This window comes from Candidatus Methanoperedens sp. BLZ2, assembly GCF_002487355.1.
Taxonomy (GTDB): Archaea; Halobacteriota; Methanosarcinia; order Methanosarcinales; family Methanoperedenaceae; genus Methanoperedens.
On record NZ_NTMG01000040.1, the window covers coordinates 57,672 to 104,984 of the forward strand.

Genomic DNA, 47,313 nt, shown 5'->3' on the forward strand with positions numbered 1-47,313 from the left:
GCAAGCCTGCCGTCTGGCGTCACAACAACGGCAGAGATAATACCAGAATGACCTTCAAGTGTGTGTATTACATTCCCAGTTACAATATCCCATATTTTCAGGGTTCTGTCCAATGATCCAGTGATTGCAAGCATACCATCTGGTGTCAAAACAATCGCTTTGAATATATCAGAATGGCATTTAAACGTGTTCAGCACCTTTCCTGTATCCAGATTCCATACTTTCAACGTTTCATCAAAAGATGCAGAGATTGCAAGCCGCCCGTCTGCCGTTACACTAACCGCAAAAACTATTCCAAAATGACCTTCAAGAGTGTTCAATAACTTCCCCGTTTTTATATCCCATACTTTCAATGTTTTATCATCAGATGCAGAGATTACACGTCGTCCATCTGCCGTTACGACAACAGCTTCGACCAATTTAGAATGACATTCTAAGGCGTTCGGCATTTTCCCTGTTTCAAAGTTCCACACTTTCAACGTATTATCCGATGATCCAGAGATTGCCAGCCGCCCATCTGCTGTAACTGCAACTGCATTGACTGGACTAGAATGACCTTCAAGAGTGTTCAATAACTTCCCGGTTTCTATATCCCACACTTTCAACGTATTATCCAATGATCCAGAGATTGCCAGCCGCCCGTCTGCAGTCACTGTAACCGCATAGACATAACTAGAATGACCTTCAAGAGTGTTCAATATCTCCCCGGTTTCCAGATTCCACACTTTCAACGTATTATCCGATGATCCAGAGATTGCCCTATGCCCATCTGCTGTAACTGCAACTGCATTGACTGGACTAGAATGGCCTTCAAGAGTTTTCAATAACTTCCCGGTTTCTATATCCCACATTTTCAGCGTTTTATCATCAGATCCAGAGATTGCTCTATGCCCATCTGCTGTCACTGCAATTGCATTGACTGGACTAGAATGGCCCTCCAGAGTGTTCAATATCTCCCCGGTTTCTATATCCCACACTTTCAGCATTTTATCATCAGATCCAGAGATTGCTCTATGCCCATCTGCTGTCAATGCAACTGCCTTGATCGAACTAGAATGACCTTCAAGAGTGTTCAATATCTCCCCAGTTTCAATATCCCACACTTTCAGCGTTTTATCATCAGATCCAGAGATTGCTAGTCGCCCGTCTGCTGTCACTGCAACAGCTTTGACTTTACTGGAATGCACCATGATTTTCAGGATTTCCCCTGTTTCCACATCCCATACCTTCAAAATATTGTCATGTGATACAGATCTATTGCGCGCCTCCTTCATAGTTTCATTATATGGTCCAGAGACTGCAATTGCCCGTCGTCCGTCAGCCGTTACCGCAACCGCATTTATCCTAGGAGAACAACCTTCAATAGTACGCAAAAGCGGCCCGCCAGGCGGCGTCAGATTCGGCATCATTGGCCGCAGCCACGGCGCACCTTTCCACTGCTTCATCTGCACAAGCAGAGCTTTAATCTCTGGATATTCGAAAGTCAGCAATCTACCCGTCATCTGCGATGGAAGCTGCGACTTATCCTCCGCCAGAACATGCGCCGACAGCCGCAGCGCCCCCTGCACTAACCGCAGCGCCCTATCCTTTCCATCAACATAAGCGCTTAAAATCTTCTGCGCAGTATCATAATCCGCCATAAGCTCAAACACATCTGTCGCTTTCAATTTTGTCAGCATCCAGTAAAAATCAAACAACAGAGCGCTCACTTCATCCTTCTTTCCAGCCTGAACCATATGATACACCAGACGCTGGAAGAAATAGCCGTCGTTCGGACCAGTATGCCAGCCTTCCGGTGATTTCTGGCGATAAATCTCTAAAAGCTCACCGTGCAGACCAGTGAGATCGCCCAGCACAGCACGCAGATAATCGTGCTGCAGATCGTGCATCGACACCCTCCGCCCGGGTGATTTACCCTCTAACTTGATCAGAGACTTGCGCTCAAGTGTGATCAGCAGTTGTCGGGCACTGCGCTCATTCACTCCGTTCGTGGAAATCCAGAACATTATCACAGTTTCTTCAGGCACAGCCTCAGAGTGTGGGAAAACCGCCAGTTCCTTGTAATGTTTTTCCCATGCCGGATCAGTGCGTGCCAGCGCATCCACGCTCACCTTTAGCGACTTTAATACATCCGGATATGGATAATTGGGGAACTGCTTCATAAGAAAAGAAAGATCAGCCTGGCGCAATGATTCAAGCAGGTCATTCCAGGGAGTTCCTTCACTCACCATCGCCCCGCAAAGCGCCAGGGCAAAAGGCAGATATCCACACTCCTTCACCACATCGTTTGCTTCAGCCGACATTTCATTCATGCACTGACCTGAATAACTGGTAAGAAGCCGCATCGCATCCTCAATACTTAGCACATCCAGCCTGTGCTCCTGAGCGCCCAGAGATGTCGCCAGTCCCCCATCCCTTGTGGTGATCAGCAGCCTGCATCGAGTTCCAAGCGCATTCAAAAACGCCTCAGCGTGTCTCACATCCCAGATGTCATCCAGCACCAGCAGGCAGTTCTTATCCGCAAGCACCTTTGCTATGCGAGCTTTTCCGCTTTCAATATCAATGTACTCTTTCAGGTCATCATTGAACGCCTGCCCCACAGCCATCATATTTCGGGCAATATCAGGCTGCTGCCCCAGGGTCAGCCAGACCACGCCATCCCTGAAAGCGTGGCGTGTCTCGCAGGCACGGGCAAACGCTGCAACCAGCACCGATTTCCCGATTCCACCCATACCCTGAAGCGCAGTGGTTTTTTTTGCCGAGGTAATAACGATCGGGTGGTTAACATCAGCCAGCACGGTATTTTTCAGGTGTTCCATGAATTCAGGGCGGGGAAGAAAGTGAGCCGGCAGCGAAGGCACTCCCCGAAGTTCACCCAGTGGAACGACAGGATATCCCAGCACGCGCAATAGATCAGCCAGTGCATCAGCATAAGGGCGTGACTCGCGCATGTCTGGAGAATTGAGCTTCCTGAGTTCGATGGGGAGCAGGTCGCGTTTGCCAGAGCGGATGATAGGGATGACGATCTTGCATGCACTTAGCGCATGCTGCCACTCTGCTCTGACGTAATCCGACTGTATCGCTTTTGGACCAATGACTACGATAAGCCTGCCACTGCTGTCGATCGCATCGCGGATTTCCTTATGGAATGTCAGCGCTCTGCTTGGCATATCGGTGCGGTCATACCACACTGCGAATCCATTCGCTGTGAGATCTTTATACAGGTGCCTTACGAAAGGTTCGTCATCGCCGCGCGCGTAGGAAAGGAAGATGCTGTTCATTCTTCTATATCCTGTGCTCTTTCGGAGATTATGTTGAGTTTATCATTGTATCTTTTGATTCGTTCGATTTCCATAATGGGCTCCATTTATAATTGATGGCAGAGATACTATAACTTTTTGCTATGTCGGATGCTTCCGCTTTCTGCGTGTCCAGTCTGCGCATTGCTCTTCACCAATGCCATGTTCTATCCGCTTCATATCCCGCTGCTGCTTCCTGTCAGGGTGAGAGAAAATCATCGGGCGCTGAAGCCATATGGTTTGAGGACAGCTTTGAGTCTCTGTCTCACCTGTTCCCCGTTCATGCCCATCTTTTGAAGGCAGGTGGCATAGTTGTAAAAAATAATCTTCAGGTGCGGATGTTGGCCACCCATTTTGCGTGATACCTTGCATATGTCCTCCAGTGAGCGGCGGAAAAGCGGTTCAGCGCCCTTGTAGTCTCCCTTGCTATAGAGCAGTCCTGCGAGATTGTTCACGTTTCCCAGGGTGTTGGGATGCTCATTGCCAAGAACACGCTCAGAAGCCTCCAGAGCATGGCGGAAAAGCGATTCAGCGCCTTCGTAGTCTCCCTTGCTATAGAGCAGTCCTGCAAGGTTGTTCACGATTGTCAGTGTGTTGGGATGCTCTTTGCCAAGAACACGCTCAGAAGCTTCCAGCGCACGGTGGCTTAGCAGTTCGGCGCCCTCGTAGTCGCCCTTGTTTTCAAGCAGCGCTGCAAGGTTGTTCACGTAGGTCAGTGTGTTGGGATGCTCATTGCCAAGCACATGCTCAGAAGCTTCCAGCGAGCGGCGGAAAAGCGGTTCAGCGCCCTCGTAGTCGCCCTTACTCTTGAGCATCCATGCGAGGTTATTCACGCTTTCAATGGTGTTTGGATGCTCTTTGCCAAGCACACACTCCCGACCAGCTAGCGTGCGGCGGAAAAGTGGTTCTGCGCCCTCATAGTCGCCCTTGCTTCCAAGCAGCAATGCGAGGTTGTTCACGTAGGTTAGTGTGTCAGGATGCTCGTTACCAAGCACACTCTCACTAACTTCCATCACGCGGTAGTGTAGCTGTTCAGCGCCCTCGTAGTCGCCCTTACTTCTAAGCAGCTCTGCGAGGTTGTTCATGTAGGTTAGTGTGTCAGGATGCTCGTTACCAAGCACACTCTCACTAATCTCCAGTGCGTGGCGGTATAGCTGTTCGGCGCCCTCGTAGTCGCCCTTGCTTTTTTGCAGCATCGCGAGGTTGTTCACGTAGGTCAGTGTGTCAGGATGCTCGTTACCAAGCACACTCTCGCTAACCTCCAGTGCGCGGCAGTGTAGCTGTTCAGAGCCCTCGTAGCGTCCGGCATCAAGGTGGAAGATCGCTACCTTGTTAAAATAATAGGGCAGACGTTCTGCGGAGAGATTCGGCTCAGTTTCATCCAAAGCATGGCGGTAAACTTCGATCGGGTCATAGCGCCCGCCAATAGCCAACCAAAACCCGTGCAACTCCCATTTCCAGCGCGGGTGCTCACGCATGCGATCGAAGGTGGGCAGGTCAGCAAGCAAGTCCTTGAGAGCTTCCCACTGCTCGACGTCCCGCAGAAGCAAGGGCAACTCATCGAGCTTCCTGTCTGTGGGTTGGGGGATACTTCCGAAGTAACCCGCCAGTTGATGCCTGAAATGGCAAGCAGCAGCCTCATCGTCAAGGTAGCGCCGCTGTACGGCAGCACGCAGGTAATCATGCCCGAAAGTGAGCAAGCCGGCGCGCTGTGCGAGATCGTTTTCAGCCGCAAGGTAGAACGGTGTCCAGGGTCGTCTGGGGAGAGGTTCGTATTTTCCGTCAGCATTCTTCTTTCCGAGCAGGTCGAGCAGTTCCGACTCTGAAAGCCCAAACCTTGAGCAGGCGATAAGACAGAGGCTGCGGCGCACGAGGTCAGGATACTCATCGTCCTGTCCAAAATCCCTATCCCATCTGTTGAGTATAAGGTTAAAAAGTGCTAGCGGATCAGGTGCTTTAAGATAATTGAAAGCTTCTTCTTCCAGTTTCTTACGAAAGTCTTTGTTTTCCAGTTCTTTACTCAGTCCGAACTGGCGCAATTCGTCAAGGACAGCACGCAGGAAAAGCGGATTTGCGGCAGCTGCGGTGTCCTCGATCTTCGCGAGGATTTCCCTGTGTAACCTCTTGCTGAATATGTCAAAGTAAGCCTTTGCTGCTGGTGCTATGTCATCCCGCGCAAAAAGAGGAACATGAAGCTCTTTCCAGTTGCGCTTTCGAAGAGCGTCAAGGCTTTCACCAGGAAGCGAAGAAACGATAAGCCTGACATTTGTCGGCAGAGCAAAGGGCAGCCATCCAAGCTGCTTTGCTGATGCATCCTCACTGGAAATCTGGTTAAGCGCATCAAGCACGATCACCACACGGCGCGATCCTGCCGTTTTGACCAGCCAATCCTGCATGGCGGTGCGTAATGCATCGGACTGCATCGGCAGTTCATCTGAGATATTAAAGGCGCGTTTGAGTTCACTCAAGATGCGCCGCACCAGCCCCTGCCAGTCAGCGCTTTCCGGCGTGCTGCCCGTGTAGTGCTGGATGATAAGGTCTTTGGGATTTTTATCGTGCCAGCGCGCCGCCCACTCTGCAAGCAAAGCGGATTTGCCGCAGCCTGATTCGCCGGTTAGAACGAGTGGTTTTGCACCTGTGCTTCCCGCATGTTCATCCATCTGTCTGAGTAGATCACTTCTTCCCACAAAAGCAAGCCTGCGACTCTTTGCGTATGCTTCATGGCGCATAGCTTCCTGGTCGAGTGGATATGGTATCTTATCTTTTGGATAAAGTCGGTCAATGAGTGCTGTGAAATCTTCAAGAATCCACTCGCCTAGCTGTTCTGGATTCACATAACCTTCGCGCAACACACATATTTCTTTATCATGCGCATCCCGGATCTTTTTTTTGAGCTTTACAAGTTTCCCTGACGCTTCATCACTCATGAAATATTGCTGTTTGCCCTCCGGCATTGATTCTAAATACTTCGGGTCGCGAAAGTAAAAATAGGCATGCTTGTGCATCTGTCCCTCGTTGAAAACACCGTGAATGATTTCCAGTTCAGTGACAGAATGTTCAAGATGTTCTTTCAGCCATGGCTGCGATTCAAGCAGATCAGCAGAAATCGATTTTGGCACCCTGCCGTAGCGCTCACCCAGAAGCCCGATGAAATACGGACGGCAGCGGTGGATTTCCTCAAGACATAAAGGCAGAATTTTTCCCTCATCAGACTCTTCCTTGGTGATGCCCCAGCGTAGATCAACTTCTGTCCAGATGACAGCACGCTCCTCGCACAGCTTGCGAAGCTGCGGGAAGATTTTCTTTATGAGGAGATCGCGCTCATCATGCATATCGGAAAACGTAGAAGAGATAAAGACGCGAATCTGACGGTCTTTATTATGTGAAAGGTGTTGGAGTTTAGTCATGATTCGGAGCCGTTACATTTTTATTGATTTTTCCAATCTCTTTTATTTTTCTCTGAAGTACTATTTTTATCCCTAATTTCGAAAACAATCCGCTCATGACGCCTCCATCTTCCGCCACCTTAACGCCATTTCCCTATTTTAATAAGGAAGGACTGCAAGAAGCTATGTATTCTCATATTTATAATTCTGTATATTTTTTATTCGATCCTTTTATTTTTTCGATAGGATATTTTTCTACGTTTTTTCCAATCTTTTTTATTAGTTCGTCCGATAATTCGATATTATATCTCTGCGACAATCTTAAGAGAAGAAATAACACATCGGCCATTTCTTCGGATATTTGTTCCTTTTTTTCGGTGTTATTAAAACATTCTTCAACTTCTTTATCTGATTTAAATATAAAATGTTCGAGAAGCTCTGATGCCTCTATAGCAATCCCAATAGCTAAGTCCTTGGCATTGTGATACTTATCCCAATCGCGCTCTTCACAAAATGTTCTTATTATTTCCTTTAATTCATGTAGGTCAGTTTTTGAATCCATTTTTTTCTTTTAACTCCCCTCACTTTAAAGCATTCACCAAAAAATCCTTTAACAACTGTCTCTCTTGTTGGAATACTCTACCGCGTTCTCCGTGGTCATTCCTTAAAAACCCCTTCAGAAATGGAATATATTCATTATTTACGTGAAGTATATCTAAACCCCGTCTTTTGTCCTGTAGTAAAGTGCGCAATGTGAACAAATCGAGAGCCCATCCAGCTTTATATTTTTCGCTCCCAAGGTGGCGAAAAATTTCCCGAACCATCCCTTCGCCCTTGCTTTTACCTTTATCATGATACTCCCCTTCCAAAGCCTCATCTAAAGACTGATCACCGCAATATGCAAGATTGTAACCTATATTTACCGAGGCGGCATCAATATCTATATAGAGCATGCCTATATATTTTTCAATTATATCCTCCCTTTTACAAAATATGCCTAGCCCTACCATCATACCACGCTGAACCCATTTGTTAGTCTCTTTCATATAAGAATGTTCTAGAAATTGTATAGCTTTTTGCGTTCCTATGCATGCTAGATAGTAACATGAATGTTCACGAATTATTAGAGAGGAATAACCATTGCCAATATTTTGCTGATATGCTTTGATAAGGTTATCTGTAATTAAATCGCTTTTATGTTTAGAACTGAGATTTTCCTTGAGCATATCTTCCAAGAAGGCGGCAACTTCTGCTGGCGTAGATACTTTTAGAGTTAGCGCTAAATATTCTGCGCTTTGTTGCATACTTTTTAAGATGTATTTTGCGACATAGTATTCTTGGAAGGACTTGTGGATAAAGTAGTAGTAACCACCGTATCCACCTATCAGAAAGGATCGAAGACATATATCATCAATTAATTGAGAAGATGGAATAGGTTGAAAGCGAAGAGCATGACCTTCTATTAGCTTAGATATTTCTATTCTTGTAAACTTCACGGTTTTGTAAAGCTCATCGCCATATGCATATGAAGATGGGACACTCTTTTGGTATGTTAACCAAGCAATTTCCTCCAAAAGTTCCGCCTTATCATCCCATTTTAATTTCGAATCAGGCTTAACTGCCTCATTCTTCAACCACTTTTCTGTATAGGCTTCATATAATTTTGCTTTACTCCATTCAATTTCGAGCATTTTCTGCGAATCGATAAAAATATCAAGTATCATAGTCAACATCAAAGGGCGCTGCGCCAAATTCAGAAGTTCTTTGCTATGCTGGATTTTTATGATAATATTTTCAGATATCTTATCTTCCCTAACTCTCTTGCTATCGCAGAAAGCAATAATATACTCTTTCACTGAGTCGGCAAATTTTAACGGCAACAACTCAATTTTTTTCAGATAATTTTGTTGTATTACTGATTCGGATAAATTGAGTTCATAGAAATTTTTTCTACAAGACAAAACTGATTGGAGCTTAAACATGTCACTATACAAGCTTTTATTTATTGAATGTTGGCTAAGCTCCATAACCATCTCATCTAAGCCGTCAAATAGAAAAATAATATATTTTTTATATATAAATGAAGTAAACTGATCATAAGTAAGTGGAAGTGGATTCATAGGTTGTGTGTGTAAATGTTGCCACAACTGCGATAATGTTCTGCCACTTTTATCTCCTGAATATGCGATATCTCGGAGAGGAATGTAGATAGGTATTATATCATTGGATTTTTCTACAAAACTATCCACCATAATTGTGAAAACTCGCTTCAAAATAGTGGTCTTTCCTTGTCCTGCATCACCTAATAATAGAATACTGTTGCCTGAAGATAAATCGGAGATCAAATATTCTATGAGTTCTTCAGACCGGACAGCTCCCATATAATTTGCCCAAGGGGGTGATATGAATAATTTTTCTCCTCCTATAATTTCTCCAATTAATAGGCTAGTGGAACCAGGTGCAATGGTCCCAAAAATAGAATCTCTTTCTTTCTGGAGGTAAATAGAGATATTCTTGTTCGTTTCTTTTTCAAACACTTCAAATGGAGACAAAAGTTTTGGAACTATAGTTTCCTTCTTATCTTTAATTTTAGCAGCTGGGGACTGTCCCAAAATTTCTGTAATTGCGTCCAATAACAGAGCAAACTCTTCATTGTCTGATATTCCATCCCAATCCATAAGTTTAGCTGCTTCCATCCTCCTAAATAGAAGAGGAGGTTTCACTTCTTCAATAAAAACTGGAACGAGAATTCCTCGACTATAACCTTCTTCTGCTTCGGTTTTTACATAATTTGATTTTACAGACTCTTTTGACCATAGAACCACCAGACATTTTGAAGCCCCAAGTTCTTCTTCAATAACATCGTGAGAGTTTTGCCCGATAGGGATGATTCGATCCCACCAAACCGAATAACCACGTTGCTCAAGCGCTTCTGAGATTATTCTTGCCTTGGGTCGATCTTCGCTTTTGTAACTAAGGAAGATGTCACTCATATCAGATTCTCCATTATTTCCACCAAATCTTTATATAAGGCTAAGAATTCCAGATCAAAAACTCCAAATCTAAATGATTATCATGCAGTTCAAGTATTTATAAATTGATCGGATTTCATCACAAATTGAATTATTATGATACTATCGTATTACCACCTTAGCTCTCGGGGAGCATGCGAGAAGCATCACGATAATGCAAAAAATTGATGCTTTTCTATATCATATGTTTTTATATATTGTAGTTGTCTGAACATATGATGTCAAATATTTATAATCTTTTCATTAGTCATTCATGGATTTATGGCGATGCTTATGAAAAATTGATTATGCTTCTTGATAATCGGCCCTATTTTTTTTATAATAATTATTCAATACCTAAAAATGATCCAGTACATACTAATGGAACAGATAGAGAATTATATGATGCCATTAAGAACAAAATCTCGCCATCAAGCGTTGTATTGATTATGGCGGGAGTATATTCTTCGTATAGTAAATGGATAAACAAAGAGATTAAAATTGCAAAGGTGGAGTTTTCAAAACCTAAAAAAATTATTGGAATTGAACCGTGGTGGTCTGAAAAAACATCTACATTGGTGAAAGCTAATGCTGATCTGATTGTTAGGTGGAATACAGAATCAATTGTATCAGCAATAAGAGAATTATCATAGGAAGGATTTAATAAGGAACTAATCTGTAGAGTTCAAGATTCACCTTTCCTTTTATATGAACCATTCTGTTTCGAGCATCAAACGCAGCCATTCTCGATGCTCTGCTCTAAGAAGCTCTTCACAACGCCAGAGAAGGTTCAGTACCTGCGTTGCATTAAGTTTATCCCTGTTTATCTCCTGTTCTAGCTTCTCATCCATCTTTTCAAGAGCTTTTTGTTTTGATCTGTATATCGCTGCACTCCTGGCATATTCATTAGTTGACCTGAAGGTGCGGATGCCTGCACCTACCACGGGAATGGATGCTGCAAGCAAGAGTAAAAATACACTGAAACCATGAAGCAGAGGAATAAAGATATCAATAATAAAATGTGTAAAAACTAAAATAATGCTTATAAAAAAGAGCGGAACTGGCAGATATTTAGAAGACCTATCACTATTTTCATAACGTATTGCCTGTTTACTAAAATACTCCCGCTGAACCGATATACGTTTTTCCCGATAATATTTCACCATTGCTACAAGTTTTTTTTCATCGATCTTGCTAATATCAGGCTGAGGAGGATCCGATAGCATCTCTTCTTCTTTGATACATTGATCAATCGATGGACATGATATGCTGTCGATCCTATCTATTTCCTTTAACATCCGGTCTTTCCAATCTTTTATTTCTGCCTTGTTTTCAGACTTATGGCACAAACAGGGATCTACCAGAAAATGGAACTTTAAAGACCTGAATAATTCAGCCCTGTGGCGGTACAAAAACCAGTTCTTTTGATATTTCTTAAAAAGACCAACAATTACGGCAAAAAAAGCAATAGCTGCTACAAAAAACTCTGCATATGTGATCAAATCATCTGGAATAACGGTTGCTAATCCCTCTGTCCCAGGAAACTGCCTGGAAATAATATCCCCAAGTTCTTTAACAGCCAGTGATATAATGGCTAATATTATGGCAGTAATACCAAATACTGTAGCCGTTTTTGCAAACCTTCTATGCGATCTTTGTAATCTGATAGCTTTTTTATCAGAATCGTCATATTTGCCCCAGAGACTCTTATGAAGAATTTCAAGCGCATCTCTTATTGAGGCATAGCGAATATTGATCTCTATGCCTGTATCATGCATATCGTAATTTGGAACTTTCATTGAATTTCTTTCGATATTATATCCTAAAGCGACTATTGCTTTGAGGGTCTCCATGGCAGCTTTTCGATCATATTCTTTATCAGATTCATTCAAATTTTCATAAGCCACCAGGCAAGGATGCTCTTTTTTTTCGTCATCTCGCTTTGGGCCGAATTTCCATCCTTCGGATATACGCTGGCGGGCCCAATTATCATGGGCATTCTTTGAAAGAAGCTCTGTCAACTCAAGAATATCATCTGTGAGTTCTATATCCAAGGTATCAATAGGCTTTGGCGTGTATTCCATTATTCACCCTTTAGGCTTCTTTATAGATCAATCAAAGACTATATCGGCAATCATACTTTATGAATATATCGAAGAATATAAATCCATTAGAGTAAAAAGGTAATATCTGATGGGGAAACCTTGGTCATAAAAACACTGAAACAAATTGATGTCTTCATTTCCTCGCCAAGTGATGTGGATGAAGAGAAAAAGATTGCCTTAAAGGTCATAGAGGAGTTGAATTCAAGGCCTTACATTTCTGACAAATTTGCTATCAAAGCTTTAGAATACAAAACAGAAGTGCCACCCGTTGTTGGCATTACACCACAAAGGACTGTTGATCTCTATATGATGAAGGCTGATCAAGCTAATATTCTTATATGCATCCTATGGAGCAGGATGGGGACTCCTGTCTTCGATGAAGAAACAAATAAAAAATATCAGTCGGGCACAGAATATGAGTTCACAACAGCCTATAATTTCTGTTTCATACTTCGATTTTTGTTATTGTTCCAGGAAGGGAAGAGATTAAGTGGTATGCAATTATACGGGAAATAAATGACATGGATAAATCGTTTCTGGATATTGTTTTTAGATGTGACCTCGATAATACTCAAGTCAAATCGGCAATTTATGATTTTTCATACAATTTATAAGACAAGAAAATGAATTCAGTCCGATAATGTTGAGGATTTCAAATACACATTTAGGTGAGTGATAATATGGAGGAATACCATTATTTTGTAGCTCATGAATTTACTTCAAAACATAGAGACGATCTCCGAGAAGCTATTGATCAAGCCTTTAAAGGAACCGGATTAAATGCATGCTATGGGGACTTGGAATTTAGAAGTGGGGAACATATTTTGAAAAAAATAGAGGATAGGATACTTGCAACACAATTTGGTATCTATGATATCACGAATGAAAATCCAAATGTTTATCTTGAGTTAGGTTTAGCAAAAGGTGCCGGTAAAACATTATATATAATCTGTAAGAAAGGTACAAAGATTCGTGCTGATTTGCAGGGACTTGATAGAATCGAATATGAGAATTGTGAGAACCTAACCGATGAGATAAAGAAAAAAATAAGCGAAAAAGAGTTTGAAAGGATTAACATGATAAAAGCTCAAAGAAAAACGTATGAAAATTATACGATGTATGAAGAAAATGTACTGACTAATTGTGTTAGATTATACAAAGCTGAATTGTTACTCCATAAACAGGGATATGATGTTGAGGACAAAGAAGCACACTCACAGAAAGCGTGGTTTGCTGATTTATCGTTAAGAAAAGACCACATTATCTATGGCCCCTATGAAGAATTAGATGAACAAGGAAATTATATAGCATTTTTTAATATAAAAATAAATGATAACCAATCAATGGAACAAATTTTATTACTTGATGTAGCTGGAGCTGGTGGTGGTGAAAGGATAGTTTATGGAACTGATTTTAATAGACCTTTTGTATATCAGCTTTTTGGGGTCAGATTCAATTATCATGGCAAAGGAAAGTTGGAATATAGGGTTTATAATTTAAGAACATTAAAAATAAAAATATGGATTGATTACGTGGCTTTAGTAAAACCATCGATGCCAATTTAATAAACAAGTAGAATACCGTTCAAAATCCAACTCTGCGCCTGAAAAGATAAACAAAACACTGAAAATTGTAACACTGCAAAACCATCGAGAATCCACAAGATGCCCTCGGCCTCGGTCGGGGGTAAATGACTGCAACACGCGCTCGTTCTCATGCTCGGATAAGTAAGAAAAACAGAAAACTCAGTGCACAATTTAAAATTAGGCGCTCTCTATCGAAAATAAATACCAGCAAATATAAAAAGTAAAAAGAACAATTTATAATAAAAAGATGATAATTGGAGAATAATGATATGGAGGAATACCACTATTTTGTAGCTCATGGATTTAGCGGGGGAATGAGTGAAGATTTCCAACAGGCTATTAATCTAGCCTTTATAGAAACAGGATTAAAAGCATTATATTGGGACCGAGAATTTAAGAGTGGAGAACATATTTTAAAGAAAATTGAGGAGAGGATACTTACAACACAATTTGGTATCTATGATATTACGAATCAAAATCCAAATGTCAGTTTGGAGTTAGGCTTGGCAAAAGGTGCAGGTAAATCATTGTATATCATTTGTCAGAAGGGTACGAAAATCCTCTCTGATCTACAAGGACTCGAAAGAATCGAGTATGAGGATTATAAGGACCTAACCAATAAGATAAAGGGATATATAATTAAAAGTGAGTCTGAAAGGATTAACGAGATAAAAGCTCAAAGAAAAACTTATGAAAAGCACATGATGCCAGAAGAAGATGTGCTGAAGAATTGTGTTAAATTATATAAAGCTGAATGGTTACATCATAAATTTGGTATTGAGGTTGAGGATAAAGAAGCACATTCACAGAAAGCATGGTTTGCCGATTTATCGGAGTTAAGAGACCACGTTATATATGGTCCCTATGAAGAATTAAACGAACAAGGAAATTATATTGCATTTTTTAAGATAAAAATAGACGACAATCAATCAATAGAACCGATTTTATTTCTTGATGTTGCTGGAGGTGGTGGTGGTGGAAGGATGCTTTGCGGAATTGATTTTGATAAGCCTTTAACATATCAGCTATTTGCGATTAGATTCAATTATCCTGGCAAAGGAAAGATGGAATATAGAGTTCATAATCGAAAAAAACAGAATTTAAAAGTATGGATTGATTATGTGGCTATAGTAAAACCATGAGTATGTAACATTTTTTGCTGAAACTGAGTTCGTATCACAATTATGGAGACTATTATACGAGGTCTAAATGAGGATAGACTATAGCGTCTGTGGCTATTGTTTTCATGTAAAAGCTTGATAAATGTGCGTATAAACATTATTAGATGCAGAATACTATTTTTATATATTTATAATTAATGAGACAATCGCAATCTTGTTTCGCTGTGGCTGGGTGCCAACCATCGTCACAGGAAGTCCTACAATATCCAACTATGTAGCAGTTTCGATTCAGTGAACCAAAGACGAAGCGAACATTGGTGCAAGGGCCATAGTACACCATAGAAAAGTTGTGTCAATCCTTGGAAATCCTCAGACTACATACGATTGAGCCACTCTTTTTCTGCCAATAATTTTTGCACCAAAGACTGTAATGTTGTAATGGAAGAACTCATGGTTATATTGAATGTCACTGCATATGATGCTTCTTTCCAGAGTGCCAAGTGAGGATATGGATAGTTTTAAGGTCGTACTCGAATACCCGATATATCGTTTTGCATCTGACATTGCTTTTTGATCGAGGACAAGGCTGTATTGAGGTCAGAACTTTGCCTCATGAGGTAGAGTCACTCTACGAGGATAGATCCCCAGAACAAATCTTCTTCTCAGCCGATTCCGTAATGGCTTTTCATGAATTGATTTGGGATAATTCGTCGAACAGACCCAACCTTTGACCACTCAAAGTAGCGTTATCTTATGATCGCATTATCATTATTTGCATCCTGAATTTCGTTTTTGTCATAACAGTGATGGTTATTTCGCAATTATTACTCTTGTTCTCCCGTTCTTACCCCGGTTTTCAATGTGTGAATAGACCAATTTAGCATTGACTAACTTGTTTAGCGATTTATGAAATGTAGTATATCCTTTTCTGGTGCGCTTGCTGAAAGCACAAAATAAATCGCCAGCTTGCGATGTTCCCAGGTCTGAAGCCAGGTTTAGAAGCGCCGTTTCCGAATCCGTGATTACTTTTAGATATCTTTTCATTCTTTCATTTGAGGCTTCGATGAGTGCAGTATCCACATCTATGAACTCTGCAATAGTAGAGGCACGCTTTTCAGCAATAATAACTGAACGTTTCAGAAGATCTATTCCAAACCTGATATCTCCTTTAGACACAGCATAGTCAGTGATTTTTTCTATAATTTCGTTTTTAACAACATTTGAGTATAATCCAATCTTTACTCGCGTATTCAGGATATCAAAGGTTTCGTCCCAGCTATATGATGGAAATTTGATTATTGTGGGTATGAATACTGAAGTAAGTCCATTATCAAGTAAAGGACACTGGGTGCTGTGCACCGAGCTTAAACCAACAGAAATGGGATATTCTTCGTGGAGTCTAAGAAAATTGTTCACTATATCAAGGAAAATTTTCCTTGAAACCAGAAAATCCGCATCATCCAGTATCACAAACATACTCTTATTTCTTGTCATAAGTGTTTTTGCGATCTTCTCATAGAGTTTTTTCAATGCTATTCCTGACGTCGGCGGTTCTATTCCCGTGATCTTTTTATATATCTCGGCAAGCACTGAATAATGTGTTTGTGTATACCTGCAATTGACATAAGCCAAAATGAGGTTTGAAGGAGATATCTGCTCTGCCTGATCAATGATTTTTTTGAACGATGTGGTCTTCCCCGTACCCGGAGGACCTAGGCATATTATATTCTGGGGTTGCTTACCTTCTATCCCGGGCGCAATGGAATAACCTATGCTTTTCATTTGTGCCTCTCGATAAAGAAAGGTTTCGGGGACATACCCGGAATCAAATATTTCTCTATCTTTAAAGAGCGTCTGCTCCCATGTTAGATAATTTTTCATAGTTCATATCCTGGCGCATATTTTTGTAAATTGTCAGATGCGCATTTTTGATCCGTGGAAAATTATCCTGCTTAATATTAACTGTTAGTATAGCGTGGTGAAAGTATTCTTGTTTGTTGAATTATTTCTTTATTTTTTCTGTTTCATTTCTGGCTTCCATATGCCCTTTTAGGAGCTCCAGAAGAGCTGGCTCCTGCCTTATCAAATCCATGAGTTCCATCGTGAGTGATGCGCGCTCTTTATCAACATTAAAGACTGTAACCAGATCCAGCGCAGCACCGCATTTATTGCAGAATTTGCCGGTAGCTCCATTTATTGTACCGCATCTGGGGCATTTAATGGGGGCAAGCTCCTTATCCTGCGGGGTATTATCTTTTACAAGGCCATGTGCTTTGAGAAGAGCATCATCGAGATTCTTGCCTGAACGGTGAACATAGATCCTTGTCATCCTGGATCCCTGTATCCAGCCAAAGTATTCATCCATCATCGAATCTGTGAGAATTCCAGACTTTTCGGTTGCACTGGTATGCCTGAAAAGATGGTTATATACCCGTTTTTGGATTCCAGCTCTCACAGCAATTCTTTTTATACGCATGCTTATTGCATGATACATAAGTTGTCGGCATTTGTTACCTTCCAGCCCGTTAGACCTTCCGTTTCCTCCCAATCTTATCCAGAAAGGGGAATTGGGATCTAATTTCCTGGGATGGATATCAAGCCATGCGCTCAGATAAGGGGCTGAGAATATTCCTCTGACACGTCTCATTCCAGTTTTCCCGTTAACGATAAAAATTGCTCCATAATTATCAAAATGAATATCCTTGTTCTGCAAACCTGCAAGTTCTCCTATTCTGCACCCTGTTTCGTACAGCGCTGCTATCATAGCTTTATCCATCGGATGCATGGCGCTATCTATCATTTTCAAGACTTCTTCTCTGGTGAAAATATCCGGGATTTTATTCTTGACGGCTTTTATAATTATCAAATTGGCAAGGTCGTTTTTCCCATTTGCCTTGAGAAAACTTTTAAAGCACATCTTGTAACTATATTTTGTCCAGTCCGCCAGATCTTTGCGTTGCAACCATTCAAGGAACAGCTCAATATCCTCTTTTTCAAATGAGTCGAGGTCTTTGTTTAACTTTTCGCATATCACTCTGAGTACTGAAAGATATGTTTCAATTCTTGCGGTAGTAAATTCCTTAATAAAGAGCTTCCGCTCGAAATCAAACAGAATTTTTTTATTTTTTTCACTGAGATTACTTTTCCTGACCTTCTCTTCAACTCTTTCGAGCCTTTTTTTGTAATCATGTATATCCATAACTAACACTCCATTTGCCAATAGATTAAAAGTCTGAAGCAAGCACGAGTGAAAGTGCAAGTACACTGTGGAAAGATCTAAAACACTGCGTAGGGAGTTGAACAAAAAAGAAAACGTCCGGGCCGGGATTTGAACCCGGGTCGGAGACTCGACAGGCCTCCATGATAGGCCGCTACACTATCCGGACTTTGGGGGGATTTTCCTTTATGGTTTAGATGCATTTAAGTCTTTTGATACGTAAATCTAAAATGAGCTGAATAATAGTCATTGAGTTTTTATCTCATACCCATTAAACATTTTTCTCATAATGGTATCCTGGCACGTGCCAAATCCCGGAGTTGCGATCTTTTGACCGTTCAGGTCATCGACCGAAGTAATATTAGAATCCGCCCTGACCACAAGGGAAGTTCCTCCGGAATTCACACCATTTACGATATGTATCCTCCCATTGTCATTTATCTTATATCTTAAAAGCACGGAGGTTCCGACTATTGCAGCATCAACTTCCCTGTGATTTAAGGCATCTGTTATTGCCCTGCCGCTTCTGTAACCTGTTAACTGTAGATTCTTTCCGGTAATAAGCCCGACCTTCTCAAAATAACCTCGTTTCTGGGCTATATATATTGCAAAATAATGTGAATTTCCCTCGATATATCCAAATCGGAGACTCCCATTAACACGGGGCGGAATCCAGTTCGGGTCCTCGTCCAGTTTTTTTCTTACCTCATCATAATATTTACTAATATATAATTTAGAGAGAAAATCATTAACATCCGTATATCCCAAAGAACTAATATTTTTCTTTAAAACATCGGCTTTACTCATAATGTCAATGGCTCTTTTTGTTTCGTTAAGATCTGGATATTCTATATAAACAGTATTATTAATGACTGCTGAGGTCATATTTTCATTAATTCCTGAGAATTCCTGCCCATATTCCAGAACTATTTCCCGGTTTACCGGATTATTAATGAACCTTGTTCCTTTAACCTCTGCCCAAACCAGGGCTTTTATCATATCTTCATCTTTCAGGTCTTCTGATATAGCCAGCACGCAAGATGGATGGTTCTCCCAGATATCCTTAGAATTTACAAGATACCTGCCATAACCCTCGGAAACCGCTTTTGAAGGGTTTGGCTCCCATGAAATGAAACCCGCGATGGAGTTGTTCACAAGCGCCTTTGACATCTCATCTGCTGTCATCGACACAACAAAAATTGATTTTTGATCATTGGGCATGGCAGTTTTTCCGGATATTTCATAAAACATAAGTCCTGAGGCCACTACCAATACGATCGCACCTAATACAATATAATTCTTCATATCATGATCAACCTTTCTTTAATTTGAAACTGAATGTACTGCCCTTCCCGGGTTCACTTTCTACTTGAATTATGCTTCCATGTGCCCTGATAATTCCGCTTGATATAGAAAGGCCGAGTCCGCATCCGCCCGTTTTTCTCCTAGAAGAACTGTCAACCTGATAAAACTTATCAAATATCTTTTCGAGTTTTTCTTTCTCAATCCCGATACCTGTGTCTTTCATATTGACCTCTATCCCATCCGCATCTTCTTTTGCGCTAAGGATAATACTTCCACCCGCCGGTGTAAATTTTAATGCATTCTCAAAGAGATTATTCACCACAATTATAAGCTTTTCCATATCAGCCATAACAGGGGACAGATTATCCGGAACGTCTATAATTATGGATATGTCCTTTTTAAGAGCAACCTGTTTTATGTTCTCAAATGATGCATCTGCTATTTTCCTGATCCCGATAATATCCAGCTTGAGTTCTGTCTTGCCTGCTTCGATCTTTGACAGGTCAAGAATATCATTTATGAGCCTGGTCTGGCGGTCAATATTTCTCAGAATTATCTGAAGTATTTCTTTCCTGTCAGCAGGAACGATATTTGCATCAGATTCGAGATACTCAGCCGAGATCTTCATAGATGAAAGAGGTGTTTTCAACTCATGGGAAACAAGAGATAGAAAATCAGATTTCAATTCATCTAATTTTTTCAATTCTTCATTTGCAGCTGTAAGTTCTTTATTCTTTATTTCGAGATCTTTATTTGCCACATCAATTTTCATTTCAAGCTTTTTTCTTATATCCAGGAGTTCACTTGCGGTCGAATTAAATATCTCTGTCAGCCGACCTATTTCATTCCCGGAAGAGACAGGTATGGCTTTGAAATTCCCGCTAAGCATTCCAAGAGCCCCCTCTTCAAGAGATTTGACGGGTCTTGTGATGTTACTGGAAACAACTAAAGCAAGAAAGATCACCCCCATTACTGCCAGAATTGAAATCTCGACCATCACCCGTCCCAGTATCAGTGCACCGGCATAGGCTTCATCGATGTTCTTTTCTGCTATGAGTCCCCATCTGTAAAGAGGAAGCCAGTAATAAGAGCCAAGCACATTTTCTCCTTTATAACTGACATATTCATTGATGCCGTTTTTTTCATATGTGACTTCCCTGACCGCGAAATTATTATTTATGTTATTAAGCAGGATAAGTGACTGGTTCTCATGGAATATTATGTCTCCTTTCTGGTTGACAATAAATACCTCGCCGGATTTTCCGATATCGATCTGTTCTATTATCCTGTACAGGTTCTCAAGGCTTATTCGTGCTGCAAAGACTCCCACTATTTCCCCGTTCTTACGTACAGGATTGGTTATTATTATTTCAGGGGCATCAGTGGTGTTGGATTTATAAACATCCGATACAGATATTTTTCCTTTTGAAGCCTCGATAAAATAATTTTCTGTTCTTTCATTTCCTGTTCGATAAATATTAGAGAAAATTATATTCCCATCAAGGTCAAGTGTATAGAACTCCCTGTATACGCCCCTGTGCTCGCGTTCAAAGGTGCCCAGGAACTCTTTGAAGTTTTCTTTTTCCGTTGTTAAGCTTACCCTGGATTGGGATATTACACGGATATCATCTTTTCTTGTATCCATCCAGTTATCGATCACATTCCCGGTATTATCGGTTGCCCCAAGCAGGTTGGACATCACCGATTCACGGATAGCTAACTTACTGTATTCATAGGATATGTAAACAACCGCGGATAAAGGTACTACTGATATGATCAAAAAAAAGATAATCAGTTCTGACCGTAATCTCACATATTCCTCACAACCTCATTCTTAGTTTTTCGTCCTTCGAAGAACACTTTTCACACGGGCTTTCAATTCATTAAGATTGAAAGGTTTTGTCACATAATCGTCTGCGCCAATATCCAGGCCTTTAACTTTATCCCTGACTGCATCTTTCGCAGTAAGTATAATAACCGGGATATTTTTTGTTATGGGATCTTTTTTTAATTTTTCGCACACTTCATAGCCGTCCATTTCAGGCATCATGAGGTCAAGAAGTATAATGTCGGGAATCTCGGTTTTAGCTTTAATGAGCGCCTCCGGACCATTGCCTGCCCCGATGACAATATAATCTTCGACTTCAAGAGACCTCTTTAAAGGCAGAAGTGTATCGATCTCATCATCAACTAACAGGATCTTTGACCTCTTATCTGAAAATCCTTCTATTCTTTGTGCCACTTCATCTTCAGGAATTCCAAGTATTCCGGAAATCTCGGAATTAGATATTTTTTCATTTTTCTTTATTAATTCAATTATTTTATTATCTATATCCCCATTCATTGTTTTTCACCACCGTTCATCAAACGTTTCAGGTCGTCATTGATTTTTAGCAGGTATTTAGTCAGCTCGCTATCCATATTCAGCCTGAAAACCCGGATCTGTTTTCCAAGCGGTTTTTCTGTAATTACATTAATTTCAAGGAGCGGCTCTATTACTCTTGATACAGTGGAATGGGAAAGGCCTGTAACTGCAGCGATCCCTGACAGGTATGTGTCATTATTCTTATTATCAAGCAAATGTTCAAGGACTACCAGCTGAGCTGTTTTACCAAAGATTTTTTCAAGAAAATTGGGATTTTGCATAAATAAGATTAAGACTACTCTATTGTTATATAATAATATCCTTTTTTCAGCATCCCTATATATCAAAGTTTAAACCATAGCTAATACTTAAATGAATCACTATATTTTCAAATGCTTGAACTTGAATATGAACGGCTTAACCGTAAATGTTATATACAATATAATATATGTATAGACTTGTCGATGAATAGTCCAGAATGAAATTGGGTGGCTATCGACGGGTTGGGGAGTGGAGGTTTTAAAACTCAATTGAAAGATCATGGGATTTATCAAATCTGCTTAAATAAATTAACAATGAGCAGGTAACTTTTTATTTATTCAGATTAATTGTATCTTGAATAAGAAAATCAACCACAGAGGACTCAGAGTTCGCAGAGATGATTTGTTTTCTTCTCTGTGTCTTCTGTGCACTCTGTGGTTTTTACAAATATGACAAAAAATATTGACGATGTAAAAAAACTCCCTGTTTCCCCTGGCGTGTACATTATGAAAGACAGGGAAAACAAAGTGATCTATGTCGGGAAAGCAAATTCACTTCGAAGCAGGGTAAGCCACTATTTCAGGGAGCAGGAATCACCCAAAAACCGCCTCCTCATGAAAAATTTTTGGGATCTGGAATATATTACAACCGGAAACGAGATAGAGGCACTGGTTCTTGAATCAAATCTAATTAAAGAACACAGGCCGCGCTATAACGTAAAACTCAGGGATGATAAAAATTATCCTTTTATCAAGCTAACCAATGAGAAATTTCCGCGCATATGCATTTCCAGGAGACGGGAAAAGGATGGGGCACAATATTTCGGGCCGTATCCAGGGTCCAAAGCAGTAAGGGAAGTGATAAAAATGGCTTCAGGTCTTGGTATCAGGAGATGCAAGAAGAAACTACCCTGTCCCCCATGCCTCAATTACCATATTAAGCAATGTGCTGCACCCTGTCTTGGCAGTATCACGAAAGAGGAATATCTTGAAATAATAAATAATGTCACAACTTTCCTTAAAGGAAAACAAAATCAGTTAATCCAATCACTCAATATGGAAATGGAACGGCTTTCGCAAATGCAGGATTATGAAAAGGCTGCCCGGATCCGCGACCAGATCAATGCCTTACTTGAACTTTCAGAAAAGCAGCGGGTGAATCTTTCGGGCAGGAAAGAACAGGATATTATTGCATATGCAGTTAAAGGAAATTCTGGCAGCGCACAGGTATTCCATGTAAGTGGAGGAATACTCATCGGGAGGGAGACTTTTTCACTTGACACTGCAGGATCAGAAGATAAAGAGATTCTTCCAAGCTTAATAAAACAATATTACCAGAATGTAGAACCTCCTGAAGAAATAATAACCCCGGAGGAAATTATTGATGAGGCAATATCCCTATGGCTTTCAGGAAAAGGTTCAAAGGTCAAGACGCCAAAAAATAAAGTTGAGAAAGGGTTGATGGATCTTGCCATGGAAAATGCCGGAATGCTGCTTAAACAGGAAATACTTTCACGCAGTTTGGGGGCAAATGAGGCACTTCCCGGCCTTAAGGATGCATTATCACTTCCGGTTTTACCTTCATTAATAGAAGCCTTTGATATTTCAAACATCAGCGGAACGAATGCAACAGGCTCCCTCGTTTCGTTTGAGAATGGGGTACCGGATAAAAAGAATTACCGCAGGTTCAGGATAAGAACAGTTGAAGGCGCGGATGATTATGCTATGATCGGGGAAGTTGTGGGAAGAGCATATTCAAGGCGGATTGAGGAAGGAAAGCGGATGCCTGACCTGGTCTTGATAGATGGTGGAAAAGGGCAGTTAAGTGCAGCTCAATATGCTATTTCAAGACTTGGGCTGAAATTGAATATTGCATCCATTGCAAAGGAATTTGAATATATTTTTACTCCGGATAAGGAATCCCCGGTTATCTTACCTTATGAGTCAGCAAGCCTTAAGTTGCTGCAAAGGATCAGGGATGAAGCACACAGGTTCGCGCTTTCGTATCACAGGAAACTGCGTGGTAAAAAAATCACGGAATCTTTGCTTGACAGGATACCAGGAATTGGTATCAGGAAGAAACAGGCTCTTTTGAAGTATTTCGGATCAGTTGATGAATTAAGGAAAGCGGATGTTACCAGGATAAAAAAGGCGCCCGGGATAACGGGAAAAGATGCAGAAAATATTCAAAAGTTTTTACAATCGGCTATTTGAGTATAAAGTAAAACATGCTAAGTTATAGATTGAACCATTATTTATTCTATGAACTATTAGCACTATTAATCATGATAAGCTTTAAATAGAATGAATAATCATTATAGATTGGTGATTAAAATGGAGACTTTAATACAACCAGACCTTGTGATGAAGAGGAAAGTATGCGAGAATTGCGGTGAAGGTACTTTTGAATTTTGTGATGATATGAAATTGGGCACCTATCTGTGCCAGGATTGCTCAGTACCGGAATAAGATTCCTCTAACGTTTTTTAATTTCTTTCCATATTTTTTTATTGAAAAATCTGCCCCATTCCAATCGTCAGTTTTAATACAGATTCTTGCAATAAATGCTGTGGAGGTATTCTATGGGATGCCAGCACTTTAAAAATACACGCTGTATGCTTGACCCGAAGTTTCATAAACCATCACAGGCCGAGATAGCAAGCTTCTGTGACACTGAAAATTATTCGGACTGTCCGGTTGTCAATAAATTCAGCGGGCTTGAATGCATGTCTTGCAGTTAACATTAAACTTCTAATTTTTCAATGACGAATTTGCAATTATCATACCCGGTACCATAACATTCTATCTCCCGTACCCTGAATTCTGATTTCAATTTACTGGACAAAACCCCTTCAATGATCCCCTCATCCATGGAACACAATGTTTTTCCCACATCTGGCATTTTGCCGCAATTATAACAATCAATAACCGAAATTTCTGTTTGATCGCCTTTTAATAAGTTCATTTCCCCAAGTTCATGTTCTGCCCAAAAAACAGATAATTCTTCAAGTATGCCTGCAAAACTACGGGATTTCAATTCCGGACTGATCCTTTCGCCAATACTGTTCCCAAGTGTTTTTAAAATAGGTGCCGGGTCTATTCCATATGCTTCCATTCCATATCGAAGTGTGCAGAAAAGTTTTTCTTTGAATGAATTCCCGTTCGATATTGAAATGCAATCCATTTGTATTTTATAATGGTTATTCAATGGTGTCTGTGAAAAAGCAAGATATATGGCATTTAAAACAAAAAATTTTTTCCGTTTATCATTCGGGAATGTTTTTTCCCGGATAAGATCTAATTCCTTTAGATCGTTCAGGTGTACCGAAATCGTGGATTTTGCCTTCATAGATTTTTCCACAAGTTCATCAAATGATGCAGTCCCGTTTTCAAGGATTTCCAGGATTTTTAATTTTACCGGACTGTCCAGCGCTATCATACCATGATCGGTATATAAAATTGCTGTTGTCCGACTTTCCATAGAGTCTAAATTGTTTTAGTAATATAAATACTGTTCGTTTATGTACGAAAGTATATTTGGTGGTTACCAAGACCCCCTTAAAACCATTGGTAGATTTTTATTCACCTCCTATGTGAGATATACAACTGAAGAAAGATTTTCTTTTATTCCATGCTGCAATCGTGTAAATGCTACTGCCAGCATGACAATACAACACTCTGTCACATGAAGATCAATATTCTTCATACCTTTGCCATTCAAGTGAATTTCAACTTCAAGATGATCTTTCAGATAGCTATTGATTCCTTCGTTGCTGTTTCTTCTATGATAAAGATCAAGAATATTATCCGGACATTCCTCATACCTTTGCATATATTCATTTCTGAAATACATGGCGACAGGATCATGAAATCCTTTTTTGACAAGAAATTGCATCATATATTCAAGAGAAGCATCTTTCTTATATTTTGGATCTTGCCAATTTTTTCTATAGAGATAATTAATCTCCCGTTCAGGGGAGTAGAAGTAGGTTTTTCCGTTAAATTTATGCTCGTATTTTACATTTTCTCTCCAATCCTTGTCAATATGATAATGTGACATCAAACCCATTTCAACATGAGCAAACGCAATGTTTTTGTTACTATTATAACCGCCATCAAACCATGTCTCCTCCATGTTCATCCTGGCAGATACTGCCGTCATTCGGAGCATATCTTCAAGATACGGGTCATCACTTTCTGTACCACCGCATACCTTTTTAGCCAGAGGAATATTATGCTCATAATCCATAGTTATTTGTGCTTTAATCATCTCTTTCTTATAATACCCATTGTATTTTCCATCAGGATCGTTATGCGTCTTGATCGGGGTACTATCTGTTCCTGTACATTTTCCAATTTTTAAACCCAGTTTGTTGCCAGTATCTACAACTTTTATGCAAAAAAGCTGCATTATCGCATCCATGCCTTTGTTATCCATTCTTACCTTTTCGAAATGCCTTAAAGTTTCATGATCTGGAACAATGACGTTGCCATCCGGATCAATATTGAAACCCAATTCCAGTGCCTCATCTGGATGTGTTTTTAAGTATCTTTCCTCTTTCGTAAAATATTTTATTGTCTTTATGTTTCTCCAGATAAATGTCTTTACCATTGCCCTTCTTGGGTATGTTTCCACTCCTTCTTTAACGGTGTAATGCTTGTTGATTTCAGGCATTATAGGGTCAAGATCTAATCCTTCCAGAAACTTTGATGCTCGAACACTATTCTTGAAGGTTGCATCTGTAAACTCTTCATTGTTTGAATCGGTCAGACCGATAAATTTGTCCCAATAGGTTTTTACGTGCCTATCTACATTAAATTCCAATGTTCACTCCTCCACTTATATTTATGACTAAAATACAATGGGGGGTGAACACTAATAATTATAGACCTATTTTTACAGTATTGTAACAATTACATTGGATTACTGCAAGCATAAAAAACAGATAAGTTTAAATGGCGAACCTATGAATTGGTAACCACCTATTTTTGGATAATGTAATAATGTAAAACTAATTTTTCGCATTATTAAAAAATACATTACTACAGAAATGGGTTCAAAGGGGGAAGAAAGCTCCCGACTTCAGTCGTGGAGATGAAATTCCCCTTTGAAATAAACACGGATTAGTTTCAGGCCGCTTAGCTAAGATTCAAGACCAAAACTATACATTCAACAATATGAAATATGAAATGCAAAACTCCCTCTTTCGTGCTGGAACTGCCATTAGAAACCACATCAGTACAGGAGACTGCCATTTTAACACGGCTGGAAGCTGGAAGGCATTTGTATAATGCCTGTCTTGGAGAAGCCCTGAAAAGACTTGACCTTATCAGGCAGTCCAGGGAGTTCAAGAAAATCATAGTATTGCCAGCAGGTAAAGAAAGAACTGAAAAATTCAGAAATTTGAATGGAGAATACGGTTTCACAGAGTATGCTCTTCATGATCATGCCGGTACGATAAGAGATAGTTGGATCAAAGAGCATATCAACAGCCATATAACGCAGAAAATAGCTACAAGAGCGTTCAAAGCTGTCCAGAAAAAGGCATTCGGGAAAGCCAAAAATGTAAGGTTCAAAGGCAAGAACCAGTTCGATACCCTTGAAGGGAAAAATAACCTGACCGGGTTAATTTTCAGGAATAATTCGTTGTACTGGTCGGGTCTGGAAATACCATGCGTGATCGATGAAACTAATAAAGTCATCGCATACGGCTTAAAACCTGAACATAAGATCAAATACTGCCGGATCGTCAGGAGAAAGATCAATTCAAAGAACAGGTTCTATATTCAGCTCATCCTTGAAGGAAAACCGTACCAGAAACCAGAACATAAGATAGGTAATGAAGAAATAGGACTGGATATAGGCCCAGGTACAATAGCTATTGTGGGAGGTATAAAAGCTGAATTGAAACAGTTCTGCAGTGAACTTGTACCTAAACAGGAAGAGAAACGGAAACTGCAGAGGAAAATGGACAGGCAGAGGCGGGCAAATAACCCCCAGAATTATAATACGAATGGAACTGTCAAGAAGGGTAAGAAGAAATGGAAAAAATCCAATCATTATAACAAAACAAGCAGCCAGGCAGCAGAACTCGATAGGAAATTGGCTGCCCACAGAAAATCTCTTCATGGAAAAGATATTAACGAGATCATAGCCACGGGAACGAGAATAAACACAGAAAAAATCCCTTATATTTCATGGCAGAAGAATTTTGGAAAATCAGTGCTAATGAGAGCACCATCAATGTTCATAAGCAGCCTCAAAAGAAAAGCTGAGAATGCTGGAGGATACTTGAACGAATTCCCTACAAACAGCACAAAGCTGTCTCAGGTATGCCATATCTGCGCAAATGCAGTTAAAAAACCTCTCAGCCAGAGATGGCATATTTGCTGTGGTATAGAAATGCAAAGAGACCTGTATTCAGCGTTCCTGAGCAAATGTATTGATGTAAGTACAGGCTCCCTTGATATAGCCAGGGCAAGGTTGCTCTGGCCAGGTCTGGAACCAGTCCTGAGCGCGGCGGTATCAAGGGTAATTCAATCTGCAAATGGCGGGAAAATGGTTCCTGCCAGCTTCGGAGTAGGCCGGAGACTGAGCGGATCGCCCGTTAAACCAGAAGCGACTATAACTGAGGCTGTGGATGCTGTAATCCGAATCAATGAAGATGAGAGCCACAGAGAGGTTATATGAACTCCTGGAATCTCCGGCTTCAGCCATGGAGAGGGCTCAAAAAATATAGGTAACATAAATATGAAACCATGGACATTATGACATATCATGACCCGTGATAAACATACTATTAAATTCACAAAACCAATTTATTCAAATTCAGAAGGTTTACAGCTTTCAACGCCCGAAACAGTCGCGAAATATATAGCACGAAGACTAAAGACAGATATAATCGCAGACCTGGGCTGCGGGATCGGAGGACAGGTTATTTTTTTTGCAAAAGAGTGCAGGAAAGTCTATGCAGTTGAAAGAAATCCTGAAAAGCTTGAGTATGCAAAACAGAATTGCAGGTTATATGGTGTTGACAATGTTGAATTCATACCCGGTGATGCGCTATCTCCTGAGATAAAAGAAAAAGTATCTGATGCTGACATCATTTTTTCCGATCCTGCAAGACCTCTCTCAGAGAAGGAAAGGACTCTTGAGAATCTTGAGCCATCAATTCCTGAAATAATAAAAATATATTCTGATATTACACCCGATCTTGCATTCCATGCGCCCCCCCAGATGCCGCCTGAGCGGATAGTTCTTGATTGCGAGCGCGAGTACCTTTCATTGAATGGGCAATTGAACAGGCTGACATTATATTCAGGCTCGCTAAAATCCTGTGATAGAAGTGCTGTTGTGCTTCCCGGCTGTGAAAGACTGGGTTCATCCGATGCTCCCCGGATCAGGAAAAGTCCTGTTTGTGATTATGTTTATGAACCCGAGCCTTCTGTTGTTAAAGCAAAGCTATTGAATGAATTAGCACAGATTCTGGCAAAAGAAAATAAAGATGTATTTTTCTATAAAGGTGATGAAAGGCGTACACTTTTGACCTCATCAAATCTTATTGGTTCCGGTTTTTTTAAAGACAGTTACAGGTTTTTAGCCAGTACGGAAAAGGATATGTTAAAATTAAAAGATATATTAAAATCCCGGAAAGCAAAGAATGTTGTCCTGCGGTTTGATATTGATCCTAAAAACTACTGGGAGATAAGGACAAAGCTTGAGGAAGGATTGGCCGGGACAAGGACGCTTCATGTATTCGGGTTCGGGAATGAGCTGGTCGTGTGCGAAAAGATATGAGCCGCAGGCAATTAGGATTTTGAAGTGTGTTTGAAAACCATATAATACGCTTATGGGCAGCCCCTTCACGAAAATATATTATTCCTGCTGGGGCCAAACACTCTTGGTAAATATGCTTCAGAAAGGGGCTTTAAACATAAACAAGATTGAAAGCCAAAGAAATTCTTTGCAATATCTAAGATTAAGCTTTTATTCACTTCATTATTCCATGAATTAAAACAATCATACAATATAACCTTTTTATAGTATCATGCCCGTTTCACCGCTAATTAGTTAAAAAGCAGGAAATTAATAAATCGAACAAAAACTATCAAAAATTTATAATTTAATACCTGCTAAACTATAAAACCCGTTGTCATTCCCTTGGACTCGTGGGGTAGCCAGGATATCCTGGCGGGCTTCGAACCCGCAGACCCGCGTTCGAATCGCGGCGAGTCCGTTAATTTTTATCAAATTGGAAAGAAGGTTTGAATTTTAGATAAAAAGAAAAAAGAATTTCCGGCTTATAACCGGAAATGGTTTATTGTAACCACCACCAGACCAGGATCAGTATTATCAAAAGTATTATTGCATACCAGACATAATTACTGCTCTTTTCTTCTTCAACCTCTGGTTGTGGTTTCGGCACCTCGATCCTTGGTGCAGGCTTTGGTTTTGGTGGCTCTTGTTTTGGCTCCTGCTTTAGTTCTGGTTTTGGTGGCTCTGGTTCAGGCTCTTTGACTTTTTCCGCGGAGCCTGATATGAATGGACTTTCAACACCGGTCAATACTGCCATGACACGGACTTTTCCTGTCAGGCTGTTATCTACTTTTGCGCCCCAGATTATCCTCTTGGTATTCGGGACCCTGTCCATGATCAATTCACCTGTGACCGCTACTTCTTCGAGTGTCAGGTCTTCGCCACCAACTATGTGGATAAGCACACCATAACAATCGGAAATATTTGTAACGTCAAGCAGTGGTGTACTGATGGCCTGTGAAACAGCTTTAATGACTCTATCCACACCATCTCCTTCACCAATGCCGATCGAAGAGATGCCGCCGCGTTCCATTACAGCGCGAAGGTCTGCATAGTCAAGGTTCACAAGGCTTGGCTGGGTGATAGTATCAGTAAGATTCTTTACAAATGCACCAACGAGCGCATTGGCAACATTAAGGGCTTCTTTTAAGGGCAGGTTTCCTGCAACTTCCCTTAATTTTGAGTTATCAATTATTACCACAGAGTCACAGGATTCTGCAAGCAGTTTTATTGCTTCTCTTGCTTTCTCCCTTCTTGACATTTCAATTGTAAACGGGATTGTAACGCAGCCGATGGTAAGTGCGTTAACGGAGCGGGTTAATTCTGCAACAACCGGTATTGCGCCAGTTCCAGTTCCACCGCCCAATCCGGCGACCAGGAATACAAGATTTGTACCTTCAAGTTCAGCTTTTAATTCATCGATATTTTCCCTTGTGGCCTGCGCACCCATTTCCGGGTAGCCGCCGCAGCCGTGACCCTTGCATATTTTTTCCCCGAGTAAGATCACTTTATCAGCTTTTTGAACGTAAAGATGATTTACATCAGTATTTGCTGCAATTATCCTTCCGCCTGTAATACCTTTTTCTGCAATCCAGGTCGTAATATTACAACCTGCACCACCTAAGCCTACGACGGCAACTGATGGTTTTGCTGCTTTTGCAAACTCTTTTAGATCTGTAACCATGTTTTGAAAGCCTCCTTCGAATGAATGGCTATATATTTATATTGTTATTTTACTATATATGCTTTTTCAACGAATTGCATAACAATAATGAGATTAAGATAACTGATAATAGCCAAAAATATGTTTAATATGGGCCCGCGGAGATTCGAACTCCGGATCTCCGCCATGTCAAGGCGACGTCATAACCAACTAGACCACGAGCCCGGTTTCTTCCCTGTAGTGGATTATTGTTATTAACTTTTAAGATTGTAGTTAGTTCCATCCACTTTTTGTATTAGGGGAGTGCCTCAATAAGACCTTGAGGTAAATATAACTTACGATAACGTTCTATAAGTTTACTGTAAGTTTACTGTTATTTTTAATCAGTATAAAAAATTAAATTTACGCAGGCTGTGGATATCGGGGCAGATGCAGCGCGTTTCCTGCCATTCCAGCCTCTACCCGGCACCCCGATGGAAAGCGGAACCGGAGAACCTGATCCTTCGTGCGCAGAATATGCGGTCAGGATAACCAGGGAATTCGAAAGCCATATCGCCATATTGAATAGATTGCTTGAAGCAGCAGAAAAACCTGATGTGAGGGGTATGCTTGTGAGGGCAAGTCTTCACAGGCGGTTGAGGGAAAATATACTTGATTTATCCAATACAATCATGGTTCAAAAAAAGCTGCTGGAACTGGAGTATAAATAAGCAATTGACCCAAGTTTTATATCGTAATAAATTAAAATAGTTCCTGATGGGAACTGTTAGTGCAAAGAAAAGGCTTGAGATCATAGAAAGGGATGTGATCCCTTCAATGTTCGTCGGTGTGCTCTCAAAGGACGACAAGTGGCTGGAACATACATTAAAAGAGACACTCCCCCAGCTTGAAGAACGGGCATACCGCCTGGCGCAGGAATGCAAGAAAAGCGGGGAATGCAAAGAAGATGATCCGTTAGTTGATGAAACACGTATCAGGGCTTTATTTGAAGATGCCCGCTCAAAACTTGGAAAAGAGCATCTCACAAGGGTGGCACATTCGAGGTATTCGCATTAACTATTTATTGGAAAATTGTGATTTATCAATTATGCAAGAGCTTTCAAAAAAGAAATTTGAAGAGGAATATTCACTCTGGATAAGCTCTGCTGCTAAGGATATTGCCTTTTCGCTGAACCGATTAAAGCCATCTGATCTGAAAACAATTATCGCACGCAACGAGCAATATATGGAAAAACCGGAATCTGTTTTTGGTACATCCGGTCTTGATAGGGTTAAAAAGTTAATTCAAGAAAATATATTATTTCTTTCAACTGATGCGATTGTCTTTTCGCAGAGCATCTTTGCTCCGTTTCCCGGTGTTTTTGATTATGCTGTCGCCCTCAACAGGCGTTATTATATCGAAGGTTCATGGTATTCGATAATTACGCTTAATACAAAATATATAGAGGAAGCCAGTGAGACTATCTTAAAATATGCGATCTTCCATGAACTTTTGCAAAAAGAAATATATGAGGAAAATATGAGGAATGGTATCCGTAAATTCAGCCCTGAGGAAAAGCGAAAGATCAGTAATGATACATTGAATAAAGCGATTGAAAGCTCAGGAATTACACCTGATGAGATTATGATGGAAAAGGAATTGATGCTGAAAATTTCCTCAAACTCTCCCCTTATCCCGAAACCATTTGCTGAAACAGCGCTTTTCCATTATGTTGTAAAGAATCTTGAGGAATTAAAGGATTTTCGAGAAAAGAGCAGTACTGAAAAAGAAGATACCATAGGAAAGAAGTTGAACGCTGATTTTAAGGAATGGCTTGATTTTTCAACTGATACCTACAGGAAATTCCTGGGGGAAGTCAAGAAAGAATTGAACTATATGGATTACGGATACGTATGAAGATAATAATACTGGCTGACACTCATATAAATATAAAATCAGGCTCTGTCACCGAAGCGCTCCCTGCAGGACTTGTTAAATTGATCAAAGAAGCTGATATGGTAATCCATGCGGGGGATTTTGTCACCAAAATGTTCTATGATGAACTTTCAGGTATCTGCAATCTTTATGCTGTTCATGGGAACATGGATGAGATGAGTTTAAAGAGATCACTTCCTGAAAGAAAAATTATCAAGGCCGGAAGCACAAAAATAGGGATAATACATGAAGCTGCTCTTTCGATCCATGACACAACAGGGGCCAGGTACATGGCAAAAGAAATGGATGTGGATGTGCTTGTATTCGGACATCTTCATAAACCTGTTATCGATAAAAGTGATGTCCTTCTTCTGTGCCCCGGAAGTCCGACAGCACCGAGGTTATCAGAGCCAAGTGCTATAGAGTTAAATATCGATATCGGTAATATTTCAGGAAAAGTTATTACGCTTGAAGGTGCGCGGTGCGGGGCGCTTGAGAGTGCAAGAAGTTTTCAAACTGACAATAATAGGAAAAAATGAGGCTGGCTTCTGTCGAAACTCAGCCAGGCTCGACCCGGTTACACTGTTACTTATACCTAAGTTTCCCTATTCAGGGATAGGTCTTCGTCCCTGTATGATTCTAATCAGCACTACTATTATAGCAAGGACCAGCAATATATGAATTAAATTGCCGATTGTGCCGACTGCAAATCCTAACAACCATAGGACCAATAGAATCACAACTATTGTAGTTAATAGATCCATATTTTTTTAACCTCCCAATATAAGATATAGGAACATTCATATATAAATTTTATTGACCCTGAATGAACAATCATATAAATCAAAACACCTTATTTTAATAAAATAAACATCAAGATGGATTCCCGGTATCAAAGGAATCCATATTGGTAACTTTAATTGTAAAGTTATTACATCATATAGCTTTCAGGTCCGGGCATGGGAGGCATCTCGCTCTTTTTTTCCGGAATCTCAGCCACAAGTGCTTCCGTTGTCAGCATCAGACCGGCTATGCTTGCAGCATTCTGGAGTGCGGTTCGAACGACCTTTACAGGGTCGATGATGCCTGCTTCGATCATATCCTTATAAGCATCTGTCTTCGCATCATAGCCCATATTGGAATTTGATTCAGCCTTTAGCTTCTCAATGACAACCGAGCCCTCACGGCCCGCATTTGCAGCGATCTGTTTTAGCGGCTCTTCGATTGCTTTCCTGATAATATCCACGCCGATCTTCTGGTCTCCTTCAAGATTTAGACTATCAAGCGCCGCCGCTGCTCTTAATAATGCTATTCCGCCGCCTGCCACAACGCCTTCCTCTATAGCGGCTTTTGTTGCGTTCAGGGCATCATCAATGCGCATTTTCTTTTCCTTGAGTTCAGTTTCAGTAGCTGCACCAACATTGATCACGGCTACGCCGCCTGATAACTTGCCAAGGCGCTTCCTGAGGTCGTTCTTTTTATAATCCGATTCCTCAAGCTTTATGCGTCCTTCAATAATGGATATGCGCCTGTCTATATCGACTTTTTTTCCTTCGCCTTCTATGATGATCGTCTTTTCCTTTGTCACTCTTATCTTCTTTGCACTTCCAAGGTCAGAGAGTTTTACGTTCTCAAGCTTCATCCCGAGCTCTTCGCTGATGACTTTTCCCCCTGTCAGGGCAGCAATATCCTCAAGCATTTCCTTTCGCTCATCACCAAAACCAGGTGCCTTTATCGCGCATATCTTCAGTGTCCCGCGGATGATATTAAGAACGATCGTAGCAAGAGCTTCGCCTTCCAGGTCCTCGGCAATGATCAGGAGCGGTTTATTCTCTTTCACAACTGCTTCAAGAATCGGGAGGAATTCCTTCATTGAGCTTATTTTCTTATCAAACAGGAGGATCATGGGGTTTTCAAGAAGCGCTTCCATTCCTTCCTTGTCAGTTACCATGTACGGTGACATATAACCCTTATCAAGCTGCATACCCTCAACGACTTCAAGCGATGTCTCCATGGATTTTGCTTCTTCAACGGTTATAACACCGTTAGCTCCAACTTTTTCCATTGCATCAGATATGAGGTTCCCTATTTCTTCATCGTTGTTGGCTGAAATGATCCCGACCTGCGTGATCTTTTCTTTTGTCTTGACCTCTTCGCTCATACCTTTTATGGTCTTGACAACCAGTTCAGTAGCACGGTCTATGCCGCGCTTTATCTCGATTGGATTTGCTCCTACCGTGATGTTCTTCATGCCGTGATGGAGGATGGATTGGGCAAGAAGCGTTGCAGTTGTTGTACCGTCTCCTGCCACATCCTGGGTCTTTGTAGCAACTTCCTTTACAAGTTTAGCTCCCATATCCTCATAAGGGTCTTTAAGGTCTATTTCTTTGGCGATCGTTACGCCGTCGTTGGTAATGACAGGGCTTCCATAGCTTTTTGATAGTACCACATATCTGCCCTTTGGTCCGAGTGTTATTTTTACCGTATTAGCAAGCTGGTCCACGCCTCTTAAAAGTGCATGCCTTGCTTCATCATTGAAAACCAATTGTTTTGCCATGTTTAAGCCTCGATCTTTGCAACTACATCTTTTGATTCAAGAATGAGATATTTTTCCCCATCCAGCTCCAGTTCTTCGGAACTGTAACCCGAATATAATATTACGTCACCCTTCTTTACAGGGAATTCTTTCTCCTCCACACTGCCCACTTCAACCACGACCCCCTGTTTTTTCTTTTCCTTTGCGCTGTCGGGGATGTATATCCCGCCTTTAGTTCTTTCTTCTTCCTTTACCGGTTTAATTAAAACCCTTTTACCTATTGGTTTTATTTTCATATTAGTAACCTCCGTTGAATTCACTAACTGTACAAATCAATAACGATACAAATCCAGATTTGTAAGGAGTTTTTCATTGTTTGCGGTTCTATATATATTTTGCTATGCTAATTCTGAAATAGTTAATTTTAAAATGTATTGATTTAGATATAGAGGAACTATATGAAAGCTTTAATTCTTGCCGCTGGAGAGGGATTAAGATGCCGCCCTCTCACTTTGACCCGATCAAAGGTCATGCTCCCGGTCGCAAACAGACCTATCCTTGAATATATTATCAGGGCGCTTGCACAAAACGACCTGAAAGAAATAATCCTGGTCGTGGGATATAAAAAAGAGCGTATAATGGATTATTTCAGGAATGGCCTGGATTTCGGGGTAAACATCAGCTATATTGAACAGGATGCCCAGCTTGGCACAGCTCATGCGGTCAAGCTTGCAGAGTCAATGGTCAATGAAAAATTCCTTGTACTGAATGGTGATAACCTTATAGATGCAGGAACGATCTGCGACCTGATAAAAGGGGCATCCGGTGATGTAACGCTTCTTACCGCAATGCATCAACAGACAACAGGATACGGTGTGATCATACTTGACAAAGGAAAGGTTTCACGAATTGTAGAAAAGCCCCGTGATAAAATAAGTCACCTTATTAACACAGGGATATACATGTTTTCATCTTCAATATTCGATGAAATAGATAAAACCCCGATCTCAGAGACCGGTGAATATGCAATAACAGATACGATCCAGAGAATTATTGACAAAGGCGCTAATGTCACAAATATAACCACAAAGGGCACATGGATCGATGCTGTACATTCATGGGACCTATTGAAAGCAAACTCAATATTCCTTGGAAAAATCGAAGAAGTGAAGGCAGCAGGATCGATCGAGAAAGGTGCGGTAATAATCGGTGATGTAGCTATCGGGGATAATTCAGTTATCAGGTCCGGTTCTTATATCGTGGGTCCGGTCATTATTGGAAAGAATTGTAATATCGGTCCAAATACTACTATTCTACCTTCAACGGCTGTAGGTGATAATTGTTCGATAAGTTCATTCACGGAGATTGAAAATAGTATTATCATGAACGATGTGCGTATAGGGTCTGGTTCATATATCTCAAATTCCATTATTGGAGGTAATAATATTATCGGCCCCCATTTTGTTTCTGATGTGGGAAAAGACCTGAAAATAGAAATGAAGGGCATACTTCATAGCGCGGATGAACTGGGAACTGTTATTGGGGACAATAACATTATCGGGCCATCAGTACTTGTCAGGGCTGGAAAAATGATCGCAACAGGCTGTGCTGTTGATCATGGAGTCAGGGTTACAAAAGACCTGCCTCCGAACTCGATTGTTCTGTGAGGCAATAAAAATGTGCGGTATAGTAGGATATGTTGGAACAAGGCAGGTAACTCCAATACTTATAGATGCATTAAAAAGGCTTGAGTACAGGGGGTATGATTCTGCAGGCCTTGCAATATTAACAGATAAAGTGATATCGGTATGTAAAACAGAAGGTAAAATAGCTGACCTTGAAACAAAACTTCCTGATATGAAAGGGACATGCGGTATAGGGCACACGCGCTGGGCAACACAGGGCGCGCCAACCACAGTCAATGCGCATCCCCATGTTTCAGGAAATATCGCAGTCGTCCACAATGGAATTATTGAGAACTACCAGGAACTGTATGACTGGTTAAAGGCCGAAGGATACGAATTTGTATCAGAAACAGATACGGAAGTGCTTGCACACCTCGCCCATAAATATTATAAGGGAGACCTTGTCAGGGCTGTCATTGAAGGCCTGAAGAAAGTAAAAGGCTCATACGCAGCTGCCTACTTATGCAGCGATTCAAAGACAGTGGTTGCAGCAAGAAAAGAAAGCCCTCTTGTTGCCGGTGCAGGAAAAGGTGAAAATTTTATAGCTTCGGATGTGACTGCATTATTGAAGAATACAAGAGATGTGGTCTATATGCAGGATTTTGAGATCGTGCAGTTGACCGGGGAAGGTATGCAGTTCTTTGATTTCGATGGTAATCCTGTCAAAAAGAAAACCGAGACCATAGAATGGAACATAGAAGCAGCCGAGAAATCGGGATACCCTCATTTCATGTTAAAAGAGATACACGAACAGGTTACATCGATCCACGATACGCTTTTGGGCAGGATATCAGAACTGAGCGGTGAAGTAATTCTCGGCGAGGTCACTCTTTCCATTGATGAGATAAAGGATCTTGAAAGGATAGTGATAATCGCATGCGGCACATCATATAATGCAGGGCTTCTTGGTAGATATCTTTTTGAGTCACTGGCGGGAATACATACGGATGTGGAAATAAGCTCGGAATTCAGGTATGCAAATCCCGTGCTTTCAGGATCCACGCTTGTAATAGCCATATCGCAGTCAGGGGAGACCGCAGATACAATAGCAGCAACAAGAGAAGCAAAGACCTACGGGTGCCATACCCTGGCAATAACGAATGTGGTAGGCACAACACTTTCCCGTGAAGTCGAAAATATTGTTTATACAAGAGCTGGCCCTGAAATAGGGGTTGCAGCCACAAAGACTTTTACGTCCCAGCTAATTGCCCTGTATCTACTTTCTATCTATTTTGCACGAAAGAGGAAAAAAATGGATGTTGACAGGTCGAAACGCCTTCTTGTTTCAATGAAACAGCTTCCTGGTATGATCCAGCAGATCCTGAATAACAAGGAATTCATACAGAAACAGGCAAAACGGTTCTCAAATGCAAGGGATTATTTCTTTTTAGGAAGATCCCTGAATTTCCCGATAGCTTTAGAAGGCGCGCTTAAGCTCAAGGAGATTTCCTATATCCATGCTGAAGGATATGCGGCTGGCGAATTGAAACATGGGCCCCTGGCTCTTATTTCAAAGGAAACCCCGGTAGTGGCGCTTGCCACAAGATCATCAACGTACGATAAAATGGTGAACAACATCAAAGAAGTGAAAGCGCGAAGCGCCCAGGTCATTGCAATAGCATGCGCGGATGATAATGAAATAGATAAATATGTGGATGTGGTCATAAAAGTTCCGATAGCAGATGAACTGCTTTACCCGGTACTCACATCTGTCGTAGTACAACTTCTTGCATACAGCAGCGCTGATGCACTGGGTTGCCCCATCGATAAACCCAGGAACCTTGCAAAAAGCGTAACGGTGGAGTAATTATGGCATTATTTGGTTCATCAGGGATAAGAGGTCTTGCGAATAAGGAAATTACTCCGGAACTTGCCCTCAAGGTCGGGCTCGCGGTGGGTTCGCTTCATGGGTCGGCCGTAATAGCGCGTGACCCCAGGACCTCAGGAGAAATGATCGAGCATGCTGTGATCTCTGGGCTTCTGTCAGCCGGGTGCAGTGTGACGCGCATCGGAATGGTGCCTACGCCAACGCTTGCATATGCTGCACGGAATTTTAGCTGTGGCATTATGATAACGGCATCGCATAATCCTTCGCAGTACTGCGGCATAAAAGTCTGGAACAGGGATGGTATTGCATTTGATTCCAGGCAGCAGGATGAAATTGAATCGATTATAAAGGATAGGACATGGAAGACCGCAGAATGGCAAAATATCGGAAATGTTTTCCAGGCTGATGCTATTGAAGACCATGCAAGAATGATACTCAGTAAGGTAGGGCGCACTTCCCTGAAAGTGGTTGTTGACTGCGGATGCGGCGCAGCTTCCGTAATAACACCTTATGTTCTGCGGCGTATGGGCTGCACCGTTATAACTCTTAATTCCCAGCCTGATGGATTTTTCCCCGCAAGAGATCCCGAACCAATCGAGAAGAATCTTGAATTGTTGAAAAAGGCCACTCTTTCATTTGGCGCTGATCTTGGCATAGCGCACGATGGCGATGCTGACCGGATGATGGCTGTTGACGGGAAAGGCAGGTACATAGAAGGGGATAAGCTTCTTGCATTCTTCGGTATCCGTGAAACAAAACACAGTATTGTTGTGCCTGTTGACACCTCAATTATGGTCGATGATGTCCTCAAGGGCAGGGAAATATATCGAACGCGTGTTGGCGATGTGTATATTGCGGAAGAATTGAAAAAGAGAAATGCCGAATTTGGCGGCGAGCCATCAGGCAGCTGGATATTCCCGGGCATCTCTTTATGCCCGGATGGTATTCTGGCAGCAGCAAGACTTGTTGAGATCGTGCAGAATGAAGGGAGACTTGATGCCCTGATAGATGAACTTCCAACATATCCAATGATACGGGGAGCTGTCCAGTGCAGTAATGAGAATAAAGCAGCGGCAATGAAAAAGATCGCAGAGTCATTAAGGAAAATAGGAGACGTCACAGATGTAGATGGAATAAGGGTTGATTCTGATAATGGATGGATACTTGTGCGCCCAAGCGGGACTGAGCCCAAGATAAGAATAACGGCAGAAGCGAGAAAGGGTGTAGAAGAATTGTATGCAAAAGCAGAAAGGCTGGCAAAGGAGTCACTTTGAAGGCTGTAATTCTTGCAGCTGGCCAGGGTACCAGAATGGGGCCGCTGACCCGCAATATCCCTAAAGTAATGCTGCCAATAGCGAACAAACCACTCCTTTTACATGTGATCCAATCGGCGCGTGATGCCGGGATCAGGGAATTCGTACTTGTTGTAGGGTATGGTGCAAAAATTATTGAAGATTATTTCAAAGATGTTTCTCTTTTTGATGTCAGCATAGAATATGTCCACCAGGAAAAACAGATGGGTACTGCTGATGCTGTTGGCTCGGCAAAGGGAATGGTTGGTGACCGGTTCCTGGTATTGAACGGGGATATAATAGTAAATCCTGCACATATAAAGAAACTGATAGAATGCGGTTCGGATGTGGTATTGACAGCAAGGCATGTTGATAATCCCTCAGAGTATGGTGTCCTTGAAGTCCAGGGTGCAGGGGTTTTGCGTATCATTGAAAAATCCCCGGATCCGCCAACGAATCTTGCCAATGCAGGAATATACGTATTTCCGTCATCGATATTTGATGCTATCAGTGTTACCCCGCTTTCGATACGAAAGGAATATGAGATAACGGATTCGCTACAGATGCTCATCGATAAAGGAACAAATGTTGGTTTTCTTACACTTTCCGATAAATGGATGGATATCGGAAGACCCTGGGAACTTCTTGATGCCAATGAATATTTCCTGTCTGTTTTACAGCCAGACATATCTGGTGAGATAGAACCTTTTGCGACATTAAAAGGCAGTGTTTCAGTCGGTGAGGGCACGATCATAAGAAATGGTTCATATATAGCAGGGCCTGTCATTATCGGTAAGAATTGCGATATCGGCCCTAATTGTTACATCCGTCCAGGCACAAGTATCGGTGACAATGTTCGTATCGGAAATGCGGTTGAGATCAAGAACAGCATTATAATGAAGGGAACGCATATCGGGCATCTGAGTTATGTGGGTGATAGCATAATCGGGGAAAGATGCAATTTCGGGGCTGGAACAAAGGTCGCGAATTTAAGGCATGATGGCAGGACAATTCGTGTAATATTAAAGGAAAAACTTATAGATTCAGGAAGAAGGAAACTTGGAACGATCATGGGAGATGATGTTCATACTGGTATTAATAGCATGATAAACGTGGGTGCTGTTGTTGAAAGTAAAGCGATGATAGCACCAGGGGAATTAGTAAAATAACGATTCGTAAAATAACGAAGAGAAAATAATAGAGATCTTGTTATTTCTATGTTATTTTCTCAAGCATTTCTGCAAAAGCAAGATTACCTGTGATCTTCTTGATCTTTATTTTTACAGTATCCCCTTTGACAGTACCTGGTACATAAATCGTATACTTGTCCTTTTTGGCAATGCCGTCGCCTTTGCTTCCTACTGCATCAATTCTGACATCGTAGGTTTCGCCTTCAACCAGTGCCTCTTCTTTGGCAATCAATGTTGCCCGCCGTTTCGTTACAGGTCTATGCGCGCCGCATGCATCACATCTCAATGTAAGGACTCTTTCACTTTTTATAAGGTGTGTATCCGGACGTCCGCATTCTGAGCAGGTTACATATTCCTTTACATATGCGTTGATGAGCTCGGAAATCATACCTGAAGTTAATCGTCTCTGGAATATCGCTCTTGGACCATCGATCTTACCTGCTGTTCCGAGTTCCCGCAATAAGAATTTGAATATATGCGAAGGCTCACGGTTCAATTTATCCACTATCGCAGCAAAATTTTCAAGTACTGTTGTCTTTCCTTCGGTTAGGAGTTTAGGCTCGGGGATAACAAAACGTTCCCCTGAGCTTTTAACTTCAGGCAGATGATTTAATGCCCTGTCCAGTTTATCCAGATAATCATTCATTGTCAAGTAAGGACCAGTTCCTGTCCTTTTTCCACTACCAGGCTTATCGGGGTCGGTAATTTATATCCGGCTGAGATCAATGATTTCTTTGCAAGTTTGAAATTGGCGGGAGTAACAAATACGCTCATGATCTCCTGGCCCCTTCTTACTCTTGCCGCAGTCCCGATGGCTTTTCCGAATGCCAGCCGCATTCCCTGTGATACACGGTCTGCACCTGCTCCTGTGGCCTGTTTATTCTCTCGCAGCACCTCATGAGGGTATACCCTGATCTTTAAATGATAATTAGGCTGTCCTAAAGTATCAAGCAATATCCTGTTTGCTGCAATACGCGCTGATTCCAGGGCATTGTGCCTGATCTGGCATTCTTCTTTTGTCACGAGTGTCAACTGGATCGGGAAATCCTCTGTTAAATTGCCCATGTCATAAGTCACTAACTTGCTACCCGGAACACCGCCCATGTATTCTCGTCTCGTATAAGAGCGCTGGGTAATTTTCTTGTACATTCGTCCTGGTTTTCTTGCCATTGAATAGTCCTCCAATAATTATAATGTGAGAATAAAATATATCACACGATTTCGTTCCAGATGACTTTTTAGTTAATAAGCTTTATTGAAAAATAGTTCAGGATCTGATTGCTTTATTTTTTTAGCGTATATTTATAAATCGTTTACCTAAGAATGCAAGTCTTGTCCGGGTAAAGTTTGGGTAAAATCATATAATGCTCTTGGTATTATTTTGTATCATTGAAAAATGTAGGTTATGATATTAAAAACAGTTATAAAAATAGATGAAGAAATTTTAAAAAAAGTTAACTGTAAAAAGAATCTATCCTGCCTATCTGGAACCGATATTTGTAAAGTTGAACTTTGTATTGATGGCAAAATCCATTTTATTAAATGTATTAATCTTGAACCCTGCCATCACAGGATATCATTTGGATATTCATTTATTTGTAAATGTCCAGTAAGAAAAGAACTTTTCAACAAGTATAAAATCTAATTTTTAAGATGTTATTTGAAAGGATTATGTTTATTAAACGTTATGAACAAGCAAATGTTTTAAGGTATGAAAGATAAATATAACATAATAAATAGATGAGGTAAAATAAGAAAATTACTACAATAAAAGTTATATTAATTATACTGTCAGCAGTATATCAGCGAATACTAATATAACTAAAAAAATGATAGGAAGTTAAATTAAAAAATAAATGGATAATTGTCATTATCATTAAATATAAATACAACAAAAGAAAATTAGAAACATAGAGAGTTTAAAATTTATGGAACTTACACCAATACAAAAGGAAATCCTGACAGCATTAATAAATTTGTATAGAACAAAAAAACATGCAATAAAAGGGGAAGATATAGCAGAAGTCATAGAAAGAAATCCCGGAACTGTCAGGAATCAAATGCAATCATTGAAGGCACTTGGATTAGTCGAAGGAGTGCCCGGGCCCAAAGGAGGATATAAGGCTACAGGGGACACGTATCGTGTGCTTAAATTAACAGATATGGAAATCGAGAAGAATGTTCCTTTAAGACGGAATGATGAATTAGTAGATAATGCTACAGCAGCAGAAATAAGTTTCACGACTGTAAGGCATCCGGACCTGTGCAATGCTACTGTACATGTTATAGGAGATATAAGAAAATTCGAGGTTGGAGATAATCTTGTGATAGGGCCGACGCCAGTAAATAAATTAGTGATACGAGGGTCTGTGATCGGCAGAGATGATACACAGAATACGGTATTATTTGTCATACAGGAAATGATATCTCTTCCCAAAAAACCCGTTAAGAACTATATAAAAGAAAATCCCATTACAATTCCACCCACAGCAACGATTCAGGAAGCCTCACGGATACTTGTTAAGAATAATATTCATGGTGCTCCGGTTAAAGACAAGGATGGTATCGTGGGGATAGTTACCCTGACAGATATCGGGAAAACGCTTGCAGATGGGAAAACAAGCCTGAAGATAAAAGACATTATGACAAGGGATATAATCTCCGTTGATGGCGATTTGCCCTTATATGAAGTTGTTAAAGTATTTAACAAAGAAAAAGTAGGGCGGCTGATGGTTAAAATCGATGGGGAGCTTGCAGGGCTTATTTCAAAAACAGACATACTAAGCAAACTTGCATTGTATTAAAAAAATATTTTTTAAAGCAAATAAGATTCATTATTAGACATGTGACATACCGTTTTCATCATCTTTTTTGAGCCTTTTTGTGATCTCAATGAGAGGATGTTTGGCATAATCAAGTATTTTAATATCGGAGAGTGTGTGAAGACCAGATGACATAGCGGTTTTTTCCATACCAAGATGGACTTCATCTCTTACCGGGATGACATAAGCATCCATGCTTTTTATCCCGAGTTTTTTAGCTGCAATTACCCTGTGATGACCATCTACAAGAATAAGTTTATTGGTCTTTCTTATTACAACTATTGGCTCAGCCAGCCCTTTTTTTAGTTCATATATCCTTCCATCAAGTTCATCTGCATACACTTTGGGCTGCGTGGGAACAAGTTCATCGATGTTTACCGATTCGCGGATAACATCCACATGGATATTGTGAATGGCCTCAAGGGTCTTCTTGAGTGTCCATACCTTCTGGGGGCTTGTCCTTTCAATATGCGAGCGAATAACATCTGAATTTGTAATAATACCACGTAAATGCCCGCTTTCATCAACAACCGGCAATTTTGATTTGCCTGACCTGAATATGACACGCGCCACATCACTCATCTCCATTTCTGTGTCCGCGACAAGCACATCCCGGCTCATTACACCTGTGACCTTTTCACCAAGCGCTTTTTCAAGGAGACCTGAAGCGGATACATATCCTGTTACTTTTCCATTTTCGACCACAGGAAAACCGTCATGTCCTGTTCTTTTTATAAGTTCTATGACATCTTTGACAGTATTTTCCGGGGATACAGTATCTACTTCGGTTGTCATGTAGTTTTTAACTTTAGGGTGGTCTGTCATGGTAGTATGGTAGTTTCGTTAACTAAATGGTTTTATCCTTTTTATAACAGTGGGTCAGGGTTAAGCATAACGATATATAGTAATCTAAGTATAGATACTATGGAACGGGAAGCTCCAACCCTTCAGGGGGAGTAGTACACCTATTGAAATCAACTTTACAGGATGAATTATTATGAATGAACAAGACATGGAGATTCTAAATATACTCAAAGAAGCGATCTCTATTGAGATCTATGGCAGGGAATATTATTCGATATTCAGTGATTTAATTGAAGATGAGAATGCAAAATTATTATTCAAAGGATTGTCAAGGGATGAAGGGGAACACAGACAACTTCTTGAAAAACAATTCCTGAAGATCACAGGAAAATCTTTTGACATCAGTACGGTGGATGAAGTGAACAGGGAAAAAGCAAGGCGCATATTCCCGGAATCCCTCGAACCCTTGAACGTGCAAGAAACAAGGGATATTCTCAAGCTTGGCATCAGGACAGAAGAAAGATCTATTGAATTGTATTCCAAAAGTGCAGATAGAACCGATAATAAATCCAGTAAAGACCTGTTCGCCAGACTTGTACTTTTTGAAACTGAGCATAAGAAAACACTTGAGGATGCATTGTATTACCTTGACCAGGAAGGTTCATGGTACGGATATTCCCCTCCTACTATTGAGGGTTAATGGAAGGTTTGCTCTTTGGTACTGCTGGCGTACCCATAAGCTCGAATGGAACTGATAGTTTGTCAGGGATAAAGCGTGTTCATGAGCTTGGCCTTGGCTGCATGGAACTTGAGTTCGTCCGCGGAGTTAAGATGGGAAAAGAGACTGCCCGGAAGGTAAGCGTGCTGGCAAAGAAGCTGGATATAGGATTAAGCGTGCATGCCCCGTATTATATAAATCTAAATGGTGAAGGTGAAACCCGGCTCAAAAGCAGGGAACGAATACTGAATTCTGCGCGGATCGGACACATATGCGGTGCAAGAAGCGTGATTATTCATGCAGGTTTTATAGAGAAAGATTCACGCCATGATGCATACGAAAAAATTAAAAATGAACTTATCCTGATATGTGAAGAAATGAATACTGAAGGCTTGAATATTACACTTCGTATTGAGACCATGGGGCGCAATTCCCAGTTCGGAAACCTTGATGAAGTTCTTACTATTACAGAAGTGGCAGGCGTATTACCATGCATTGATTTTTCGCACCTTCATGCCCTGAATGGAAAAAATAACTCAAAGGAAGAATTTGCAGGTATCCTCACTGACATTGAGAATAAGCTCGGACGCGATGGTTTAAACAACATGCACGTACATGTTTCAGGAATAGAATATTCTCCAAAGGGTGAGACAAAACATCTTGAATTCGAAGCGTCTGATTTCAAATATAAAGAGTTAGCTAAAGCTTTTTCCGAATTCGATATTAAAGGAATGGTCATATGTGAAAGCCCAAACCTGGAGATAGATGCATTAAAATTGAAAAAAGAATTTGATGATTTAACCTGTTGTAAATAGGTCGTGCATCGAATAAGGATTCATAGGAATCCCTGTTACTTCTTCAATCGGTTTTTCTTTGCAGCCACGTAATGTCAGGACTCTCTGGCATATAGGGCGAGTACAATCCGGACAACGTTTTATATTTTCCATAAAAATTATAATTTTATAATTCCTGCATTGCCGCTGCCTTTTAATATTGCTTCATATTCATCTATGAACATGTCGCGCATATTTTCAAGGAGAAATATATTTCTTGTACATAACATCACTTTATTTGAAGCAAGCCTCTCAGGTGCGCATTTTTCCATCCACAAAACTACTTCGTTTGATTCGCTCATTCTCTTCATCTCCTTACAATCTAATCATGCTGATTATACTAATCATTATAATAATCATTTAAAGTATTAGTATAAATAGTTTATGGCTAAATGGAGCCCATCCATTAATTAATTCCTCCCATTCCATCATTGTTTTGCACCTTTACGAATAGATTGCACCATGCTTTGTTGTTGAAATAAGCCGTAATGTTATGGTCACAAGCTATAAGGATAGCCCCTTTTAATTTATTCTCTTGCTTCTTGTAATAGCATTT

43 protein-coding genes and 3 tRNA genes (1 of these 46 cut by a window edge) are annotated in these 47,313 nt (G+C 40.7%); 22 read left to right on the forward strand and 24 right to left on the reverse strand.

What is annotated here, in order from left to right; genetic code table 11:
- The 5 genes from CL181_RS06800 to CL181_RS06815 all read right to left on the reverse strand — a co-directional run.
- Positions 1-3,281: the 5' portion of an NB-ARC domain-containing protein gene (locus tag CL181_RS06800; RefSeq protein ID WP_097298554.1), read on the reverse strand. 661 nt of this gene lie to the left of the window's left edge; 3,281 of the gene's 3,942 nt are visible here — the first part of the coding sequence; its start codon is at positions 3,279-3,281; the stop codon falls past the left edge of the window.
- A 28-nt stretch (positions 3,282-3,309) separates the two neighbouring features.
- Positions 3,310-3,444 carry a hypothetical protein gene (locus CL181_RS21115; protein WP_255251464.1) on the reverse strand — a complete coding sequence of 45 codons (135 nt, stop codon included), beginning with the start codon at positions 3,442-3,444 and terminating at the stop codon, positions 3,310-3,312.
- Between the two features lie 70 nt (positions 3,445-3,514).
- Positions 3,515-6,706 (reverse strand): tetratricopeptide repeat protein, encoded by a 3,192-nt coding sequence (locus tag CL181_RS06805; protein ID WP_097298555.1) that lies wholly within the window; start codon positions 6,704-6,706, stop codon positions 3,515-3,517.
- A gap of 178 nt (positions 6,707-6,884) precedes the next feature.
- A complete protein-coding gene (locus CL181_RS06810) occupies positions 6,885-7,247 on the reverse strand; it encodes a nucleotide pyrophosphohydrolase (RefSeq protein ID WP_097298556.1) in 363 nt (120 codons plus the stop codon).
- Positions 7,248-7,266: 19 nt separating this feature from the next.
- Positions 7,267-9,678, reverse strand: a complete 2,412-nt coding sequence (locus tag CL181_RS06815) for a TIR domain-containing protein (RefSeq protein ID WP_097298557.1) — start codon at positions 9,676-9,678, stop codon at positions 7,267-7,269.
- A gap of 257 nt (positions 9,679-9,935) precedes the next feature.
- On the opposite strand from CL181_RS06815, the gene CL181_RS06820 reads away from it, so the two are divergent.
- Entirely contained in the window at positions 9,936-10,349 is a 414-nt protein-coding gene (locus CL181_RS06820; protein WP_097298558.1) for a TIR domain-containing protein, read from the forward strand.
- Between the two features lie 51 nt (positions 10,350-10,400).
- Here CL181_RS06820 and CL181_RS06825 read toward each other — a convergent pair whose 3' ends face one another.
- Positions 10,401-11,780 (reverse strand): DUF4231 domain-containing protein, encoded by a 1,380-nt coding sequence (locus CL181_RS06825; protein ID WP_097298559.1) that lies wholly within the window; start codon positions 11,778-11,780, stop codon positions 10,401-10,403.
- A gap of 120 nt (positions 11,781-11,900) precedes the next feature.
- Between CL181_RS06825 and CL181_RS06830 the strand changes: the two genes are divergently transcribed.
- The 3 genes from CL181_RS06830 to CL181_RS06840 all read left to right on the forward strand — a co-directional run bounded on the left by CL181_RS06830 (position 11,901) and on the right by CL181_RS06840 (position 14,529).
- The gene (locus CL181_RS06830) at positions 11,901-12,317 is read left to right on the forward strand and encodes a DUF4062 domain-containing protein (protein ID WP_176505102.1); all 417 of its coding nucleotides are present in this window, start codon (positions 11,901-11,903) and stop codon (positions 12,315-12,317) included.
- A gap of 164 nt (positions 12,318-12,481) precedes the next feature.
- Positions 12,482-13,366 (forward strand): hypothetical protein, encoded by an 885-nt coding sequence (locus CL181_RS06835; RefSeq protein WP_097298561.1) that lies wholly within the window; start codon positions 12,482-12,484, stop codon positions 13,364-13,366.
- A 290-nt stretch (positions 13,367-13,656) separates the two neighbouring features.
- On the forward strand, positions 13,657-14,529 hold the full coding sequence (locus CL181_RS06840; protein ID WP_097298562.1) for a TIR domain-containing protein: 873 nt from the start codon (positions 13,657-13,659) through the stop codon (positions 14,527-14,529).
- 789 nt (positions 14,530-15,318) lie between these two features.
- On the opposite strand, the gene CL181_RS06845 is transcribed toward CL181_RS06840, so the two are convergent.
- The 7 genes from CL181_RS06845 to CL181_RS06875 form a co-directional block, all read right to left on the reverse strand.
- Positions 15,319-16,389: an AAA family ATPase gene (locus CL181_RS06845; protein ID WP_097298563.1), complete on the reverse strand. Its 1,071-nt coding sequence runs from the start codon at positions 16,387-16,389 to the stop codon at positions 15,319-15,321.
- Positions 16,390-16,510: 121 nt separating this feature from the next.
- Entirely contained in the window at positions 16,511-17,707 is a 1,197-nt protein-coding gene (locus tag CL181_RS06850; protein WP_097298564.1) for a tyrosine-type recombinase/integrase, read from the reverse strand.
- A 114-nt stretch (positions 17,708-17,821) separates the two neighbouring features.
- Positions 17,822-17,894, reverse strand: a tRNA-Asp gene (locus tag CL181_RS06855).
- Positions 17,895-17,971: 77 nt separating this feature from the next.
- A complete protein-coding gene (locus CL181_RS06860; RefSeq protein ID WP_097298565.1) occupies positions 17,972-19,030 on the reverse strand; it encodes an ABC transporter substrate-binding protein in 1,059 nt (352 codons plus the stop codon).
- A gap of 7 nt (positions 19,031-19,037) precedes the next feature.
- The gene (locus CL181_RS06865; protein WP_141398826.1) at positions 19,038-20,843 is read right to left on the reverse strand and encodes a sensor histidine kinase; all 1,806 of its coding nucleotides are present in this window, start codon (positions 20,841-20,843) and stop codon (positions 19,038-19,040) included.
- A 21-nt stretch (positions 20,844-20,864) separates the two neighbouring features.
- Positions 20,865-21,374, reverse strand: a complete 510-nt coding sequence (locus CL181_RS06870) for a response regulator (RefSeq protein WP_097298567.1) — start codon at positions 21,372-21,374, stop codon at positions 20,865-20,867.
- Positions 21,371-21,676, reverse strand: a complete 306-nt coding sequence (locus CL181_RS06875) for a hypothetical protein (protein ID WP_097298568.1) — start codon at positions 21,674-21,676, stop codon at positions 21,371-21,373. Before CL181_RS06875 ends, CL181_RS06870 begins: the two co-directional genes overlap by 4 nt.
- Positions 21,677-22,105: 429 nt before the next feature.
- Between CL181_RS06875 and uvrC the strand changes: the two genes are divergently transcribed.
- The 3 genes from uvrC (at position 22,106) to CL181_RS20210 (ending at position 24,396) form a co-directional block, all read left to right on the forward strand.
- Complete coding sequence (uvrC, locus tag CL181_RS06880; protein WP_097298569.1) at positions 22,106-23,869, forward strand: excinuclease ABC subunit UvrC; 1,764 nt, start codon at positions 22,106-22,108, stop codon at positions 23,867-23,869.
- A gap of 120 nt (positions 23,870-23,989) precedes the next feature.
- Positions 23,990-24,124, forward strand: coding sequence for a hypothetical protein (locus CL181_RS21120; protein ID WP_255251465.1), 135 nt, complete (start codon positions 23,990-23,992; stop codon positions 24,122-24,124).
- Positions 24,125-24,237: 113 nt separating this feature from the next.
- A complete protein-coding gene (locus CL181_RS20210; protein WP_176505103.1) occupies positions 24,238-24,396 on the forward strand; it encodes a hypothetical protein in 159 nt (52 codons plus the stop codon).
- A gap of 2 nt (positions 24,397-24,398) precedes the next feature.
- Here CL181_RS20210 and CL181_RS06885 read toward each other — a convergent pair whose 3' ends face one another.
- Both CL181_RS06885 and CL181_RS06890 read right to left on the reverse strand, forming a co-directional pair.
- Positions 24,399-25,136 (reverse strand): V4R domain-containing protein, encoded by a 738-nt coding sequence (locus CL181_RS06885; RefSeq protein ID WP_097298570.1) that lies wholly within the window; start codon positions 25,134-25,136, stop codon positions 24,399-24,401.
- 108 nt (positions 25,137-25,244) lie between these two features.
- Positions 25,245-26,480, reverse strand: coding sequence for a transposase (locus CL181_RS06890; protein WP_097298571.1), 1,236 nt, complete (start codon positions 26,478-26,480; stop codon positions 25,245-25,247).
- 360 nt (positions 26,481-26,840) lie between these two features.
- On the opposite strand from CL181_RS06890, the gene CL181_RS06895 reads away from it, so the two are divergent.
- The 3 genes from CL181_RS06895 (at position 26,841) to CL181_RS06905 (ending at position 29,892) form a co-directional block, all read left to right on the forward strand.
- Entirely contained in the window at positions 26,841-28,346 is a 1,506-nt protein-coding gene (locus CL181_RS06895) for a hypothetical protein (protein WP_097298572.1), read from the forward strand.
- A gap of 87 nt (positions 28,347-28,433) precedes the next feature.
- Positions 28,434-29,453: a methyltransferase domain-containing protein gene (locus CL181_RS06900; RefSeq protein WP_097298573.1), complete on the forward strand. Its 1,020-nt coding sequence runs from the start codon at positions 28,434-28,436 to the stop codon at positions 29,451-29,453.
- A 365-nt stretch (positions 29,454-29,818) separates the two neighbouring features.
- Positions 29,819-29,892, forward strand: a tRNA-Arg gene (locus tag CL181_RS06905).
- 81 nt (positions 29,893-29,973) lie between these two features.
- Here the strand turns inward: CL181_RS06905 and ftsZ are convergent.
- On the reverse strand, positions 29,974-31,155 hold the full coding sequence (gene ftsZ, locus CL181_RS06910; RefSeq protein WP_097298574.1) for a cell division protein FtsZ: 1,182 nt from the start codon (positions 31,153-31,155) through the stop codon (positions 29,974-29,976).
- A gap of 130 nt (positions 31,156-31,285) precedes the next feature.
- Positions 31,286-31,359: transfer RNA gene (locus CL181_RS06915), tRNA-Val, on the reverse strand.
- Between the two features lie 188 nt (positions 31,360-31,547).
- Here CL181_RS06915 and CL181_RS06920 point away from each other — a divergent pair.
- From CL181_RS06920 to CL181_RS06935, 4 genes are read left to right on the forward strand one after another with little or no spacing between them, the layout of a single operon-like run.
- Entirely contained in the window at positions 31,548-31,844 is a 297-nt protein-coding gene (locus tag CL181_RS06920) for a hypothetical protein (protein WP_097298575.1), read from the forward strand.
- A gap of 46 nt (positions 31,845-31,890) precedes the next feature.
- Positions 31,891-32,190, forward strand: coding sequence for a hypothetical protein (locus tag CL181_RS06925; protein ID WP_097298576.1), 300 nt, complete (start codon positions 31,891-31,893; stop codon positions 32,188-32,190).
- A gap of 31 nt (positions 32,191-32,221) precedes the next feature.
- Positions 32,222-33,031 carry a hypothetical protein gene (locus tag CL181_RS06930; RefSeq protein WP_097298577.1) on the forward strand — a complete coding sequence of 270 codons (810 nt, stop codon included), beginning with the start codon at positions 32,222-32,224 and terminating at the stop codon, positions 33,029-33,031.
- The gene (locus CL181_RS06935; RefSeq protein ID WP_097298578.1) at positions 33,028-33,588 is read left to right on the forward strand and encodes a metallophosphoesterase; all 561 of its coding nucleotides are present in this window, start codon (positions 33,028-33,030) and stop codon (positions 33,586-33,588) included. The genes CL181_RS06930 and CL181_RS06935 overlap by 4 nt, the downstream gene beginning before the upstream one ends.
- A 66-nt stretch (positions 33,589-33,654) precedes the next feature.
- On the opposite strand, the gene CL181_RS19710 is transcribed toward CL181_RS06935, so the two are convergent.
- From CL181_RS19710 to groES, 3 genes are all read right to left on the reverse strand, one after another.
- Positions 33,655-33,813, reverse strand: coding sequence for a lmo0937 family membrane protein (locus CL181_RS19710; protein WP_141398827.1), 159 nt, complete (start codon positions 33,811-33,813; stop codon positions 33,655-33,657).
- Positions 33,814-33,980: 167 nt separating this feature from the next.
- Positions 33,981-35,606, reverse strand: coding sequence for a chaperonin GroEL (gene groL, locus CL181_RS06940; protein WP_097298579.1), 1,626 nt, complete (start codon positions 35,604-35,606; stop codon positions 33,981-33,983).
- A 2-nt stretch (positions 35,607-35,608) separates the two neighbouring features.
- Positions 35,609-35,881: a co-chaperone GroES gene (gene groES / locus CL181_RS06945; protein WP_097298580.1), complete on the reverse strand. Its 273-nt coding sequence runs from the start codon at positions 35,879-35,881 to the stop codon at positions 35,609-35,611.
- Between the two features lie 162 nt (positions 35,882-36,043).
- On the opposite strand from groES, the gene glmU (CL181_RS06950) reads away from it, so the two are divergent.
- Genes glmU (CL181_RS06950) through glmU (CL181_RS06965) form a run of 4 tightly spaced genes read left to right on the forward strand, consistent with a single transcriptional unit; the run spans position 36,044 to position 41,559 of the window.
- On the forward strand, positions 36,044-37,252 hold the full coding sequence (gene glmU, locus CL181_RS06950; protein ID WP_097298581.1) for a bifunctional sugar-1-phosphate nucleotidylyltransferase/acetyltransferase: 1,209 nt from the start codon (positions 36,044-36,046) through the stop codon (positions 37,250-37,252).
- A gap of 10 nt (positions 37,253-37,262) precedes the next feature.
- A complete protein-coding gene (gene glmS / locus CL181_RS06955; RefSeq protein WP_097298582.1) occupies positions 37,263-39,077 on the forward strand; it encodes a glutamine--fructose-6-phosphate transaminase (isomerizing) in 1,815 nt (604 codons plus the stop codon).
- A 2-nt stretch (positions 39,078-39,079) separates the two neighbouring features.
- The gene (glmM, locus tag CL181_RS06960; protein ID WP_097298583.1) at positions 39,080-40,372 is read left to right on the forward strand and encodes a phosphoglucosamine mutase; all 1,293 of its coding nucleotides are present in this window, start codon (positions 39,080-39,082) and stop codon (positions 40,370-40,372) included.
- Positions 40,369-41,559 carry a bifunctional sugar-1-phosphate nucleotidylyltransferase/acetyltransferase gene (glmU, locus tag CL181_RS06965; protein WP_097298584.1) on the forward strand — a complete coding sequence of 397 codons (1,191 nt, stop codon included), beginning with the start codon at positions 40,369-40,371 and terminating at the stop codon, positions 41,557-41,559. Before glmM ends, glmU (CL181_RS06965) begins: the two co-directional genes overlap by 4 nt.
- Before the next feature lie 46 nt (positions 41,560-41,605).
- On the opposite strand, the gene CL181_RS06970 is transcribed toward glmU (CL181_RS06965), so the two are convergent.
- Both CL181_RS06970 and CL181_RS06975 read right to left on the reverse strand, forming a co-directional pair.
- Positions 41,606-42,226 carry a translation initiation factor IF-2 subunit beta gene (locus CL181_RS06970; RefSeq protein WP_097298585.1) on the reverse strand — a complete coding sequence of 207 codons (621 nt, stop codon included), beginning with the start codon at positions 42,224-42,226 and terminating at the stop codon, positions 41,606-41,608.
- Between the two features lie 2 nt (positions 42,227-42,228).
- Positions 42,229-42,750, reverse strand: coding sequence for a 50S ribosomal protein L16 (locus tag CL181_RS06975; protein WP_097298586.1), 522 nt, complete (start codon positions 42,748-42,750; stop codon positions 42,229-42,231).
- Between the two features lie 235 nt (positions 42,751-42,985).
- Between CL181_RS06975 and CL181_RS19715 the strand changes: the two genes are divergently transcribed.
- Both CL181_RS19715 and CL181_RS06980 read left to right on the forward strand, forming a co-directional pair.
- A complete protein-coding gene (locus CL181_RS19715; protein ID WP_141398828.1) occupies positions 42,986-43,225 on the forward strand; it encodes a hypothetical protein in 240 nt (79 codons plus the stop codon).
- Between the two features lie 283 nt (positions 43,226-43,508).
- On the forward strand, positions 43,509-44,384 hold the full coding sequence (locus CL181_RS06980; protein ID WP_097298587.1) for a CBS domain-containing protein: 876 nt from the start codon (positions 43,509-43,511) through the stop codon (positions 44,382-44,384).
- Positions 44,385-44,417: 33 nt separating this feature from the next.
- On the opposite strand, the gene CL181_RS06985 is transcribed toward CL181_RS06980, so the two are convergent.
- Positions 44,418-45,227: a CBS domain-containing protein gene (locus tag CL181_RS06985; protein WP_097298588.1), complete on the reverse strand. Its 810-nt coding sequence runs from the start codon at positions 45,225-45,227 to the stop codon at positions 44,418-44,420.
- A gap of 172 nt (positions 45,228-45,399) precedes the next feature.
- Between CL181_RS06985 and CL181_RS06990 the strand changes: the two genes are divergently transcribed.
- Both CL181_RS06990 and CL181_RS06995 read left to right on the forward strand, forming a co-directional pair.
- The gene (locus CL181_RS06990; protein WP_097298589.1) at positions 45,400-45,906 is read left to right on the forward strand and encodes a ferritin family protein; all 507 of its coding nucleotides are present in this window, start codon (positions 45,400-45,402) and stop codon (positions 45,904-45,906) included.
- The gene (locus CL181_RS06995) at positions 45,906-46,739 is read left to right on the forward strand and encodes a TIM barrel protein (protein ID WP_097298590.1); all 834 of its coding nucleotides are present in this window, start codon (positions 45,906-45,908) and stop codon (positions 46,737-46,739) included. Before CL181_RS06990 ends, CL181_RS06995 begins: the two co-directional genes overlap by 1 nt.
- Positions 46,740-46,876: 137 nt before the next feature.
- Here the strand turns inward: CL181_RS06995 and CL181_RS07000 are convergent, their stop codons facing one another.
- A complete protein-coding gene (locus CL181_RS07000) occupies positions 46,877-47,059 on the reverse strand; it encodes a hypothetical protein (protein ID WP_097298591.1) in 183 nt (60 codons plus the stop codon).
- Between the last annotated feature and the right edge of the window lie 254 nt (positions 47,060-47,313).

Excerpts from the sequence above, each read along its gene's own strand:
- CL181_RS21115 (WP_255251464.1), bottom strand. The coding sequence starts at position 3,444 with ATGCGCAGACTGGACACGCAGAAAGCGGAAGCATCCGACATAGCAAAA.
- CL181_RS06805 (WP_097298555.1), bottom strand. The coding sequence starts at position 6,706 with ATGACTAAACTCCAACACCTTTCACATAATAAAGACCGTCAGATTCGC.
- CL181_RS06810 (WP_097298556.1), bottom strand. The coding sequence starts at position 7,247 with ATGGATTCAAAAACTGACCTACATGAATTAAAGGAAATAATAAGAACA.
- CL181_RS06815 (WP_097298557.1), bottom strand. The coding sequence starts at position 9,678 with ATGAGTGACATCTTCCTTAGTTACAAAAGCGAAGATCGACCCAAGGCA.
- CL181_RS06820 (WP_097298558.1), top strand. The coding sequence starts at position 9,936 with ATGTCAAATATTTATAATCTTTTCATTAGTCATTCATGGATTTATGGC.
- CL181_RS06825 (WP_097298559.1), bottom strand. The coding sequence starts at position 11,780 with ATGGAATACACGCCAAAGCCTATTGATACCTTGGATATAGAACTCACA.
- CL181_RS06835 (WP_097298561.1), top strand. The coding sequence starts at position 12,482 with ATGGAGGAATACCATTATTTTGTAGCTCATGAATTTACTTCAAAACAT.
- CL181_RS06840 (WP_097298562.1), top strand. The coding sequence starts at position 13,657 with ATGGAGGAATACCACTATTTTGTAGCTCATGGATTTAGCGGGGGAATG.
- CL181_RS06845 (WP_097298563.1), bottom strand. The coding sequence starts at position 16,389 with ATGAAAAATTATCTAACATGGGAGCAGACGCTCTTTAAAGATAGAGAA.
- CL181_RS06850 (WP_097298564.1), bottom strand. The coding sequence starts at position 17,707 with ATGGATATACATGATTACAAAAAAAGGCTCGAAAGAGTTGAAGAGAAG.
- CL181_RS06860 (WP_097298565.1), bottom strand. The coding sequence starts at position 19,030 with ATGAAGAATTATATTGTATTAGGTGCGATCGTATTGGTAGTGGCCTCA.
- CL181_RS06870 (WP_097298567.1), bottom strand. The coding sequence starts at position 21,374 with ATGAATGGGGATATAGATAATAAAATAATTGAATTAATAAAGAAAAAT.
- CL181_RS06875 (WP_097298568.1), bottom strand. The coding sequence starts at position 21,676 with ATGCAAAATCCCAATTTTCTTGAAAAAATCTTTGGTAAAACAGCTCAG.
- uvrC (WP_097298569.1), top strand. The coding sequence starts at position 22,106 with ATGACAAAAAATATTGACGATGTAAAAAAACTCCCTGTTTCCCCTGGC.
- CL181_RS21120 (WP_255251465.1), top strand. The coding sequence starts at position 23,990 with ATGGAGACTTTAATACAACCAGACCTTGTGATGAAGAGGAAAGTATGC.
- CL181_RS20210 (WP_176505103.1), top strand. The coding sequence starts at position 24,238 with ATGGGATGCCAGCACTTTAAAAATACACGCTGTATGCTTGACCCGAAG.
- CL181_RS06885 (WP_097298570.1), bottom strand. The coding sequence starts at position 25,136 with ATGGAAAGTCGGACAACAGCAATTTTATATACCGATCATGGTATGATA.
- CL181_RS06895 (WP_097298572.1), top strand. The coding sequence starts at position 26,841 with ATGAAATGCAAAACTCCCTCTTTCGTGCTGGAACTGCCATTAGAAACC.
- CL181_RS06900 (WP_097298573.1), top strand. The coding sequence starts at position 28,434 with ATGACCCGTGATAAACATACTATTAAATTCACAAAACCAATTTATTCA.
- ftsZ (WP_097298574.1), bottom strand. The coding sequence starts at position 31,155 with ATGGTTACAGATCTAAAAGAGTTTGCAAAAGCAGCAAAACCATCAGTT.
- CL181_RS06925 (WP_097298576.1), top strand. The coding sequence starts at position 31,891 with ATGGGAACTGTTAGTGCAAAGAAAAGGCTTGAGATCATAGAAAGGGAT.
- CL181_RS06930 (WP_097298577.1), top strand. The coding sequence starts at position 32,222 with ATGCAAGAGCTTTCAAAAAAGAAATTTGAAGAGGAATATTCACTCTGG.
- CL181_RS06935 (WP_097298578.1), top strand. The coding sequence starts at position 33,028 with ATGAAGATAATAATACTGGCTGACACTCATATAAATATAAAATCAGGC.
- CL181_RS19710 (WP_141398827.1), bottom strand. The coding sequence starts at position 33,813 with ATGGATCTATTAACTACAATAGTTGTGATTCTATTGGTCCTATGGTTG.
- groL (WP_097298579.1), bottom strand. The coding sequence starts at position 35,606 with ATGGCAAAACAATTGGTTTTCAATGATGAAGCAAGGCATGCACTTTTA.
- groES (WP_097298580.1), bottom strand. The coding sequence starts at position 35,881 with ATGAAAATAAAACCAATAGGTAAAAGGGTTTTAATTAAACCGGTAAAG.
- glmU (WP_097298581.1), top strand. The coding sequence starts at position 36,044 with ATGAAAGCTTTAATTCTTGCCGCTGGAGAGGGATTAAGATGCCGCCCT.
- glmS (WP_097298582.1), top strand. The coding sequence starts at position 37,263 with ATGTGCGGTATAGTAGGATATGTTGGAACAAGGCAGGTAACTCCAATA.
- glmM (WP_097298583.1), top strand. The coding sequence starts at position 39,080 with ATGGCATTATTTGGTTCATCAGGGATAAGAGGTCTTGCGAATAAGGAA.
- CL181_RS06970 (WP_097298585.1), bottom strand. The coding sequence starts at position 42,226 with ATGAATGATTATCTGGATAAACTGGACAGGGCATTAAATCATCTGCCT.
- CL181_RS06975 (WP_097298586.1), bottom strand. The coding sequence starts at position 42,750 with ATGGCAAGAAAACCAGGACGAATGTACAAGAAAATTACCCAGCGCTCT.
- CL181_RS19715 (WP_141398828.1), top strand. The coding sequence starts at position 42,986 with ATGATATTAAAAACAGTTATAAAAATAGATGAAGAAATTTTAAAAAAA.
- CL181_RS06980 (WP_097298587.1), top strand. The coding sequence starts at position 43,509 with ATGGAACTTACACCAATACAAAAGGAAATCCTGACAGCATTAATAAAT.
- CL181_RS06985 (WP_097298588.1), bottom strand. The coding sequence starts at position 45,227 with ATGACAGACCACCCTAAAGTTAAAAACTACATGACAACCGAAGTAGAT.
- CL181_RS06990 (WP_097298589.1), top strand. The coding sequence starts at position 45,400 with ATGAATGAACAAGACATGGAGATTCTAAATATACTCAAAGAAGCGATC.
- CL181_RS06995 (WP_097298590.1), top strand. The coding sequence starts at position 45,906 with ATGGAAGGTTTGCTCTTTGGTACTGCTGGCGTACCCATAAGCTCGAAT.
- CL181_RS07000 (WP_097298591.1), bottom strand. The coding sequence starts at position 47,059 with ATGAGCGAATCAAACGAAGTAGTTTTGTGGATGGAAAAATGCGCACCT.